Consider the following 57,671-nt stretch of genomic DNA (forward strand, 5'->3'; position numbering starts at 1 on the left):
CAGATCCAGTTCCGTCGTTCCTTCGGCGCATTCGTCGAGGCGCGCACGGTCGGCTGTCCAGCACAACCGCGGTGGGTTCCTCGCGCCGCTTCAGGCTTTCACGGACCTTCCGGCCGACGCGGCGGGTCGTGGACGGCCTAGGTGGTGCTGTCGCTCCGCGGAAGGCCGACGTAGTGGCGTACCGCAGTCATGGGCGACAAGGTACGTCCAGGTCCGGAAGCGGGAATCCGCCCCGGGCTCACGGCGCACCCGCGAACTCCGGAACCCTTTCTTCAGCTTCTCGCCACCCCGTCACCACCGCCTGCAGTGTCCGCTCATAGCAGTCGGCGACCGCGAGCCCCGGCGGCTCGTTGCCGGAAAGCACCAGGGACACCAGGCCGTGGGCCATTCCCCACACCGACAGGGCGATGACCTCGGGGGTGGAATCAGAACTGAACTGCCCGGCCCGTTGTCCGCGGCTCACGGCGTCGACGAGGGGCTGGTAGGTCTCGATGACCTCACGCGGCCTGTCCGCATCGGACGGGCACTGGAGGCTGCGGTCGGAGAACAGGATCGCGTAGAGGTGCGGGTTGGCGACGGCGTATTCGCGATAGGCGAGCCCGATGCGGATCACGTCGCCGGCCGGGTCGTCCGTAGGACGAACGGTGGCCAGTCGCGCGATGAAGAGCCGCACAGCCTCCTGGTACAGGCTGCTGAGCAGACCGGCCTTGTTGCCGAACAACGAGTAGACCGCCGTGGTCGAGGTCTTCACGTCCGCCGCGAGCTGGCGCAGGCTCAGCGCGGCCGTGCCGCGGTCGAAGACCGTGGCGGCCGCGCGATGCAGGAGCCTGAGCCGGAGCGCTTCGTCATGTGTCTTGGGCTTGGCCATGGCGCCATCATATTCCAACACTGTTACGAATGCCTCTTGGCGTGCAGGTCATGCTTCGGGAAATTGGCGCGCGCAGGCCTCGGACCCTGCCGCCGTGAACGGGTTCCTATCGCATAGTGGCAGGTCAGCGTGAGTGACTCGACCTCCCTCCGGCTGGGTGCTGTGCAGGGCAGGGTTGTCGCGAGCAATCAAAACACTGTTACGGTTGCTTCGGTGCCGACCTTCGGGCAGTCCTGCCCGGCGCTTGCTGACGATCTAGGAGTTACTCATGTTTGAAGGATTTGGGCGTCTGCTTCACCGGAGACGAAAGCCTCTGCTGGTACTGACTTTGCTGTTCGCCGTCCTGTCCGGGGCCTACGGTGCCGGTGTCTTCGGCTCCTTGACGCCGCTCGGTTTCCAGGATCCCGGCTCCGACAGCTCTCGCGCGGCCAAGATCGCCGAGAAGGCGTTCCCGCAGCGGACACCCGATGCCGTGATCGTCTACCGCGACGAGGACCGCACCGTCGACGACCCGTCGTTCCAGCAGGCGGTCGTCAAGCAGGTGGAGTCCCTGCCGAAGGCGGACGTGACCAGCTACATGCACTACTGGCAGACCAAGATGCCGGCGCAGGTCAGCTACGACCGGCATGCCACCTACGTCGCACTGAACCTCCATGGCGGCAGCGAGAAGGCCAAGGAGGACGCGTACGAGGCGATCAAGGACAAGATCCCGGCACCCGGCCTGGAGACCCTGCAGGGCGGGACGGTGCCCACTGGTCATCAGGCCAGTGAGAAGATCGAACATGACCTGAGAACCGCGGAGATCATCTCAGCCCCCGTGCTCTTCCTGCTCCTGCTGGTCGTGTTCGGCGGTCTGGCCGCGTCCTTCCTCCCACTGCTCGTCGGCGTGCTCTCCATCCTCGGGTCGATGGCCGTCCTACGGACCATCGCGAACATCACCGACGTGTCCGTGTTCTCCATGAGCCTGGTCACGATCCTGGGTCTCGCGGTCGCCATCGACTACGGCCTGCTGATCGTGAGCCGCTACCGAGAGGAACTGGAGGCCGGCTACACCGGCGAAGAGGCGATCGGGCGCACCATCGCCACGGCCGGGCGCACCGTGGTGATCTCCGGCACCACGGTCGCGGCGGCGCTGGCCGGCCTGACCCTCTTCCCGTCGACGTTCCTGAAGTCGATGTCGTACGGCGGTGTGGCCGCGGTCGTGCTGTCGGTGCTCTTCTCGCTGGTCGCACTGCCCGCGCTGCTCGCCGTGCTGGGCCCGAAGGTCAATGCCTTCCCGCTGCGCCGCAAGAAGGCCGAGCGCCCGGCGGCGGCGGGCGGGGGTTCCTGGTACCGGTTCGGACACGGCCTGATGCGGCGGCGGTGGGTCGTGGTGGTGGGTGCGGTGGGCCTGCTGCTGGCACTCGCCCTGCCGTTCTCGAAGATCGAGTTCGGCTCCATCAACGCGCAGCAGCTGCCCAGCAGTTCCGAGGGCCGCCAGGTCTTCAACGCCATGGAGCACGACTTCGACGGCGACGCGGTGAAGTCCATCGACTCGCTGCTCGTGCTGAAGTCCGACGGGACCTCGAAGGAGCAGGGCGCGGCGCTCCAGACGTACGCCGAGCGGCTCGGCGCCACCGAGGGTGCCACGAGCGCCCGGATCAGCGGCGTGGAGGGCACGACGGCCCGGGTGTCGGTCACCTATGACGGCAACCCCATCTCGACCCATGCGCGGGACCTGGTGAACCGGGTCAAGGAGGTACCGGCACCACCGGGCGCCCAGGCCTACATCGGCGGCGAGTCAGCGGTGTTCGACGACACTCTGGACGCTCTCGGCGAGACCCTGCCGTGGATGCTGCTCTACATCGCGGTGATGACGTACATCCTGCTGTTCCTCGCGTTCGGCTCGGTGCTGCTGCCACTGAAGGCGATCGCGATGAACCTGCTGTCCCTGACCGCGACCTTCGGGGTCCTGGTCTGGATCTTCCAGGACGGCCATCTGAACGGCCTGCTCGGGTTCGATCCGACGGGCAACATCGAGCCCAACATGCCGATCATGCTGTTCGCGCTGATCTTCGGACTCTCCATGGACTACGAGGTGTTCCTGGTGTCCCGGATGCGGGAGCAGTACGACAAGCAGGGCGACAGCACGGAGGCCGTGGCGACCGGCTTGCAGTCCATCGGCCGCCTGGTCGTGAGCGCCGCGGTGCTGATGTGCGTGCCGCTGGCGGCGATCGGGATGAGCGATGTGCTGACCATCAAACTCTTCGGCGTCGGCATGGTGTTCGCGGTCCTGGCGGACGTGCTGGTGGTGAGGGTCCTGCTGGGAACAGCGGTCATGAGGCTGCTGGGCAGGGCGGCCTGGTGGGCTCCGGGCCCGCTGGCCCGCGTCTACGACCGGTACGGCATCAAGGAGACCGACGTGCCGACGGAGGCCGAAAAGCCGGTTCCCGTCGGGGTCTGAACCCAACGAGGAGGAGCCGAAGCGCCTTCCCCGGGGCACTTCGGCCTCCGTTGACGGGTCGGATGTTGAGGCCTTAAGCGGCCGGTGCGGCGGATGAGCGTCAGCAGGTGTGAGCGTTCGCCGGCGACACCACCCACCATGGGCGGCGTCATGGACAGGCATGCGAAGGCGCTGACCGTGGTGCCGTGCGGGCGTCGGCCGTCCATGGCGGTGACCACGGCGACCGGGGAGGCGGAACGCGATGCGACGAGGCGGCCGACTTGAGTACCGGGTGCAGGACGCACCACTTCGACCATGGCGCCTACAGGAAGCGGGCTCTCGTCGCGCCGAGCCGGCAGGCCGCGGCAGGGAGGGACTGAGCGATGTGCGTGTTTCCCGGCCTGCTTGTGCTTGCTGCTGCCGCCGAGGCCACAGCACGGTTGTTGCCGGTGTAAATGGGCGGCGGCGGGTGAGTCAGCGGTGGAGGGAGCGCTTGTGCTCGACCATCGCCTCCAGTGTGGGCATGGACGTGAGAGCGGCGAGGCGCTCGATCATGCGGTCACGGTTGCGCTGGGCCTTGGTCCGGTCGGCCGACTCCAGGGCCGACCCCAGGTCCTCCAGGCCCAACTGGGTGCGGTAGGCAGGGTGGCGAGACTGAGCCGGATCCATCGTGTCTGCGATGCGGCCGGCTCAGGCTCTGCCTGACGAGAGTTGGTGTTGTCCGACGACGACCATGGGATGACGGTGGCGTACCCGCTTACGGCGATGTGGGCCGACGGGTGGCGTCACCTCTCCACTCCTCGGCGGCCGTGAGCGGAACGGGGGCGGTCGGGGCTGTCGACGTCGTCAGCTCGATACGTCGCCCCGTGCCCGCCGAGTCGAGGAGGGCGCTCATCGCCTCCAGCACGTGCAGCGCGAGATCACCGCTCGCGCGAGGCGCCCGTTGTCCGTCGGCGGAGACGAAGTCGAGCAGACCGACGCCCCGTGCGCCGCCGATGTAGCCCGCCGACGGCGGGAGCGTGCGCCACTGCGTGTCGCCGAGTTCGAAGAGCCGCACTTCGCCGTCGAAGCGGTTGGGATCCGGAACCGCGAGGCTCCCCGCCTCGCCATGGACCTCGATCGGCGCGGCTGTGGTGGCCACGCCGTCGAAGCTCGTCGTGATCGTCGTCAGGGTCCCGCCCACATGCTCGAGCACACCGGAGACGTGGCTGTCCACCTCGACCGGTATCCGCTCGCCCGCGCGCGGTCCGGAACCGATGACGCGCTCGGCACGCAGTCGGCTGGACGCCCCGATCACGGCCCGCACCGGACCCAGCAGGTGGACCAGGGACGCGAGGTAGTACGGCCCCATGTCCAGCAGAGGGCCGCCCCCGGCGGTGTAGTAGAAGTCGGGGTGAGGGTGCCAGCGTTCGTGTCCCGGGGTGACCATCACGGCCGAGGCGGACAGCGGGCGTCCGATGCTGCCCGCCTCCACGGCCGACCGCGCCGTCTGGATTCCGGTGCCCAGGACGGTGTCCGGAGCGCACCCCACACCAACCGCCGCCTGAGCGGCGGCCTCCATTACGGCGTGGGCGTCGGAGAGGGTGGCGGCCAGCGGCTTCTCTCCGTAGACGTTCTTCCCGTGGCCGATGGCGCCCAAGGCGATCTCGGCGTGGGCCGCGGGGACGGTGAGGTTCAGCACCGTGTCCACGTCCGGGCTGCTCAGCAACTCCTCGACGGTCAGTGCCTCGACGCCGGGCAGCTCGGCGGCGACCGCGGCCGCCCGAGAGGTGTCGAGGTCGGCGACCGCGGTGACGCGCACGGCGGGATGGCCGTGAAGCGTGTCCAGGTACGCGCGGGAGATCACTCCGAGACCTACGACGCCGATGCGGTGCGTGTCGCCCACAGCATGCCCCTCTCGATGATGGTGCGGACGTTCGGGTTCTCCAGTACGTCGAGGCTGTGCCCCGGTGTCGTCACCACGACGCGGCCGGCGCCCCACCGACGGGTCCAGACCGCCGGCGAGCTGACCGGCCGATGCCAGGGCTGCCACGGCCGGACGGGATGGGTGGTGGTGGCCAGCACGTCGCACAGGTCGTCGTGGAGCACCCAGTACTGCTCTGTGTGCAGCTCGAAGTCCTCGATGCCCGCGGTGATGGGGTGCTCGCGGCCGAGCTCGGTGATGTTGACGGCGTGCGGCAGGAAGTTGTCCTCCGCGCCCCCCTGACGTTCACACGGCTCCTTGCCCGGGTGGGTGGCGAACTGGCCTCCCACCAGGTGGAGATAGTCGGAGGAAGCGCGGAACGAATCGGCGATGCCGCCGTGCCAGCCGGTGAAGCCGGTGCCGGCCACGACCGCCGCGCTCAGCCCCGACAACTGCTCGGCGGTGATCTCCGACATCGTGACGCACTGCATCACAAGGTCGGTGGCGGCCATCTCGGCGGCGTCGGCGTAGACATCGGTCGACTCCTCGATCCGGACGGTGTATCCGCTGCTTCGGAGGAACGGCAGGAACAGCTCCGTGGCCTGGATCGGCTGGTGTCCCTCCCATCCGCCTCGGACCACCAGGGCCTTCTTCCGTGTCATCTTGTCCCTTCGTGGGGTCGTCGCCCCGGTCTGGTCGGAGGTCTTCGTTCGAGGTCCTCGTTTCGACGGCGGCGAGCAGCGCCATCATGGTGTTCACGGGCCTGATGGTGGGCGGCACCGCGGACCACAGGATCCGTCAGTCGCCCGCGCACGGGAAAGGGTTGTCGGATTTCGGAAAGTTTTCGCGGCCGGGCATGGGCGGGCTGGGCTCGGTATCCGACGCGGTGGACGACGGTTTCAGGTCCATGGCGGACTCGCACAGCAGCCGACAGGCGACCGCGGCCATCTCGACCGCGCGGTGCCAGGACCGCTCCGGTGAGTGGCCATCCACGCTGGGAGGCGATAACCCGCCGCTCAGGTACGGACCGTGCCCTTCGGCCCCGCCGACGCGGTCGATGCTCGGGCGCCGACCATCCAGCAGGCTGCGGTGAAGCGGACTTCCGTGCCCTGCACGTAGGTGTCGAACGCGGCGCGGACCGTTCGAAGGTGTGATCCTGTGCGTCGGCGCGGACGAAGGACGCAGAGCTACCCTCCCGCTCGGCGCGGGCCCGGGCGGCGGTGATCATTGGTTCGGCGATGTCGATGCCGACGCGGCGGCCCGCTGGGCCGAGCCGCCGTGCGACGGCCAACGGTTTCTCCGCTCATGGGGCCAGGGGAGACCCACAGGAATCAATGAACAACGTCAGAACAATTGACGCGCACTCGCCTCACCTTTACCTTCTGATCGATTCACCGAACCTCGTTCGGTATTTCGATCAGAGTGGTCGTGTGTCGAGGGTCCCTTGCAACACGCCCTCCCCGCTCGACGGCCGTTCGCCCGCAGCTGCACCCGCCCCCGCACGCACCTTGGAGAGCAGATGAGCGCAAGACCCAGCCCCGGCTCCCACCCGTCACGCCGACTGTTCCTCGGTATGGCCGCGACCGTACCGCTGGCCGTGACCGGAACGCTGACCGTCGGCGCCCTGCCCGCCTACGCCGCGGACTCGGCCTATGTCATGGGCTACTTCACGGAGTCCACGACCATGCTGGAGGCCGACTACGGCCTGCACCTGGCTGTCAGCACCGACGGCCTGCGATGGATGCCACTGAACCAGAACAACCCCGTGGTCACCCCCACCGCGGGCGCGGGCGGTCTGCGCGACCCGTTCATCATGCGCAAGCAGGACGGCACCTTCGTCGTACTCGCCACCGACCTCAAGGGCACCGACTGGAACTACAACAGCCAGTACATCCACGTCTGGGACTCCGCGGACCTGCGTACCCTCACCGGCTACCGCCGACTGAAGCTGCACGACATGGTCACCCACAGCTGGGCACCCGAGGCGTTCTGGGACGCCGGCCGCGGTCAGTACGGAATCATCTACTCGTCCGTCAACTCCAGCGGCCACAACGTGCTCATGGTGAACTACACCACCGACTTCCAGACGGTGACGTCCCCGCAGGTCTTTTTCGACCCCGGCTACGACATCATCGACGGCGACCTCGCCGTGGGCGTGAACGGCGTCAACTACCTGTACTACAAGAGGAACCAGACCCTGGTCGGCGCGCGGTCCACCACCCTGGCCCCGGGCAGCTTCACGCCGTTCAGCACGCCGGTCTCCCACGGCGGTACCGAGGCCCCGACCCTGGTGAAGTCCCTGACTTCCGGCACCTGGTACATGTGGGGCGACACCTATTCGCCCAACGGTGTCTTCTACGTCTGGCAGAGCAGTGACCTCGCCGCCGGCACCTGGACCGCGCTGGACCAGCGCCTCTACACCCAGCCGCTCAACTCCAAGCACTGCACCATCGAGACGATCAGCACGACCGAGTACAACAACCTCGTGGCGAAATGGGGCTCTCCCGCCTGGAACCGGCTGAAGTCCTACAACTACCCGGCCCGGTACGTCCGCCACGCCAACTCCGTCGGCCGTATCGATGCCTACCCGTTCGACCCGTACCCCGACTCGCAGTGGAAGCTCGTGCCCGGCCTGGCAGACAGCGCGGGCGTGTCCTTCCAGTCGGTCAACTACCCGACCCGCTACCTGCGGCACTACAGCTACAACCTGCGGCTGGAAGAGAACGACGGCACCTCGACGTTCGCCGCGGACGCCACGTTCCACAAGACCGCCGGGCTGGCCGACTCCTCCTGGTCGTCCTTCCGCTCGCACAACTTCCCGACGCGCTACATCCGGCACACCGACTACGTTCTGCGTATCGACCCGATCTCCACCGCCACCGAGAAGGCCGACGCGACCTTCTCCGTCGGCTACTGATGGGCATCGGCTTCTGAAGGGCGACTGACGGCTCAGGCCGAACGACGAACCACCCCTCGACGGACACCGCCTCACCGGAACACGCGGGATGCGTGCCGACCCTCCGGCACGCATCCCGATCTGTTCGACAACGCCGGTCTACGGCAGTCCCCAGGGCTCGCCCGGCTCGCTCGTGGCCACCGGGGCGACGACGAGGTCGGGCCTCTCACCCGCGTACAGCAGCACCTCGCGCCCCTTGGCCAACTCGATCGTGAGAGTGCCGTCGTCGAGCGCGTGGGTGCGGGCCGGGGTGCCGTCGTCGAGGACCGCGGTCACCGGGCCGCCGGTCAGACCGTGCCGGAGCCGCAGCGGCTCGCCCGCCAGGCTCCGTACCCGCACGAAGCGCGTGACGCCGCCGGTACGGACCGCGGTCACGAGGAAGGCACCCTGGGTGCGGAAGTCGTGCAGGGTGACATCGGCCCAGGAGTCCGGAACGGCGGGAAAGACCCGCACCACGCCGTCCCAGCTCTGGCAGAGCATGTCGTGCAGGGACTGCGACGCCGACAGCGGCGTCTCGATGACCGGCCCGGCCTCGGTGTAGTGGGTGTTGGCCCGGCACGGGTAACGCGTGGTGGGGTCGAAGAACTTCTTCAGGTACGTGAGGGCCACCTCGCCGCGGCCCATCATCGCGTACAGCGACGCGGCGCCCGTATAGCTGTAGCCGCGGTGGGAGCCGGTCAGCGCGTGCCAGTGGACGACCGACTTCTCGATCAGCTCGCGCTGCTCCGGCTGGTCCCAGTTCACGAGGTACAGCGGATAGACCATCAGCAGGTGGGAGTAGTGGCGGTGGGACTGGGCGTACGGGGTGTCCGCACCGATCATGAAGCCGTTGGCGTCGACCGGATACGGGGTCAGCTTGGCCAGCACTTCCTGCCAACGCCCCTTCAGCGGATCGTCGACGTTCAGCCGGTCCGACGCCTCCAGGAGAGCGGTGCAGCCCCAACGGATCAGCGCCAGGTCGTAGTTGGTGTCCTTCGGGGGAACCACCGGATACTCCGGGGAGAGTGTCGACGGAAGGTGCAGCTTGCCGTCGTCCCCCGGCTGAAGGAAGTGCAGGTAGTAGTTGACCGCGCGGCGCAGCAGCGGATAGATCGTGTCGCGCAGCAGGGCCTCGTCCATGGTGTGGCGGTAGCTCAGCCAGACGTTGTGCAGGGCCCAGGTCAGGTTGCCCGCCTCGCCCCCGCTGCCCGGGACGGGGGCACTCCGGTTCGCGAACATGTCGGAGCTGCGGCCGACGCCCGCGCTGTCCGTCCGGTAGGCGGCGGGCACGTTCGCGATCAGCTGCTCCTGGTTCTGCCGGAGGGTGGTGGCGAGCGAGTCGAGTTCCAGGTGGTTGGAGCCGTGGATGAGCCAGTACTCGAGCTGCACGTTGAGGTTCCACCACACGGCGGGCCAGGGAGTGGGCTCCAGCCAGGGCCCGCAGGTGGCCATCACGGGGCCGCCCTCGCGGCTGGCCGACGCGATCTTGTAGAGCTGGATCCAGTGGAAGCTCTGCAACCGCTCGTCGGGGATCGAGACGAAGCTCTTGCGGTAGAACGCGTGCCACCAGCGGGTGTGCTGCCCGCGGAGCATCCCGTACGGGGCGGCGCGCTGGATCTTCCTGAGTGAGGCTTCCCCGGCCCGGGTGTCCGAGGGATGGCTGTGGGCGACGCTGAGCAGCAGGGTGTCGCCGGAGCGGCGGTAGGCCGTCGCCGTCTGGCCGCCGTCGATGAGCGGCTGGAGGACCTGTTCGACGTCGCCGGTGGTCCGGGTGGTCCAGGGCGGGTTGGGGACGTATCCGCTCGGAGGTGCCTCGCTGACCTTCCGGGGGCTGATGGCCTCCTCGGGGTGGAATGTCCAGCGGACCTCCTCCTCGCCGTCGGCCGTCACGCGCGCGGCGAGGATTCCGTCGTGGATGAGGGCGGAGAGTGTGAGGGTGCCCTTGTCCGTGGTGATCGTGCCGGTGAGCTCGGCGTTCCACAGGCTCAACCGCCAGTCGACCGTGCCGATGGTGCCGACCGGGTCGAGGGTCAGATGCCCCACGGGCAGCCGACAGGTGCCCCAGCCACTGCCGAACTCGGGGCGGTGGTCCTGCACTTCGCCGTGCTGGACGGTGAAGCGGATGCTGTTCGCACCCGGCTCCTTGTACACCATGCTGCCCAGCCGCCCGTCTCCCAGGAACGGGCCTTCGTGCCACAGCGTGGGCGGTTTGCGCCACACGAGGTCCTGTCGGCGCAGAAAACCGGACCAGGCGCCGTCCGAGTCCATGCGGTTGCGGAGCTTCCAGCGGGCGCCGTCAGGACCGGCCGCGAGGCCTCGGTCCCCGGCAGCGTTGTCAGGGGTACGGATGGGAGCGGCCTCGGCGACCGCGGGCAGGGCGGCGGCCGTCGTGCCGCCCAGCACCGATCCGAGCACAGCTCTTCTAGAGGTCATTGCGGGTGCCTCCAAGGTGCGACAGTTCCTGGGGTTCCTCGATCGACACGCCGGTCACGCCCAGTTCGCCGGCTCGGCAAGGGCGTAGGTCGAGGCGATCCGGTGGTTGTCGTGCAGGATCGTCAGCTTCCGCGGGCCGCTGGGCGTACCGTCGCGCCAGGCGGTGCAGTAGATCCCGTTGGACCAGCGGATCGTCCGCGAGGTGGACGGCAGCACGGTGATGCCGGTGCGGCTCACCGTCTTCGTTCCGTTCAGCCACACTTCGAAGGCGCCCTGGCCGTCGCCTGCGAGCTTCAGCCGGGTGACGATCCTGATCCAGGTGCCCCGCAGCCCGCTGATCGAGCCGGCCGTGCCCTTGATGCCACCGGAACCGCCGAACTGGATAGTGGACCCGATGACGAACATCAACAGCCAGGGCCCTTCGGGGTCTTCGGGCGACCACTGCTGGAAGGTGACGTTCTGGTTGTGGAACGTCCAGTCGGGGGCGAGACGGATCGCCTGGCCGTAGTAACGGTCCTCGCCGACGCTCTGGGCGCCGCGCTTGATGACCTCGGAGTGGTAGCCCCCGGTCTCGCCGATGTAGGTCTGGGTGGCGGCGAGGGCGTGAGCGCCCTTGTAGGTGGGCGAGTCGACGGTCTCGATCACGCCGTCCTTCTGCGCGTAGGCGTGGTCCCAGCCCTCGACGCTGCCGCGGTTCTGGAAGGAGACCTCGTCGGCGGCGGCTGCCCGTCCCGGCAGGATGGCGGAGGCGGCCCCGGCGAGACCGAGTCCGCCGAGCGCGGTGAGTGCCCTTCGTCTCCGCACGGCTCACCGCGTCCAGTACGTGATGTTGCGGAAGCGTGCCTCGGCGCGGCCGCTGCCGTGGTGGTAGACGCCGTTCTTGAAGTGCCGGGTGGCAGGTCCCCGGTCTTCCGTCGTCAGGACCAGCTCGTCGTCGAAGTAGACCTTGACGCTGCCGCTCGAGGCGTTGTGCGCGAGCTTGACGTTGAACCATGTGTCATAGGCGTTCGTCTTCAGGACCGTGCGGTCGTACGCCCTCACCGTGCCGCCGCTCGCGCTGTAGGCGTTGAGCATGAAGTCCGTGGCGGGTGTGCCCTCGGGGTGGATCACGCGGAGGATCTGCACGAAGGTCGCGCCGTTCGTGCCGGACGGGAGGTACACGTCGGCGTCCCACATGTGCTGCCCGGACGTGTACTGCTGCTTCCAGCGCATCTCGGTGCGCGGGTCGGTGGAACTGCCTTGCGACATGGGCTCGTCGGTGCTGTACACCCACATGCGGTGGACGCCGCCGCTGTTGCTGTGACGGTCGCTCAGGTCCAGGTTCCACGGCTTCTGCATGCTGTAGGTGAACGCGGTCTTGTTCCAGCCGTCCGTGGGTGACGCGGCTGCGGCGGAGGACGTCGAGGGGGTCATCGCCCAGGCGGCGCCTCCGGCGAGTAAGCCGCCGGCTGCGAGAACGGTGCGTCTTGATAGAGGCATGACAATCCCTTCCTGTTGGCGTCATGTTGGCGTCATGTTGATCGGTCCGAGCGTGTGGATCACGGGCGGCAATTCATCGGATCTATCGCCTGACGCAGAGTAGGACTGGCCGCATTGCGCGTCAATATATGCAATGCGCCGAAGATAGATCCGATGTACGCGCGTTGGCTGGATCTCTTGGCGTGGATGGAATCGGAGTACGGGATCTGGCGGGGCTCGGCGTCAACCGGACGGTGACGTGGGTGACCTGATGGCCCGTCAGGCCAGCTCGAGGGTGGGGCGCGGCAGGGAACCGCCGACCCCGTGGCCCGAGGCCGAACCTGGCCGATCCTGGCCGATGCCGGACAGGTGGTGGGCGGTCATGCTGTCGTGGTCGGTGGTCGGTGGTCGGTGGTCGGTGGTCGGTGACCGGGCGGCCGACGGCGTGGCAGGGCCACGGACCGCCGGCCACCCCGCGGCTGCGCTCGCCCCATTCGCGGCCGGGACACTGGCGTGACGTGCGGAGCCTGCGCCAGGACGGTCCGCTTGGTGAGCGACTGTGGCCCGCGTGGTGGAGGAAGGTGCCGGGCGCCCGCTGGGCGTCGAGGACCGAACGGGCCTGGCGGCGGTTCAGGCGCTGCCCGCCGGCCACGGGGAGGCGGGAATCCCGTACGGCCGGCGGATGGTGGCCGGACGCCCGCCGGGCGGTGTCGCCCACGCCGGGCGACGAGCACCTCGGAGGCACCTCCGCCGGGGCCCGCGCCACGTACAGCACCGCCCGAACCTCCTGGAGCAAGCGGCAGACGTACGGTCGCGCCGGACACCGCCTCCGCGTCGGCGCATCCGGCCCAGTTGACACCCGCCCACAAGGGCCAACGGCTACGAAAGTCTCCGAAGAGCCGGAGGCCGGACCCGCAACGGGGAACCTCAGAACCCGGTGACCGCCCATCCGGGCAATGACCGTTGACAGAACAACACGCCGTCAGTCCGCAGTCACTGGTGTGTCATCGAGCCTTCGTAGTCTTCCGCTGGTTTCACGTGGGGTGTGTGCTGCGTAACCGGTAGTGCTGCTCGCGAGTCGTCGTCCGGGTGCCGGGTTGTGGTCGGCCATTCGGCGTGCCCCGCGGGTGCGCGATCGATCCGGCTGGATCTCCAGGGGGGCCTGGAGTCCGGCTGAGGCGACAGCGCCAGAACACCGGAGGGGTGCATGGAATATCGGATTCTGGGACAAGTCGAGGTGCGGCACGAGGGGAAGCAGTTGCCGCTCCACGGCGCCAAACAGCGCACCGTGCTGAGCGCCTTGCTCTTGGCCGGCGATCTGGTGGTGTACGACTCGCAGTTGGGTGAGTACCTGTGGGGTGAGAAGGCGCCCGCCACCATGAACGCTCAGATATGCACCTACATCTCTCGGCTGCGGAAGATGCTCGGTCCGCACGCGCGGATCATGCGTCATTCGCCGGGCTACCTGATGCAGATCGGGTCCTCGTCGTTCGACCTGGACGAGTTCACCGACCAGTCGCAGCGCGGGCACGAGGCGCTGGACGCGGGCGACTACGAGCAGGCGGTTTCACTGCTGTCCTCGGCGCTGTCGCTGTGGCGCGGGCCCGCGCTCGCGAACGTGTCCTCGCATCTCGCCGAAGCGGTGCGACCGCAGCTGGAGGAGGCCCGGATCACGGCGCTCACCGGCCGGTTCGAGGCTGAACTCGCGCTCGGCAGGCACGCCTCGCTGGTCCCGAGGCTGACTCAGCTGGTCCGCGAGTACCCGCTCCAGGAGCGGTTCCGCGCGCAGTTGATGACGGCCCTGTACCGCTGCGACCGCCAGGCCGACGCCCTTGCCCTCTACGAGCAGGGCAGGAGGATGCTGACGGGCTCGCTGGGCGTAGACCCCGGCGCGCTGCTGCGCGAGGTCATGCTCGCGATCCTCAACTCCGATCCGAAGTTGCTCGGCCCGGTCCGCGAGCGCTCGCCGGCCGGCGTCGGCCGCTTGTCATTGCCGGGATTCGCCGTTCTCTGAGCGGCGGCCGGACCGACGACCACCCGTGGCGTGGGATCTCGCCCGCGCCCCGACCGACACCACTGGAGGAAACGTCATGACTGCACCTGTGCCCGAGACCGCCCTGGCCGACGAGGAACGGGCCCGCATCAAGGACGTGGTGTGCGAGGTCCTCGACATCGAACCCGAGGAGATCACCCCGACCGGGTCGTTCATCGAGGCCTACGGCGCCGACTCGATGGCGCTGGTGGCACTCGGCGCCACGCTGGAGCGAACCTTCGACATCGAGATCGAGAACTGGAAGGTGGATCTGATGGACGATCTCGAGAACGTGTTCGTGGTGGTGGGCGAGGCCCTCACCGCGAGTCGCTGATCCGGTTTCACGGCGCGAGGAGGGCAAAGTGAACGCGGACGGAGACATGGAGAGAGTGGTGATCACGGGTCTGGGCGTGGTCAGCAGCATCGGCACCGGGGTTGACGACTTCTGCGCCGGTCTGCGTGAAGGGCGCAGCGGGGCGAAGCCGATCACGACCTTCGACACCACTGGCTTCTCACACTCGATCGGGTGCGAGGTGACCGGGTTCGACCCACAGGAGTGGCTGGACCGACTGGAACCGGAGGACATCGGTCGGGCCACCCAGTTCGCGGTCGCGGGCACCCGGATGGCGCTCGCGGACGCCGGCCTGGACGTCGAGGAACTGCGGCGCCGTCGGGTTCTCGTGTCCGTGGGCACCAGCGATGGCGAGACAGGTGACCTGGACACGCTGACCGAGCAACACCTGGCGGACGGTGCCGGGGCACTCGACCCCGCGCTGGCCAAGCGTGCCGACGCGAACCGGCTCACCTCGGGCGTGGTCCGGGAACTCGGGCTCCGTGACGTGGAGACGATGACGATCGGGACGGCCTGCGCGGCGGGCAACTACGCGATCGGCAGCGCGTTCGACGCATTGCGCGCCGGCGACGTCGAGTTCGCGCTGTGCGGTGGCGCGGACGCCGTGTGCCGCAAGACGTTCACCGGCTTCTACCGATTCGGCACGATCGCCCCCGAGAAGTGCCAGCCCTTCGACAGGGACCGCAAGGGCCTGCTCGCCAGCGAGGGCAGCGGAGTACTGGTCCTGGAGAGCCTGCGCTCGGCGCGGGCCCGCGGCGCGCGGATCTACGCCGAGGTGCTCGGCTACGGGCTCAACTGCGACGCGAAGCACGCGGTCGCGCCGGACCGGGACAGCCTGGCCCGGTGTATCCGGCTGGCGCACCGCAACGCCGGCATCAAGCCCGAGGACGTGGACCTGATTTCGGCGCACGGCACCGGCACCCCGACCAACGACGTGGTCGAGACCAGCGCGATCCGTCAGGTGTTCGCCGCCCCACCGCCGACGGTGTCGGTGAAGAGCATGATCGGGCACGCGATGGGCGCGGCGAGCGCGCTGGCCGCGGTCGCATGCGCGCTCGCCATCCGCGAGGGCTTCATCCCGCCCACCATCAACCATATGAACACCGACCCGGACTGCGGGCTGGACTGCGTGCCGAACCAGGCGCGCCCCGCCGTGCTGAATGTGGTGCAGAACAACGCTCTCGCATTCGCGGGCAACAACGTGGTTCTGCTGCTCGGTCGGCACCGGGAGGCGATGTGACGACGATCGAGGCAACCGGGCCGCTGGCCCCGCGCGGGGTGGATCCGGACAACCAGACCCTGGTGCTGTCGGGATGGTCCGCCGTGACCGGCTACGGCGTGGGCCGCGACGCCCTGCGCGACGGCGTGCTGTCCGGTCGCTCGGCGGTGATGGATCCGGAAGCGGCCGAGTTCCGCGGGGACGCCCGGTCCGCGGTCGTGCCGGGGTTCAAGGCGGCGGACCACCTGGGCCGCAAGGGGACTCGCACGATGAGCCGCTCCACGGCGTTCGCGGTGACGGCCATCGATGTGCTGTTGCGCGAGCTCGGCCCCGAAGTCACCGAGGAGCCGGAAGGGATCGGGCTGGTGCTCGGCGTCGGCCAGGGCAACGTGCAGGCCGCCATGGACTTCACGCGGGGGGCGCTCACCGCATCCAGGCCCTACCACGTGGACGCGATGCGGTTCCCGGACACATTCCTCAACCGGGCCGCCGGGCAGAGTGCGATCTGGCATCACCTCAAAGGCCCGAACACGACCATCGCTGGTGGCAGGCTGTCCGCGCTGCTGGCGATTGGCTACGCGGCCCGCCTGTGCCGTGGCGGGCACTGCCGACGGCTGCTGGTCGGCGCCACCGAGGAGTATTCGCAGGCGCGGGCTCTCCTGGTGGATGCGGCAAGCGGGCCGCGCGACACGCCTGCGCCGCTGGGTGAGGGCTGTGTGGTCGCGCTGATGGAGTCGGCAGCCGATGCGGCGGCGGCTGGACGCGTCCCGGTGGCCACGGTGCCGGCGACGCACTTCCGGGCGACCCCGGAGCCCGCGACGGGTGGCGTCGAGCTTGCCGCGTGCGTGCGTGCCGCGCTCGCCAAGGCCGGCGCCACCGCCGACCAAATCCGGCTGGTGGCGCCGCTGGGCGAGCACTCCGGGCAGGAGGAGGCCGGAATCCGCGCGGTGACCGGCGACTCCGCAATGCACTGGCTGCATTGCCGCCCACTGCTGGGCGACGCGTTCGCCGCGTCCGCTGGGCTGCAGCTGTCGGCGGCGCTGGCTGCCGGGCAGTACTGGTCCGAGCGCGAGGACCTGGCCCTGGTCACCGGCATCGATCGGGACGGTACGGTCGGCTGCGCCCTGCTCGGGCGTCCCGCCTGATCGGCGGCGGGCACGGCTTCCGCGGTGATGACGGGGCGTCGGGAATCGCCTGCATCGCTGAAGCTGTGCCGTCTGGTGTCGGAGATCCTGTGGACGAGTGCCCGACGGACCCTTCGAGTGCTTGACGGACCCTTCGGGGGCCTTCCGTACGCAGGTGGTCGAAGCCCGGTCACAGGCACGGTGCGGTGCCACCTTTTCGAGCCAGGCATTCACCTGCTCGGCGAGGGCGTCACACGTGCCGTGGTCCGCCGGGCCGGGAGTCCCGGCCCGGCTGAATCGGGCACACTTCCGCGCTCCCGGCCCGCTCCGGCCAGCGCGCGTACACGGGCTCCGACCCCGGAGCACGCGAACTCGGCGACGACCGGACCGTCCGGGCGGCCCTGGAGATGGCGCGGCGACTGCGCACCGTCGGGCCCGAAACACCGCTGTTCGTCCTGCTGGACACCACCGTGCCGCCCGCCCCGGCCGCCACGCCGGAAACCCGAACCGACACCCGGTGGCCGAGCACTGCTCGACGCCCCGGCGGGCCTCCGCGCCGGTCCGGCGGCTCGCCCGCCGCCTGTCAGGCATACGAGCCGGCCGCATACGAAGGACCCGTGGTGCTGTTCGTCGCCGACCTGGAGGAAGACGGCAGCCCTCGTACCGAGTCCACGACCACTCGGGCCGTGGGCTCCTGTGCTGACCGGAGAGACCACGGAGGTACACGTGGCCGCCGGTCATGCCTCATCGATGCCGGGGGATCGATGTCGCGGGACGCCGCACACGGCACCGCCCGAGCCCTGCGCGCCCGGCTCCGGCACCTGTGAAACCGGGCAGCCGCACGTGATTTCGCGCAAGCGAGAAGTCCACACGAAAGCAGGGAGAAGAGGAAGCCATGCGCAACAGCCCGGACAGGGACGCTGGTACTTTCACCGTGCTGCGCCACGAGAAGAGTGAACCTTCCCTCTGGTTGGAGAACGGGGAGGTGCCGCTCGGCTGGGAGCGCCTCGACTTCGCCGGCACCGTCGAGGAACGCTCCGCCCACGTCGACGAGGTCTGGACCGTCGGCCCGAACGGGCGGGACTGACGTGCGGAGCACGGACCTGGAGGCGCAGCCGAGAGAGGGGACCGTCGACGACGCGAGCGATGTCTACCGTCTCGACGAGGCCGAAAGCGAGCTGCTGGACAAGGCGGCCGCCGAGGTCGCGGGAACCTATGACAGCGTGGAGGACCCGCGCTTCATCGCCAACGCGCGCCTGCACGCGCAGCGGCTGCCGTACGGCCTTCGCGAATGGCTGGAACGGGTCCGGCTCAATGACGACATCGGTGCGTTCCGTATCCGCGGGCACCGGCTGCGCGACGGCGAACTCGGCACCACTCCACCGGAGTTCGAACCCGAGCCGCGGGAGCCGGCGATGGCGCCGGAGATCTGCCTGGTGCTGTTCGGCGTGCTGCTCGGCGACGTGTTCGGCTGGGAGACCCAGCAGGCCGGGCGCCTGGTGCACGACGTGGTGCCCAGTGCGTACGCGCAGAGCTCGCAGACCAGCGCGAGCAGCACCGTCGAACTCGGCTGGCACACGGAGGACGCCTTCCACCCGTACCGGGCCCACTACCTGGGGCTGGCCTGCCTGCGCAATCCGGACCGGGTGCCGACCACGTTCACCGAGCTGCGCTCGCTGCGGCTGACCGAGCGGACCCGGTCCCTGCTGAGCATGCCGCGCTTCCACCACCTGCCCGACACCTCGCACAGCCCCACCGGCGGCGACGACGTCGGCGCATGGGCGGATCCGGCGCCGGCGCGGATCCTGTCAGGGCCGGAGGGTAACCAGTCGCTGTGCGTCGACGCCGACTTCACTGTCGTCTCCGGGGACGATCCCGAGGCGCAGGCGGCGCTGGACGAGCTGAAGGAGGAGATCGGCCGGCGGCTCGACGACCTGGCTCTGGAGGCAGGGGACTACCTGTTCCTGGACAACCAGCGTTGCGTACATGGACGCAGGTCCTTCCGGCCGCGATTCGACGGTACGGATCGTTGGCTGAAGCGGGTGAGTGTGACACGCGACCTGCGGCGGATGGCCGACGCGGGCGTCACAGCCACCCGGCGCACGGCTCGGGCAGTCCTGTCGGGCTGACTCGAGGGATTGCTGGACGGCACGATGGCGAGCTGTTCAATCCTGCGGGAACGCGTGCGCTGCTACGGGCCGCGAGTCGCTGTCGACGGCGGCGGCCCCCACAACCCTGCTGCGCTCGGTGATCACGGCCAACGGGCTGGACGCGGCCGCCAGCGGCGTGATGCCTATCGGAGCGATGGCGCTGATCCGCCTCCGAGCCTGGAGCAGGCCCTCGGTGCGGTGCCTACGGTGAAGCGAACGTGGCGGAGGAGCGCGGGTCCGAGCGCATCGGCGCCCCGGAGCGGGTTCCATGCCGTGCGGGTGCGTTGACCTGGCTGTTTTCCGTACGACTGAAAGGTCTTCTACGGCCTCTCGCCGTGCGGAAACATGGGGTCCGTCCAACGGCCGGTGAGGCGACGGGGGAGATCCTGTGCGGGAGCCGCTCGAACTGTTCGCGGAATGGGTGGCACGGACGCCGGATGCCCTTGCGGTCATCGCGGAGGACGAGCAGCTGTCCTTCGCCGCGCTCGACCGGCGGTCCAGCGCCCTCGCCCACGCCCTGACCGAGCGCGGAGCCGGTCCCGAGCGGCTGGTGGGCCTCAGCGTACGGCGCGGCGCCGCGATGGCCGTCGGCGTGCTGGGCGTACTCAAGTCCGGCGCGGCCTATGTGCCGCTCGACCCCGCACACCCGAGGACCCGGCTGCGGTGGATGGCCGAGGACGCGGGCGTGGAGGTCGTGGTGACCGAGCCGGGGCCGGCGGAGCTGTTCGACGGGCTGGCCGGGCTGACGGTGATCGATCACAGGTCTGGTGCCCAGGACGACGGAGATGCCGAGGAGTCGTCGCCGGCACGTCCCGCCCCCGAGAATCTCGCCTACGTCATCTATACGTCCGGCAGCACGGGACCGCCCAAGGGCGTCGCCGTCGAACACCGTCAACTGGCCCATATCCGGGCGGCCTGGGACGAGTCGTACGGGCTGCACGCGGAGCCGCTGCGCTTCGTGTCGGTCACCAGCCTGTCCGTCGACCTGTTCTTCGCGGACATGCTGCGGTCCGTCTTCGCCGGTGGCTGTCTGGTGATCGCTCCCGATGAGGCGGTCACCGAGCCGGCGCGGCTGCTGGAGCTGGTCGAGCGGCACGGGGGCACGGCCGTGGAGACGATGCCGGGGCTCGCCACGGAGTTGGTGCGGGAGGCGGGAAGGGCGGGGCGCGGTATGCCGCCTCTGCGGCTGCTGTCGGTCGGCTCGGAGGGCTGGGCTGCCCGGGACTTCCGGGAGCTCGCCGGGCGGCTGCATCCGGACACGGTCGTGGTCAACGCGTATGGGACCACCGAGACGACCATTGACTCCTGCATGCTGCGCACTCGCCCCACATCTGAGGCCGTGGCCGTACAGGGTCCGTTCGTGCCGATTGGGCGGCCCGTCCCGCGTACGGCCGCCTATGTACTGGACTCCGGGCTGCGACCGGTGCGGGACGGAGAGGGAGGCGAGCTGTATCTGGGCGGGAGCGGGGTCGCACGTGGTTATCACGGACGCGGAGCGCTGACCGCCGGGCGCTTTGTCGCCGATCCGTTCGAGGCGGACGGGTCCCGGATGTACCGGACCGGGGACCGGGTGCGGTGGGGGGACGACGGAAATCTGGAGTATCTGGGCCGTACGGACGAGCAGTTGAGTATCCGCGGTTTCCGGATCGAGCCCGGTGAGATCGAAGCCGCGCTGCTGCGGCATCCCGGAGTGCGGCGCGCCGCCGTGACCGCGGGGGAGGAGGGCAGGCAGGGGCTCGTCGGATACGTCGAGCCGGAGACGGGCGAAGGCGCGCCCGTACGGCCGGGCGGCGACGAGTTGCGGGCCTTTCTCGCCGACAGCCTGCCCGCGCACATGGTCCCCGCGGCGTTCGTCGTGCTCGACCGGCTTCCGGCGCTGCCCAACGGCAAGCTGGACCGGCGTGCGCTGCCCGCGCCGGAGCGGGGGGCGGCGTATGTTCCGCCGCGCACCGCTGCCGAGCGGGAGCTCGCCGAGATCTGGGCCGAGGTGCTCGGCGTCGAACGGGTGAGCGCCGAGGACAACTTCTTCAACCTGGGTGGCGATTCCGTCATCGGCATCCAGGCCGCGGCCCTCGCCCGGTCCCGGCTCGGCGTGGTGTGGCCGTACCGCGCACTGTTCGACAGGCCGACACTGGCGGAGCTGGCTGCCGTGCTGGCGCCCGCCGAGCCTGCCGGGCCGCTCGTACGGAGCGCGCCGCCGCCCGAGGGGGGCGCCGACGAGCGGCTGCCGCTGTCGTTCGCGCAGCAGCCACTGTGGTTTCTGCACGACTACGCACCGGGCGCCGAGTACAACATCGGCAAGGCCCTTCGGCTGACCGGCCCGCTGGATGTCGCGGCGCTGCGGCACGCGCTGACCGAGGTGGTCGCGCGGCAGGACGCCCTCCGTACGACCTTCCAGAAGGTCGACGGGCAGGGTGTGCAGGTGGTGGTGGAGCCGGGTGCGGTGGCGCTGGACTCCGTCGACCTGCGGGGCGCCGATGCCGGTTCACCCGTGGAAGACGCGCTGGAGCAGGTGCTGCGCGAAGAGCGCCGCAAGGTCTTCGACCTACGGGCGGCGCCGCCGCTGCGCGCCCTGCTCGTACGGCTCGGCGCGAAGGAGCACGTCCTCGCGCTGACGATGCATCACCTCATCACCGACGGCTGGGCCAACGAGGTCCTGCTCTCGGAGCTCGCCCGCTGCTACTCCGCCGCCGTGCACGGCGAGTCCTCCGCGCTGCCCCCGCTCGCCGCCCGCTACGCGGACTTCACGCGCTGGCAGCGCGAACACCTGGTCGGCGCCGATGCCGATCGCCGGCTCGACTACTGGCGTGCGCGGCTGGACGGGCTGACGCCCACCGAGCTGCCTACGGACCGCCCGCGCCCAGCCACCCGCAGCACCGCGGGTGCCGCGGAGTGGGCCACGGTTCCGGCCGATGTGACCGGCCGGCTGAAGGAGCTCAGCAGGGCGCGGCGGGTGAGCTTGTTCACGACGCTGATGGCGGCGGGTCAGCTCCTCCTCTCCCGGCACTGCCGCCAGGCCGATGTGGCTGTCGGCACCGCCGAGTCGGGGCGGGGTCGCGCCGAGTGGGCCGATCTCGTCGGGGACTTCGTCAATACGATCGTGATCCGCTCGACGGTGGACGAGCGGCAGGCCTTCGGCGACTTCCTCGGCCAGGTCCGGGACACGCTGCTGGATGCCGTCGCGCACGCGGACGTACCGTTCGAGCAGGTGGTGCGTGCGCTGGCGCCGGAGCGCGACCCGGCCCGATCGCCGCTGATCAGCGCCCTGGTGGTGATGCAGAACGCGCCCGCCGGAGAGCCGGACTTCGCCGGGCTGACTGTGGAGGACCTCGAACTGCCCACGGTCGCGGCCAACTTCGACCTGTTCCTGGAGTTCCGCGAACGGGGTGATGAGCTGCGGCTGTATGCCAACTACAACACCGACCTCTACGACGGTGCGACGGTGCGACGGCTCACCGGTCAGTTGACCGCACTGCTGGCGGAGATCGCCGCCGATCCCGAACGGCCGTTGCGACTGCTGCCGATGGGCGGGGACGACCGGGAGCCGTCCGCGCTCTCCGCGCCGCCCCTGCCCCCGTCCCGGGAACGGCCGTTCGAGGGTGCCCATGAGCAGTTCGAGGAGTGGGCGCGGCGGGCACCCGAGCAGCTCGCCGTCCTGCACGGCGGGACGGAGCTGACCTACCGCGAGCTGGACGAACGCGCCAACGGGCTGGCCCACCGGCTGGTGGCTTGCGGGGTCGGCCCCGAGACACCCGTCGGAATCTGTCTGGAGCGCTCCCCGGACCTGATCGTGGCGCTGCTCGCCGTGCTCAAGGCCGGGGGCGTGATGGTGCCACTGGACCCCGGGTACCCGCGCGAGCGCCTCGCGCTGCTGCTCGCGGACACCGGCACGCGGGTGGTGCTGACCCGCGAGCCGCTCCACGATGTGCTGCCCGGCGATACGACCGTGACCTGCCTGGATCCGGGCGGGGCCGGGCCGGAGGCACGGGCGGCCGTGCCTCCGCGCACCGGTGTGGGGCCGGCGAATCTGGCGTACGTCCTCTACACCTCGGGCTCGACAGGCCGCCCCAAGGGCGTGATGATCACCCACGGCTCCCTGGCGCTCGCCGCCGAGGACGCCCGCCGCATGTTCGGCTTCGGCCCGGCCACCAGGACACTGCTGCATCTGTCGATCTGCTTCGACTGCGGGCTGTGGCAGGCCCTGACGCCGCTGTTCTCCGGCGCGACCCTGTGCCTGAGCGAGGCGGGCGAACGGGACGGCACCCTCGGCCTCACCGAGCAGCTGCGCCGCGACGGCGTGACGCTGCTGCTGCTGACGCCCGCGCTGCTCGCCACGGTCGCCCCGGACGAGGTCCCGGCCCTTGAAACGGTCCTCGCCTGCGGCGACGTCTGCCCGCCCGAGCTGGCGGCGGGCTGGCTGCCAGGGCGCACGTTCGTCAATGCGTACGGGCCCACGGAGACGACCGTCATGTCCACCGCGCACCTGCTGCCCGCGGGCAGCGACCCGGGCACGGTCGGCAGGGCCGTGCCGATCGGCGGGCCCGTCAACGGCGCCCGCATCGAGGTGCTCGACGCCTATCTGCGGCCCGTGCCGGTCGGGATGGACGGGGAACTGTACATCGGCGGGCACGGGGTCGGGCGGGGGTATGTGGGCAGTCCCGGCCGTACCGCCGAACGTTTTGTGGCCGATCCGTACGTCCCCGGTGAGCGGCTCTACCGCACGGGGGACCTGGTTCGCCGGCGGGCCGACGGGGTGCTGGAGTTCCGGGGCCGGGTCGACCAGCAGGTGAAGATACGGGGCTTCCGGATCGAACCGGGCGAGATCGAGGCGGTGCTGGCCACCCACCCCGGGGTGGCTGGCGTCGCGGTGGTGGCCAGGGGCGAGCGGCTCGTGGCGTATGTCGCCGCCGATGGACAGCGGGGCGACGGGCAGCGGGCCGACGGCCATGCCGTCGAGGCGCCGACGCCCGAGGCCCTGCGGCGCCTTGTCGCGGAGGTGCTGCCCGCGCCCATGGTGCCGTCCGCCTTCGTGGTGCTGGACGAGCTCCCCGTCAACCGGAACGGCAAGGTCGACCGCCACGCCCTCCCGGATCCGGCGCTGCCCGCCGCCCGAACCCGCTTCGCTGCGCCGCGTACCCGCACGGAAAGGACGCTGGCCCAGGCGTGGACGGCGGTCCTCGGCGTCGAACGGGCCGGGATCGACGACAACTTCTTCGACCTCGGCGGCGACTCGATCCTCAGCGTCCAGGTCGTCGCCGCACTGGACCGGGAAGGGCTGCAAATCGCGTCGCGGGACATCTTTCAGCGGCAGACGATCCGCGAGCTGGCCGAGGTGGTGTCCGTCGGGTCCGTGGCGCCCGATACCTCCGGTGATACGTCCGTGGCCGCGGATGCGTCCGACGACTCCGTGTCCGGGCCGTTCCCGCTCACCCCCATCCAGCACTGGTTCTTCGAGAACATCACCGCGTGCCCCGACCGCTTCACCATGCCCCGCTGCGTCGAGCTGGCCGCCGGGGTGGACGTGGCGGCCGTACGGGCAGCAGTGCACGCGGTCGTCGCGCACCATGACGCGCTGCGGACGCGGGCCGAACGCGACGATGAAGAGGGTGCCTGGCGGCTGCGGATCGCGCCGGTGGAGGACCAGGGGGACGAGGAGGCCGGCGAAGTCTTCGAGATCTACGACGAGTTGGCCGACGACGCGTCCCCGTCTCCTGATATGTCCGCCGTCATCGCACACGCGGAGGCCGCGCTCGATCTGCGCGCGGGGCCGCTCCTCAGGGCCGTGCATATCGACCTCGGCCCTGAGCGCAGCCCCCGACTGCTGCTGATGGTCCATCACTTCGTCGTCGATGGCGTGTCCTGGCGGATCCTGCTGGACGATCTGCGCACCGCCTACATCCAGGCCGTCGAGGGCACCGAGATCGACCTCGGCCCGAAGTCCACGTCGTTCCCCGACTGGGCGCGTCGGCTGAACGACTACGTGGCCTCCGGCGGGCTCGACGGCGAACTGCCGTACTGGAGCGGCGTCCGGATCCCGCCACAGGCCCCATCCGTCCCCGCCGAGGTCAGCACCGGCGCGGTCGTGACCGCCCGGCTGAGCCGGGACGAGACCACGGCGCTGCTGCGCCAGGTGCCCGTCGCCTACCGCACCCGGCCGAACGATGTGCTGCTGGCCGCGCTGGCGCGGGCGCTCGGCCCGGGGCCCGTCGCGATCAACCTGGAGGGTCATGGCCGGGAGCAGCTCTTCGACGGGGTGGACATCTCCCGTACGGTGGGCTGGTTCACCACTCAGTTTCCGGTAACCGTCGAGCTGCCGGAGATGGCGGACATCGCCGACTGGGGCCCCGCCCTCAAGGCCGTCAAGGAGCAGCTACGGGCCGTGCCCCGGAACGGTCTGGGCCACGACGCGCTGCGGTATCTGGGCCGGAACGGCGCACCGAACGCGACCCGGCCCCACGTCAACTTCAACTATCTCGGCCAGTTCGCGCCCCTGGACACCCGCGGCGGCTTCTACAGCGGACGGGAGTTCCCGCTCACCGACGCCCTTCACCCGGACGAGATCCGGCCCTTCGCACTGGAGGTGACGGCCGAGACCACCGGCGGCGAACTCATCTTCACCTGGGACTACTCCCGCGACGCCTACGACGAACCGGAGATCCGGCGGCTCGCCGACGGCACGCTCGCCGCGCTGCGTGCGCTCACCGCATACTGCCTGACGCCCGGCAGCGGGGGGCGTACTCCCTCGGACTATCCGCTCGCCACGCTCAGCCAGGCACAGGTCGACGAGTTGGTCGGCGACGGCCGCGCGGTCGAGGACGTGTATCCGCTGACGCCTCTCCAGTCCGGGATGCTGTACCACTCGCTGAGCGGCGGCGACCGGCTCGATGTCTACGCCCGCCGGTTCACGCTCGTCATCGACGGGGTCACGGACCCGCTGGCGCTGGCCGCCGCCTGGCGGCGGGTGGTGGCGGCGCATCCCGTACTGCGCAGCACGGTGCACTGGTCCGGGCTCGCCGAGCCGGTGCAGGTCGTCCACCGCGCGGAGCCCAGGATCACGCAGCACGACCTGCGGTCGCTGCCGCCGGGCGAGCAGCGTGCGCGGCTTCGGCGACTGGAGGACGGGGACCGCGCCGAGGGGTTGGATCTGCGCAGTCCGATCCCCTTCCGGGTGACGATCTCGCGGCTGTCGGACAGCAGGGCGCACGTGCTGCTGACGACTCATCATCTCTTCTTCGACGGCTGGAGCCTGACCCGGATGGTGGACGCGGCTCTCGCCGACTGCGCCGCGCTCACCAGGGGGGAAGTGCCCGTACCCCTCGTCTGCAGGCCGTTCCGGGACTACGTGGAGTGGCTGCACGGGCAGGACGGCACAGCCGGCGAGGCCGCCGAGGCGTACTGGCGGAAGGCGCTCGCCGGGTTCGACACGCCCACGCCGCTGCCGTACGACCGTCCCGTGCGGTCGGTCGGCCGTCACATCCGGACGTTCGACCTCCGGCTGCCGGGCACCCCGGACATCGGTGACTTCGCGCGGCGCCACCGACTGACCGTCAGCACGGTCGTCCAGGCGGCCTGGGCGGTGCTGCTGGCCCGGCACGCCGGAGTGGACGAGGTGCTGTTCGGTGCCGCGGTGTCCATCCGCCCGGCGGCCGTCCCCGACGTGGAGACGATCAGCGGGCCGCTGATCAACACCCTGCCGGTACGGGTTGCCGTCGACTCCACGGCCGACACCCTCGACTGGCTGACCCGGCTGCAGGAGGAGCAGGCGGTGGCACGGGAGTTCGGCCACTATCCGCTGGCGCGGCAGCAGGCCCACAGCGGCGTGCCCGCCGGGACACCGCTGTTCGACAGCACAGTCGCGTTCGAGAACTACCCCGGTGAACCGGAGGACGTACGCCACGGCGAGATGCGCGTGGTCGAGCTGGACGGCGACGACAACACCAACTATCCGCTCGCCCTGATCGCGTACCCGGGCGATGAGCTGGTGCTGCAACTGGGCTATGACCCGGAGCTCTTCGACGCCGCCACCATCGAGCGGTTGGCGGGCCGGCTGCGGACCGTGCTGCGCGGGATGGCCGAAGAGCCGCACCGGAGCGTCGGCGACCTGCCGGTACTGCCCGACGAGGAGCGGCGGCAGGTGCTCGGGGACTGGACGCGCTCCCCCCTCGCACCCGTTCCCCCCGGCTGCGTCCAGGACCTGTTCGCCGAGCAGGCCCGCCGCAGCCCGGACGCGCTCGCCCTGCTGAGCGGCGACGGCGTCGAGCAGGTGACCTACGCGGAACTGGACCGACGGGCCAACCGGTTGGCCCACGCGCTCACCGCTCGCGGTATCGGGCCCGAATCGATCGTCGGCCTGTGCATACCCCGCAGCGTCGCCATGGTGACGGCCCAGCTGGCCGTGTGGAAGGCCGGTGCGGCGACGATGCCGCTCGACCCGGTGCATCCCGCCGAGCGGCGCGCGTGGATGCTGGCCGACGCGGGCGCCGCTCTGGTGCTGCTGCCCGCGGGCGCCGGGTGGGATCCGGGTGTGCCCGTGCTCACCCTCGACTCCGACGGAACGGGCGTGGGGGACGGCCATCCGGATACGGCAGCGCCGAAGGTGCAGGCCCGCCCGGGCAACGCCGCCTACGTGATCTACACCTCCGGCTCCACAGGGCGTCCCAAGGGCACCGTTGTCACCCACCGCGGCGTCGCGAATCTGGCCGCCACCGGCGAGCGGAACGGGGGCATCGGGGCCGGCAGCAGGGTGCTGCAGTGGCTCTCGGCCGGCTGGGACAGCGCGTTCTTCGAACTCGCCGCGCCGCTGCTCACCGGGGGCGCCGTCGTGCTGGCCCCGCCGGGGCCCCTGCCGGAACTGGCCGGGTTCATCAGGGAGCGCGGGGTGACGCATCTGGTTGCGCCGCCCGCCGTCCTGGCTACTATGCCGGCCGCTTCCGTACCCGGGGTGACGGTGTTCGCGGCCGGCGAGGCGCTGCCCGGTGAGACGGTGGAGAGCTGGTCGCGTAGGGGGCGGGTGCTCAACGGCTATGGGCCGACCGAGGCGACCGTATGCACCGTGATGAGCGCGCCGCTGTCCGGACGCGCCACCCCGCCGCTCGGCAGGCCCACCGCGGGCACCCGGTGCTTTGTGCTGGACGCCCGGCTGCGGCCCGTTCCGGTGGGCGCCGTCGGCGAGCTCTATCTCGCGGGGGACTGCCTCGCGCGCGGCTATCTGGGCCGGCACGGGCTGACCGCCGGGCACTTTGTGGCCTGCCCGTTCGGGGAGCCGGGCGAGCGGATGTACCGCACGGGCGACCTGGTCCGCTGGGCCCCCGACGGCACTCTCTGCTTCGTGGGCCGGCCCGACGGCCAGGTCAAGGTGCGCGGCGTGCGCGTGGAACTCGGCGAGGTGGAGGCGGCGCTCATTGGGCACCCCGAGGTCGCGCAGGCATGTGTGGTCGCCGCCGGGGAGGGCCCGGCGCGGCACCTGGTGGCGTATGTGGTGAGCAAGGCGGCCGAGACGGCCCAAGGGGCCGGCCCGGGGGCGGGTGAGTTGCGGGAGCACCTGGCGGGGCGGCTGCCGGAGCAGATGATTCCGACGGCTTTCGTCCCCATGGAACGGCTGCCTCTGACCCTGTACGGCAAGGTCGACCGCCAGGCCCTGCCCTCGCCCGAGGCTCCGGTGGGCCCCGCGTATCTACCGCCCCGCACCGACAGCGAGCGGGCCGTGGCCGAGGCGTGGACCGGGCTGCTGGGCAGGGCGCGGGTCGGGATCCGGGAGAAGTTCTTCGAGGCGGGCGGCTCCTCGCTCACCCTCATTCAACTCCGCGACCGGCTGCCCGCGTTGAGCGTGGCCGAGTTGCTGGAGCACTCGACCGTCGAAGAGATGGCGGCCCGCCTGGACATGCGCCGCGCCACGCACGCGGACGACGGCGACCAGCACGACGGCGCCCCGTACGGGAACGACCACGACTCCGACCGCGACTACGAACTGTGAGACGGGGGCATCGGATGGGCCGAGAGGGCCGGGACAACCGCGGGAGCCGAGAAGCTGTCGCGATCATCGGGACCGCGTTCGCGCTGCCGGAAGCGGACACGCTGGACCGGCTGCACGGCAACCTCGCCACGGGCCGGGACAGCGTTCGGGCGCCGGACGCCGACCGGATCCAGTACGCGGGCGGCCGCCCGGGGACCGACTACGAGGACCTGGGGTATCTGGACCGGGTGGACCTGTTCGACCACGCCTTCTTCGGTATCTCGCTGGGCGAGGCCGAACTGATGGACCCCCACCAGCGGCTGACCCTGCAGCTGGTGCACCAGGCGCTGGAGAACGCCTGCTACGCCCCCGCCACGTTGCGCGGCTCCCGCACCGCCGTGATCGTCAGCGCGCCGGAGCCGTCATACGCGCGGCTGTACGCGGAGGACGACCCCCAGCAGATCCTCGGCTCGATACCGGCCGCGCTGGCCGCCCGTATCTCGTATCTCTTCGACTTCGCGGGGCCCGCGCTGGTCGTCGACACCGCGTGCAGCGGCAGTCTGAGCGCGCTGACGCTGGCTGTTGAGAAGCTGCGCGAGGGTCAGTGCGACCTCGCGGTCTCCGGCGGGCTCAGGGTCGAGTCGGTGCTGCGGCCCAAGCAGGCCCATGACCCGCTGCTCGGCATGTTCTCGCAGGAGGGCGTGTGCCGCCCGTTCGACGCGAAGGCCGACGGCACCACGCTCGGGGAGGGCGGCGGCTACGTAGTCCTCAAGCGGCTGTCCGAGGCGCTCGCCGACGGGGACCACATCCACGCCGTGCTGCGCGGCGTCGCCGTCAACCACAACGGCGCCGGGGCCACCAGCATGAGCGCCCCCAGCGCGAGCGCCCAGGCCGCCGTCATCGCCGAGGCGTGGCGGGACGCCGGGGCCGACCCCGGCACGGCGGGCTGTGTCGAGTGCCACGGCTCCGGCACCCCCCTCGGCGACGTCATCGAGGCGGACGGGCTGCGCCAGGCCCTCGCGGCGAGCGGCGGGCGGCCCGGTGCGCCGCTCGAGATCGGTTCCGTGAAAAGCAACTTCGGGCATCTGGACCACGCGGCGGGGATGGCCGGGCTGTTCAAGATCCTGGCCGCGCTGCGCCACGCGGCGCTCTATCCGACCGTCCACTTCAGCACGCCGAACCCGCTGATCGAGTTCGCGGACCAACTGAACGTACGGACGGAGACGGCGCCATGGCCGGCGCCGGAGGAGGGGCCCCGACGGGCCGGGCTGAGCTCGTTCGGGCTGACGGGAACCAATGTGCACGCCGTCATCGAGGAGGCGCCGCAGCCCGTGCCGAGTACGGAAACATCCAGCGGCGCACCGCACCTGGTCACCCTCTCCGCGAAGACCCCCGCCGCGCTCGGCCGCTACGCCGCACGTCTCACGGAGTTCCTGGAGCACACCGAACACCGCCTGCCGGAGGTCGCGTTCGCGCTGAACACCGGCCGGGACGACCACCCGTTCCGCTGGGCGCGCACCGCGCACGACACCCGCGAACTGGCCGAGGCCCTGCGCACGGCCGTACTGCCGGATCGGCCCGTCGCCCCCGAGGTCCCGGTGGTACTTCTGTTTTCCGGCGACACGGAGTTCGACGACGCGACCTGGAGCCGGCTCTGCTCCGAGTTCCCCTCGCTCGACCCCGGGCTCGCGGGGCAACTCCTCCGGCACCGGGCGCTGCACGGGCTGGTCAGCGGGCTCGGCCTGAGGAGCCCCCGGATGGTCGGCTCCGGTCCGGGGAACCTGGTGGTGCGGCTGCTCCGGGACCGGATCAGCGAGGACGAGGCGGTCCGGCTGGCCGCCGACGCGCCCCCGACCGCCGAGGTCGACCAGGAGGGCCTGCGACGCGCGGTGCGCGGCTTCCTCGCCGAGGGCGCGGTGCTGCTGGAGATGGGCGCGGACGGAGCCCTGTCGCGGGCGACAGCGGCCGAGGAGCCGTCGCTGCCGCTCGTACGGCTGCTGACGGACGACGGCACGGGCAGCGGGGTCCTCGGCGCGATGGCGAGGCTGTACGAACTGGGCGCGACCTTCGACTGGCGCGCGCACCACGCGGCCGCCGACGTCCGCCGCATCGAGGCCCCGACCTACCCGTTCGAGCCCGTCCCCTGCTGGTACGGCCCGAAGGAAGCGCCCCGCGAGGGCGCGGGACAGTGTTCAACAGCGGCTTCGCCGCGGGGCGCGACCAGCCACCACGCACCCGACAACCCGGACATCGAGCAGGCCATCGCGGAAATGTGGCAGCGCATGCTCAAGGCCCCGGACGTCCAGGCCGACGCGGACTACTTCGCGCTGGGCGGCACCTCCATAGCCGGCATCAGCCTCCTCCGCGAGGTCGAGCGCAGATTCGCCGTCAAGCTGACCTTCACCGACCTCTACGAGCACCGTACGGTGCGCGAGTTGGCGGCCCTGATCGGAGGGCGGCGCGGCGCCGTCGACTCGAACGCGGACTGGGTGATTGCGCCGCTGCCGCGCGAGCCCGAAAGCCCGCTGCCCCCGTCCGTGGGCCAGGAGCAGCTGTGGTACCTCGACCAGCTCGCCCCGGGCACCCCCCTCTACAACATCCCCCTCGATCTGCGCCTGCACGGCCCTCTGGACCGTACGGCCCTGGGCGGCGCGATCGCCGACCTGGCGCGGCGGCACGAGGTGATGCGCAGTCGAATCGCCGCCGACGCCGACGGCGTGCCCCGGGTGTACGCCGACGTGCCGGAACCGGAGCTGAAGGTGGTGGACCTGAGCGGGGTGGCGGACCCGGAGGAGCGGCTGCGGGAGCTGGCGGAGGCGGAGGCGACCACGCCGTTCGACCTGGCGCGCGGCCCGCTGGTGCGGGCCGTCCTCTTCGCTGTGTCGGACGAGGACCATCTGCTGCTGTGCACCTGGCACCACAGCATCTTCGACGGCTGGGTGCCCCGGATCTTCTTCCGCGACATGGCCGAGTTCTACGCCGCACGCTTGGCCGGACGGGCCCCCGGCCTGCCTGAACTGCCCGTGCAGTACGCCGACTTCGCGGCCTGGCAGCGGACCCGGCTGGACTCCGGGATGCGGGAGCGCGGCCTGGAGTTCTGGCGCGCGCAGCTCGCGGGACTCCGCCCGCGCGAACTGCCGCTGGACCGGCCGCGCCCCGAGGTGGAGTCCCACGCCGGGGCGCTGATCAAATTCACGCTGAGCACCGAACACACCCAGGGCATACGGGAGTTCAGCCGTCGTGAGGGGGTGACGACCTTCGTCACCATGCTGGCCGTCATGGACGCGCTGCTGCATCTGTGGGCGGGCCACGAGGACGTCGTGGTCGGCTCTGCCACCTCCGGGCGGCTCAACCCGGCGACCCACGAGCTGATCGGCTACTTCAACAACGCGGTGCCGTTGCGTACGAGGGTCCACGGCGGGATGACGTTCCGCGAGCTGGTCCGGCGCTGCAAAGCCACCGTCGCCGGGGTGCTGGACCACGAGGAGGTGCCGTTCGCGGACATCGTGGCCGCGCTGAAGCCGCCGCGCGACGCGTCCCGGCACCCGCTGTTCACCGTGGCCTATTCGCACCAGAACACCGCGACCCACCCGGCGGAACTGGAGGGCGTCACGGTCGCGCCCCTCGACGAGGACAGCACCGACGGCATCGCCCCCGGCACCGCCAAGGTCGACCTGACGCTCGGTATCAGCGACCAGGACGACGAGCCGATGCGCGGCTATCTGGAGTACGCGGTCGACCTGTTCGAGGAGTCCACCATGCGCGAACTCTGCCGACTCCACCAGGACATCATCGGGGCAGCGCTGGCAGACCCGGACAGCCCGATCAGCAAGGCCGCGCCTCGACGGGGCGCAGCTCCCACGACGCACTCGGTCCCAGTGTGGGAGGTCATCAGACGGCATGCCGAGCGCACCCCCGAGCGGACCGCCCTGGTGGACGCGGGGACACACATCTCCTACGGCGAGCTCATCGGTCGCGCCGAGGAACTCGCGAGGCGGCTGCGGCAAGCCGGCGCGGGACGGCTGATCCCGGTGTGCACACCCCGCGGCCCGGACCTGGCCGTGGGCTGGCTCGCCGCACACGCCCTCGGCGCGGCCTTCGTCTGCCTCGACCCCTCGGCCCCCGAGACACGGAGGGCCACGATCCTGTCCGAACTGCGGGCCCCGGTACTGGTCGAGGGCGACACCGTGACCGTACTGCCGGACTGGGGCGGAAACGCCCCGAACGCCTCGCCGGAGATCGCCGAGGGATTGGCATACATCGCGTACACCTCTGGCTCGACGGGCCGGCCCCACGGCTGCGAGATCGAGCACCGCGGCCTCATCAACCTGCTGCGCTGGTACGGAGACCAGCTGCGGGTGTCCGCCTCGGACCGGGTGGCGCAGTCCTCGGCCGCCGGATACGACGCGGCCGTCATGGAAATCCTCGGCGCCCTCTACCACGGCGCCACCCTCCACTTCGTCCCGGAGAACCAGACCCCCGCGCGGCTGCTGAGCTGGCTGGCGGAGCACCGGATCAACGTGCTCATGCTGCCCACGCCGAGGGTGGAACTGCTGCTCGCCGAGTACACCCCCGTCCCCGGACTCGCGCTGCGCACCCTGGGGACCGGCGGGGACCAGCTGCGCGTACGGCCGCCCGCGCAGCTGCCGTTCGAGCTGCTGAACCTCTACGGGCCGACCGAGTGCACCGTCCTGTGCACCTGGTCCCGAGTCTCGGCATCGGGCAGTACGGCCCCGGACATCGGCCGACCGATCGCGGGCTCCGACGCCTATGTACTCGACGAGCGCGGCCGCCCGGCGGACACCGGCGAGCTCTATATCGCGGGCGCGTCCGTGGGGCGCGGCTACCACCGGCGGCCAGGAGTCACCGCGGCCCGCTTCGTGGCCGACCCGTTCGGCGCGCCGGGCTCGCGGATGTACCGCACCGGCGATCTGGCCAGCCGGAGGCCGGACGGCACCCTCGCCGTGCACGGCCGCGCCGACGACCAGATCTCCCTGCGCGGATTCCGTATCGAACCCGCCGAGATCGAACGGGCCCTGGTGGCGCAGACGGGTGTGCGCGAGGCCCTCGTCGTGTCCGAGCGACAGGAGTCCGGCTCGCTGCGGCTGGTCGCCCATATCGCGGGGGAAGCGCCGCCGGGCGAGGCCGAGCTGCTCGCCGCCGTGGCCGAGCGGCTGCCGCCGCACATGGTCCCCGCGCGAGTCGTTCCGCACACCGCCCTGCCCAAGACCGCCGGCGGCAACAAGCTAGACCGCCGCAGCCTGAGCCAGGAATCCCAGGAGCCGACCATGCCGCCTGCCGAACTCCCTGCCCGTGCCCTGTCCTTGACCGAGACCGAGCGGGTGCTGGCCCGGGTTTGGTCCGAGCTGCTCAGCCGCGACGGCATCGGGCCGGATGAGAACTTCTTCCAGATCGGCGGCGATTCCGTCCTCAGCGTGGGGGTCGCCGCGAGGGCTGCCCGCGCCGGCGTCTCGGTCACGCCCCAAGACGTGCTCCGCCACCCGACGCTGCGCGGCCTCGCCCAGGCGGCAAATGCGAGTGCGGGGGCGGGGAACGCGGGCGCGGAGGGCCTGGGGGCGGGCAGCGCACAGCTCGGGGCCCCGACGAACACTGCCCCGCACGACCCCGCCCCCTCCGGCCCTGTTCCCCTCACCCCCCTGATCCACCGCATGCTGGACGCCAGGGACGAGGCGCCCACGGACTTCGTCACGGTCGAGGTCCTGGAGGTCGCGCCCGGCGTGGCGGCCGAGGCCGTCCGTACGGCGCTGGCCCATCTCGTAGCGCTGCAGGAGCCGTTGCGGTACCGCTTCCTGCACAACGGCCTCGGCTGGCGCGCGGAGTGCGCTCCGGCGGAGCACGCCGAGCTGCTGGAGACCACCGTGCTGCCGCCGATGGGCCCGGAGGACGAACTGGCCCTGCTGCAGGCCGACATGGACAAGTTGATCGACAAGCTGGACCTCGCGCGCGGCCCGCTGCTCCAGGCCAAGTTCTACAGCCGGGGCCCGCACCACCCCGGCGTACTGCTGCTCGTGGTGCACCACTTCGCCTACGACGAGATCTCGACCGTCCCCCTGCTGGAGGACCTCAACGGGGCCCTGGCGGACATCGCGGCCACCGGCGCGCCGCGCCGCGAGACCCGCCCGCCCGCCTGGCGCGCATGGGCCCAGCGGCTGCAGACCATGGCCCAGTCCGACCAGCTCGCGGGCGAGCTCACCTACTGGGAGAGCGTGCTCCGCGCGGGCCAGGAGGGGAACGCCCTACCGGAGACGGAGTCGTCCGCCGAGCCCGGCGTCATTTACCGGCGGGTGCCCGCCGACGAGTTCGCGGCCCCGCTCACCGTCTCGGGCCCGGAGAGCCGGGAGGCGGCGCTGGCCGCCGTCGCCTGCGCATGGGCCCGGTGGCGCGGCCAGCCATACGCCTATCTGTCCACCGTCGGCCACGGCTCGCCGAACCAGTACCGGCCGTCGGACCGGTCCAGGTCCCTGGGCTGGTTCACGAACTCCTTCCCGGCGCTGCTCCCCGTGGAGCCGGGCGCCCGCGTCCCCGACGCGCTGCCCGGCGTCGTCGACGCGCTGCGCGCCGTCCCGCACGACGGCGTCGGCTTCGGCATCCTGCGCACGCTGAGCCCGCGGACCGCCGCGGTCGCACGGCTGCGGGAGCTGACGGAGCCAATGGTGCTCGTGGAGCACAAGGTCGGCGGCGTCCACGCCATCAAGGTCGGTGACGGGGCCGTTCGGATCAGGCAGGCGCCGCTTCCCGCCCGGCAGCGGACGCTACTGGAGGTCCAGCCGATCGTGGTCGTCACGGCGGTCGTGGACAGCGTCCTGGAGATCACGGTGGTCCACAACGGGCGCTTCGACGCCGCCAGTGTCGCAGCGTTCGCCGACCACCTCGCCGAGGCGTTCGGCGAGCTGAGCGGCGTGCAGACCGTACAGCCCGGCGTACAGCGGGACGGGTGAAGTGACCGCGAGCGTAGCCCTGCGGGCCGTGGCCCACTACCTGCCGGAACGGACGCTGAAGGTCCCGGACCTGCCGGAGCTGGACGAGCTGCCCGCCGCCGAGGCGGAGACCTGTCTCCGGCTCGGCATCGACGAGATCCGCGCCGACGACCTGTCGGCCACCGAGCTCGCGGCCGGTGCCGCCTCGCGCGCCCTGGCCGACGCGGGTCTCAGCCCTCACGAGCTCGACGCGCTGATCGTCATCGACGCGCGCTCGCCCGAGACTCTGATGAGCTCGGAGGCCACCCGGCTGCAGACCCTTCTCGGAGCCCGCCGCGCGGTGACCTTCTCCGTGGGCGGCCTGGGCTGCGCATCGATCGGCCCGGCGCTGCTGGCCGCACGAGGCCTGCTGGCCGCCGACGACACGCTCGACAACGTCCTCATCGCCCACGGCAGCAAGCCCGCCACGCCGCGCCGCTACCGCCACCCGGTCACCGTGAGCGGCGACGGCGGCCAGGCCGTACTGGTGTCCCGGCGCGGACCGCTCCGGCTGCTCGACGTGGCCCAGCGCACCAACGGGGACTACTGGAACCTCTTCACAGTCGACTACCGTGACCGCCCCTCCGTCGACTGGCGCGAGGACTGCGCCGACATCCACAGCTACTCCTTCAAACTGGCCATCGAGACCCGCAACCAGCTGCGCGACCTGCACCGCGCGCTGCTCGACCGAAACGGCATGCGCCCCGCCGACGTCGGCTGCCACCTCAGCCAGAACCTGTCGCTGGGCTCCTTCCGCTTCACCGAGGAGACGCTCGGCGTCGAGCTGGCCGGCGTGTGCGCCGCCAATCTGCGCCGCTACGGCCATCTCGGCCCCAACGATGTGCTGCTGAACCTGATGTCGGCCATCGAGTCGGGCGCGCTGGACGAGGGGCGGCGCGCGGTGCTGCTCAACGTCAGCCCGGTGGCGGCCTGGAGCCTGCTGCTGGTCGAGCACGGAGACGGCGGCGGCACGCCGCACTACCTGTAGGGACACGCAGGGACACGGAACCGTAGGGAGGAGAACGGATGGGCACGGAGACTGGTCAGCCGGCGGTGGGCGAGGTGAGCGGCGAGCTGACGGCGTTCCTCACGGCCGGGGCCGGGCAGCACGTCGGACCCGACGACGACTACTTCGCCCTGGGCCTGGTCAACTCGCTCTTCGCGCTGGAGCTGGTCACTTTCGTAGAGCGGCGGTTCGGCCTGGAGGTCGGTGTCGAGGATCTGGATCTGGACCACTTCCGTACGGTCAGCCGGCTCACCGACTTCGTGCTGCGCAAGACGGCGGCCTGATGCGGACGCTGCTGGACCTCGCGGCACTGCGGGACGAGGCCGCGGCCTGGGACCTGCGCGGCGCGCTGCCGGAGCGGACCGTGCGGGACATGGCCGCGGCCGGGCTGCTCGGCCTCGATGTGCCCGAGCGCTACGGCGGCCGCGGAGCCACCCCGCTGGAGCTCGGCGAACTGTGCGCGCGGCTCGGCTCCGTATGCAGCGCGCTGCGCGGTCTGGTGACGGTGCAGGGCATGGTCGCTGCCGCGCTGGCCCGCTGGGGTAACGCGGCGCAGCGCGCGCAGTGGCTGCCGCGGCTCGCCGCCGGGGACCAGCTCGCCGGGTTCGCCGCTACGGAACTGGAGGCGGGCAGCGATCTGACGGCCGTCGGGACGCGGATCAGCGCGGAGCGCGATTCGCTCACGGTCACCGGAATCAAGCGGTGGATCACCTTCGGCGAGCTCGCGACCGTCTATCTGGTCCTCGGCCGGCTGGACGGTCGTCCAGCCACGGTCCTCGTCGAGGCCGACAGGCCCGGGGTGACGCGGGAGCCGGTGAGCGGCCAACTGGGCATGCGGGCGGCCCGTATCGCGCACGTACGGTTCGACGCGGTGCGGGTGCCGAGGGGCCATCTGTTGGCACCCGCGGGCTTCGGCCTTTCGCATGTGGCGGGGACGGCGCTGGACCACGGACGGTTCACCGTCGGCTGGGGGTGCCTCGGCATGGCCGAGGCGTGCCTCGCCGACGCCACCGCGCACGCCGTGGCCAGGACCCAGGCCGGGGTGGCCCTGGCCGAGCACCAGTTGGTTCGCTCAGGGCTGGCCCGCGCCGCCGTGGACACCGAGGCGGCGCGCGAGCTGTGCCGGGTCGCCGCGCGGCTGCGGCGGGAGGGGGATCCCGAAGCGATCTCCCGGACCGTGATGGCCAAGTACGCGGCGGCCGGTGCCGCCGCCTCGGTGAGTCGGCAGGCCGTGCAGCTGATGGGCTCGGCGGGGTGTGCGCCGGACAGCAGGGCCGGACGGTTCTTCCGGGACGCACAGGTGATGCGGATCATCGAGGGTTCCGACGAGGTGTCCGAACTGCACATCGCCGAGCATCTGCTGCGCCGCGCGGCCGGAGAAGCGGGAGAAGGGGGCCCTCGCGAGTGAGTACCGTCAAGTGCCTGGTGTGGGACCTGGACGACACCCTGTGGGACGGCGTGGTCCTGGAGGGCGACGACCCCATGCCCGTACCCGTCGCCGTCGAGACTTTGACCGTGCTCGACAAGCGCGGCATCCTGCACGCCGTCGCCAGCCGCGGCGAGTACGAGGTCGCGGCCGCGCATCTCCAACGGCACGGCCTGGACGACCTGTTCACCGTGCTGGAGGTGGGCTGGGGTACCAAGAGCGCGGCCGTCCGCCGTATCGCCGAGACCCTGGGCATCGGCCTCGACACCCTCGCCTTCGTGGACAACGACCCCGTTGAGCGCGCCGAAGTCGCCGCGGCGCTGCCCATGGTCCGCTGCTATCCGGCCGAGCAGGCGGGGCAGCTTCCGGAGTACGGGGAGTTCCAGCCGGAGTTCGTCACCGCCGAGTCCCGGCAGCGGCGGACGATGTACCGCGTCGAGGCCGAGCGGCGTGCCGCGGAGGACGACCACTCGGGCCCCGCGACGGATTTCCTCGCCTCCCTCGACATGGTCCTGACCCTCCGCCCGGCCACCCCCGACGACCTGGCCAGGGCCCACGAACTGACGGTACGCACGCACCAGCTCAACACCACCGGCTGGACCGCCGACATGGTGGAGCTGCGCAGGCTCTGCGCCTCCGGCGACCACGAGGTGCTGGTCGCGAGCCTCACCGACCGGTTCGGCCCGTACGGCACCATCGGGCTGGCGATCAGCGAGATCGGTGCGACGGAGAGCGTCCTGAAACTGTTGCTGATGTCCTGCCGGGTGACGTCGCGGGGAGCCGGCGCGGTGTTGCTCGACCACCTGGTGCGGCGCGCCCTGGCGGCGGGCCGTCGCCCGAGGGCCGAGTTCGTGCCGACCAGCGTGAACCGGATCATGCTGGTCACCCTGCGCTTCGCCGGTTTCGAGGTGGTGGACCGGGCCGGAGACCGGCTGCTGCTGGAGCTGCGGAACGAGCCGTCCGTACGGACGGGGCATGTGCGGGTCGTCACGCTCTGAGTCGGAGCCTCAGCGGAGGAGGAGCCATGCAGTACGAGCAGCAGGGGTTGCAGGGGCAGCAGGAGAGGCTGACCGGGGTGGTCGGCGGCGGCACCATGGGATGCGGTATCGCACAGTGTCTCGCGGACGCGGGCAGCCGGGTCGTGGTGCTCGAACCGGATGAGGGCGCGCGGGAGTCGGGGCCCGGACGGCTGCGCGACGGTGCCCGGCTCGCGGGTCTGCTGCGGCGGGCCCGCCGCAAGCCGGACGAGATAGTGGAGGACGTCCGTTGGACGGACCGGTGGGCGGACCTCGGTACGGCCTCGTTTGTGATCGAAGCCGGCCCGGAGCGGGTGCCGGTCAAGGAGGAGACGTTCCGGCTGCTGGAAGAGCACTGTGCGCCGGACGCGGTGTTCGCGTCCTGCACCTCGGCGATTCCGATCGGTCATCTCGCGGCCCGTACCCGGCGCCCGGACCGTGTGCTGGGGATGCACTTCATGAATCCCGCGCCGCTCAAGGAGGCGGTGGAGGTGATCCGTACGGACCAGACGTCCGAGGCGACGCTGCACGAGGCCACCCAACTCCTCTCCAGGATGGGCAAGAAGGGCCTGGTGGTCTCGGACGGGCCGGGCTTTGTCTCCAACCGGGTGCTGATGCTGACCGTCAATGAGGCGGCCACGGTGCTGCAGCAGGGCACGGCCGATGCCGCGACCATCGACGCTGTCTTCCAGGACTGCCTCGGTCATCCGATGGGCCCGTTGCGGACCGCGGACCTGATCGGCCTGGACACGATCGTCGACACCCTTGATGTGCTGCGCGAGTTCACGGGCGACGACCGTTTCGAGCCGTGCGCGCTGCTCACGCGGCTTGTCCGGGAGGGACATCTGGGCCGCAAGAGCGGGGGGCGCGGACTTCACCAACGTTGATCGGCGGATCCTGCGTACCCAGCATCGGGACTTTGCCCCAAGGGGGCGCGGAGCTGGGTTCATCAGTGGCTTCGCCGCGGGCCGCGACGGCCCGCACGGGCTTCCTCGCTCCGGACCAGGTCGCCGGAATCCTTGAACTGCGGTTCCTGGAGTTGGTGATGCCCCGGCGGCGATACGGGCGGAAGGTGAAAAGTAGCGCGGCGACGGGACTCGAGTACCGCGTCCCGTCGCTCGTCCGCCGTGCGATCACAGAACTCGTCCCGCGGGTCTACGCACTGACGCGGCGCCACTCCTGAGACAGGTCTCAGCCGCGTGCGTCGACCGGTTCGACACGAGCGGGCGTGGGCTTCATCTCCCAGGCATCCTCATTCCGCGGCAGCAGCGGTCCGGCCATGGCGGTGGTGACCAGCGCCATGATCACCATCATGGTGAACAGCGATGTGTCCAGGATGCCGAGACTGACACCGACGTTGAGAATGATCAACTCGGTGAGGCCCCGGGTGTTCATCAGGAGCGCGAGGGTACTGGCCGGCCGCCATCCCATGCCACACGCACGGGCCGCGAGCCCGGCGCCGAGCAGCTTGCCCACGCAGGCCACCGCGATGATCGCGGCGAGTTCCAGGTAGTTCGCGGCGGAGAGTCCGCCGATGTCCACAGCGAGCCCGGTGACGATGAAGAACGCCGGCATCAGCAGCGAGCTGATCATGTCCAGTGGCCTGCGTACATGCACCCGCAGCAGATCGGCCGGCTCCCGCGGCATGACGAGTCCGAAAAGGAATGCGCCGAAGATCGCATGGATGCCGATCCACGTCGTGACGTAGGCGGACAGCAGCGCGCCGCCGGCCAGCAACACCAGCAGGTGCGCCAGAGCACGTCGCTTCGTGAGCCGGCGCACCAGTATCGCCAGTGCGGGCCGGACCACCGTGAACATCAGCGCCACGTAGGCAACGGAAAGCCCGGCGATCTGGAGCAGATCGGTGGTGCCGCTCGCGGTCACCGTCGCCGACACGACCGCGAGGATGCACCAGGCGAGCACGTCATCGATCGCCGCGCCGGCGAGGGCCAGCGCTCCGACCGGCGTTCGCATCAGCTTGCTGTCCGTCAGGATGCGCGCGAGCACGGGGAAGGCGGTGACCGACATCGCGGCGCCCATGAACAGGGCGAGCGCGGTGCTGGAAGACGTCCGGCCGTCCGGCGCGTGGCGCGAGTGGATCGCGAGGGCAAGACAGACGCCGAGCCCGAAGGACAGCGCCACGGACGAGAGTGAGACCGCCGCCGCGGCCGTCCGCCGATTGCGCAGCAGGCTCTTCTCGAACTCCCAGCCGATCATGAACATGAACAACAGTAGTCCGACCTGCGCGATCGCGTGGAGCATCGGCCGCACCTCGGCCGGGAACAGCTTGTCGGTGAGGTCACCGGGGAGTTGCCCGAGCAGGCTCGGGCCCAGGGCGATGCCCGCGATGATCTCTCCGATCACCGCGGGCTGCCGCAGCCGTCGCGCCGCGGCGCCTAGAAGGGTGCCGAGGACGAGGATGAACGCGACAGCCGCCATCGCGGTCGCCAGCGTCAGTTCGGACTGGGAAGCCGGACTGTGCATCAGCCGTCCTCGCGCTCGAGGACAGCCAGGATCATCATGGGAATCACGCCGGTGATCATGGACTCCCCGGTGCGGTAACGCGGAAAGCGCTCGCGTTCCGGCACCAGCACCTGGCGACCTCGCTCGGCCGACAGTGAGGTGGTCCCCGAACCTCCCGGCCCGCCGTGGACCACAACAGCGTCGTAGTGCCGAATCTCGGACATGGGACATCCCTTCAGGCAGTCTTTCGAGGGGTCGAGCCGGTCGCTGGGTGGAGCGGGGCCAACCGGTGCCCAGGCGCGGATGCCTACCGTGCCCGGTGCCTACCGTGCCCGGATGCGATGTGCCGGACATCGATGTCGTCGCGCAGCGGATTCAGCTCGCGTTCGGCGACCTCTTCGGGCCTTGGAGCGGCTACGCGGACCCTCGATGCCCTCGGCCTGGTGGCGGCGGTCCCCCGATGTAGTACGGGACTGAGGTCAAACTCCTGGCATGCGACAGAGCGTTGGCGAAAGCGACACCGAAGATGGTGCGCATGCCGCATGCCGCATGCCGCATGTGCCGGCCGTGCTGGTGCGCGGGCGGTGCAGCCGCCGGTTGATGATTCTCCACGACCGGCCGTGGGCGGACGAGATCGTCGAAGCCGTCTGAATATCTGCCGCCTGCTGCACCTGCCGCACCCGACCAGGGCGGACCGCTCGGCCAAGCATCCAGGGGAGGCCTGCGCGTTCCCGGGCCCGTGGAACCCTGCATCGTCAGGCACGACATCCGACGCGCGACCCCGCCCGGCACCGCTTCCGGCGGGAACGGATTCGACACCCGCGGCCAACGGCCCGCCATCGCCGCATGGCCGTCGCCCGCCAACCGGCCGGATGGTGCCGGGGCCTCACTGTCATGGACGAGCCGTCCTGACCCCGGCCGACCCACAACCAGTCGGCGGGAGACCGGCGCTGGACCGGCAGCGCGAGGAGGATCCGCGGCACAGCCGTGAACAGTCACCTGCACCGCGGACGTGGCCACGCCTGACCCTGAACCCGCGGAACACTCCCCACGTGCAACCGGTCATGCGGTACCGGACCCGCGCATGTCGGTCTGGCCGCGCCTCGACCGACACGCCTCACCACACCCGCTCTCCCGCCGGCTCACACACCACCACGACTGGGGCTGATGCCCGCGCATCGAGTCGGCATCCGCATGCCCACTTGACACCCAGGCCCTCCATGTCAGCTGGTCTTGCCGTGGAGTTTGCGCAGGTAGTCGTAGGTGGACGGGAGGCTCGCGGCCAGTTCCTTCTGCTTGGCCTTGATCCCCTCGAACACCGGCTGGGAGCGGTCCATCATGTCCGGCCGCGCCGCGAGCATCGGCAGCGAATGCTCCGGCAGCTGGTTCAGGCCGGCGAAGATGCAGTAGTAGTTGCTGTTGTTCCAGAAGTTGCGGAACTCGGCGTCGAAGTTGCCGTAGTAGGTGGCCTCGTCGGTGATCGGCATGTTCACCGGGAGACCCGCCTGGTACATGGCGAACTTCTCCTTGATGTCGTCGGCCAGCTCGAGCTCCTTGCAGGCCCGCCAGAACGCCGTGTCGTTGCGCGGCGCGAAGCTGAAGTGGGCCTGCAGGAAGTCCCGGGTGTCGTCGAACATCGTCTCGATCTCGGCGTTGAACCTGCGCTGCAGGATCGGGTCGAACCGCTTGTCCGGGAAGTGCTTCGCCAGCTGGTAGAGCGCCGCGTAGGTGAAGTAGATGCCGGTGGACTCGAGCGGCTCCAGGAAGCACGACGCCAGCCCGATGCTGACGCAGTTGCGCACCCACGCGCGGCGGTTGCGGCCGACCCGGAACTTTATCTGGTTCAGCGGCTGGGTCTCCGGGTCGAGGCCCCACATCTTGCAGAACTCGAGGGTGGCGTCGTCACGAGACTGGAAGCGGCTGGAGAACACGTACCCGGTGCCGAACCGGCCCAGCATGGGGATCTTCCACGTCCAGCCCGACGACATGGCGATCGCGCCGGTGTACGGCTCGACGCCCTCGGCCTCGTCGTCGTGCTGGACGGCGGTGGCGACCGCGCTGTCGTTGAGCAGGTGGTCGCTCATGTCCAGGAACGGTTCACGCATCACGCCGTTGATCAGCAGCGCGCGGAAGCCCGAGCAGTCGATGAACAGATCGCCTTCGATGACCCGCCCGGTCTCGGTCTTCACGGAGGTGATGAAGCCCCGCTCGTCCACTTCGGCACCGGTCATCTTGTCCTGGATGTGGATCGCACCCTGCTTCTGCACGGCGAACCGGCACAGGAAGTCGGCGACCAGGTTCGCGTCGAAGTGCCATGCGTAGTTGGTCCACTTGGTGCCGTCCATGAACCGCGGCGACAGATTCTGGTCCATGAGCGGAGGTTCGCGGTAGCACGCGTAGTCGAACGGTTCGTCGGTCTGGCCGGTCAGCTTCTTGTGCGTCCAGTGGTGCGAGATCGGCAGGTTGTCCGAGTTCGCCAGCAGGCCGAACAGGTGGTAGAAGTGGTCCGTCCCGTCACCCATTGCGCGCGGGGCGGCCTCACCGGCGCCCGGGGTGCGCCAGTTGGTGAACTTGATGCCCATCTTGAAGCTGGCATTGCACTCGCGCATCCACTCTTCCTCGGTGAAGCCGAGGAAGTCGAAGAACGTCTTGTGCAGGTTCGGCACCGTCGCCTCGCCGACGCCGATGCGGCCCACCTGCGGCGCCTCCAGCACCGTGATGGACACGTCCGGATTGAGCGCCTTGCCGAGGTACGAGGCGGCCATCCACCCGGCCGTACCGCCACCGAGGACGACGACCCGCTTGATGCGATGATCCTCCACGACTGCTCACCCTTTCTGCACCGTCATGCGGCGCCGGTTCGTTATAGCTGTTCAGCTGCGGTCAGCTGAGGTGACGGTGCATCACGCGCCCACCACTTGGACCTATGTCCATTTGGCCGCACGAGCCGAGTGCGCCATCAAGGCCACCCGGCCAAATTCCCCCGTCACGCCCGACTTCGTTTGATCGCCAGATGGCGAGAACCGCCTTTTTCTGAGGCGTTTGCAGAATTTCTCATGGGAGTCCTCGAGTGTCAACGAATCGAAGAGGATGCTCTTTGTGAGAAGTTTGAATCTTTCTATATTTCCTCCTCAGACCGTGTGTTCCCGGGTGTCGAGCCGGCCCGTCAGTGTTGCGTCATCGCCCTGTCAGCGAGGGAAGCAATCATCGTCGCGTATTGCGAGTCAGGGATGGGATTAGGGGTTCGGAGAAGATGTCGATGACGGAGTCACGGCCAGCTTTCTCGATAATTTTTGGGGTTCGGACCCAACGATTTCTTTCCGGACGCGAGAAAACAATTGAGGAGTCGCGCTGCCGGCGTCGCGGAGCGGACTTTCGGGAGACGCGATGACGGTCATCACCCAGCCCCAGGAGTTCAACGTCGGGGACCTCTATGTGGCCATGGAGCCCATGTTCGGGAAGTCGCTCTACCTCAAGTGCGAGGGCTTCAACTTCGCGGGCTCGGTGAAGCTGAAGGCGGCCCTGGAGATGATCGGCGCCGCCGAGCGGGCCGGCGTGCTGCGACCCGGCACGACCATCGTGGAGAGCTCGTCGGGCAACCTGGGCGTCGCGCTGAGCATCGTCGCGGCGAGCTACGGCTACGGCTTCGTGTGTGTCACCGATTCGCGCTGCACGCTGAGCGCGCGGCGGCTGATGCGGGCGCACGGCGCGGAGGTGCATGTGGTGACCGAGCCGCATGCGGAGGGCGGACTGCTCGGCGCCCGGCTGGCGTGCGTGGAACAGCTGTGCCGGGAGAACGACCGGTACGTCTGGCTCGACCAGTACAGCAACCCGGCGAACTGGATCGCGCACGCGCGCACGACCGGCCCGGAGATCCTCAAGCAGTTCCCGGAACTGGACGTGCTGTTCGTCGGTGCGGGCACCACCGGAACGCTGATGGGCTGCGCACGCTACCTGCGCGAGGAGAAGCCGTCCGTGCGGATCGTGGCGGTCGACGCGGAAGGGTCGATCACCTTCGGGTTCCCGCCCGCGCCGCGGTTGATCCCGGGCCTGGGCACCGCCGTGCGGCCCACCCTGCTGGACCGGTCATACGTCGATGAAGTGGTCCGCGTGGCCGAACCGGACACATTGCGCACCTGCCGGACGATGCAGCGCAACGGGTTTCTGTTCGGCGGCTCGACCGGGACCGTCGTCGCCGGCGCGCTTCGCTGGCTGGCCGAGCACGCGCCGGCCGGCGACCTCACCGCTGTGGCCATCGCACCGGATCTCGGTGAGCGCTACCTGGACACCATCTACGACGACGAGTGGGTGACCGAGCACTTCGGGGTCGGCGCGCTGGCGCCGACCGTGGAGGAGTCCGCCACCACGAGGAGGCAGTCGTGACCCCAGCGCAGCAGCACCTGATGGCGGACACGCGGACCGTGTTCCCGCTGATGCCGGGGCAGGCGGAGATCTGGTACGACGAGCAGTTCTCCGGCGGGACGCCGGCCTACAACTCCGGCGTGTGCGTGGACATCCGCGGCCCGTTGGAGCCCGCGGTGCTGGAGGCCTCCGTACGGCAGCTGGTGCACGAGGCGGAGTGCACCCGGATTCAATTCGTCGAGCAGGACGGGCTGCCCCAGCAGACCGTACGGCCGCTGTCCGCCCTGCCCATGAGCTGGCACGACCTGTCCGGTGAGCCGGACCCTGAGGCCGCCGCCCGGCGGTGGATGAACACCGACCTGGTGCGCCCGTTCGCGATGACCGACTTCCCGCTGATGCGGCTCGCCGCGCTGCGACTGGCCCCCGAGCGGACGCAGCTGTACCTGTGCATCCACCATGCGGTCAGCGACGGCTACAGCCACGTCGTGTACTGGCGCCGGTTCGCGGAGATCTACGCCAACCGTGCCGTCGGCGGCGACCCGCGCCAGGGTGCGTTGCCGCGGTTGCAGCTGCTGATCGAGGAGGAGGAGTCCTACCTCGGGTCACGTTTCGAGGAGCGGGACCGCAAGTTCTGGCTGGCCCGGTTTCCGCGGCCCAGCGCGGCGACCACGCTGTCCACCCGGTCGCCGGTGGACTCGCTGCCCCGCGAGTTCCTGCGCCGTACCCGCATGTTGGACGAGCGGGTGTCCGGAGCGGTACGCAGCGCCGCGACCGAGGCCGGGGTGAGCACCGGGGCGCTCCTGATGGCCGCGACCGCCCTCTACACCAACCGGATCACGGGCGCCCCGGACGTGACGCTGACTGTCGCGGCGAGCGCCCGGACGAGTGCCACCGCCCTCAAGGTGCCCGGGATGACCGCGAACTTCCTCCCGATGGCAGTGCATGTCGACCGCGCGGAGAGCCGCCTGGAACTGCTCCGCCGAACCTCGGCGGACCTCGGCGGACTGCTGCGCCACCAGCGCTACCGGGTCGGCGCGATTCGCCGCGACCTCGGCCTGCAGGCCGCCGACCGATGGCCTGCCGGCCCGTTCGTGAACATGCTGCCGCTGCTGACCGCGCTGGATTTGGGCCCGTGCACGGCGACGGTGGAGAACCTCACTACCGGCCTGGTCAGCGACCTGATGGTGACCACGGTCGACAACCCGGGCGTGAGCCTGCAGTTGAGCATCAACGGCAACCCGGACCTGTACGACTCGGCCGAGGTGGCCGATCATCTGGACCGGTTCGCGGCGTTCCTCGGCCGGTTCGCCGGTTCCGCGACGCAGGCTCCCGTGGGCGAGGTGCCGCTGCTCGACGCGATCGAGGTCGGCCACTACGACCGGATGTCCGCCGGGCCGGTCCGCGACGAGCCGTACCTGAGCGTCCCCGCGACGATCCGTGCGATCGCCGCGGAGCAGCCGGACGCGGTGGCGCTGATCGATGGTCCCGGTGACGCGCCACGGGAGGTGACCTACAGGCAACTGGTCGCGCGCGCGAACGCGTTGGCCCCGCGGCTGCCGGACACCGGGCTGGTCGGGGTACTCGCCGGGCCGGGCGCCGCGTTCGTCGTCGGGGTGCTCGGCACCTGGGGCGCCGGCGCGGCCTACGTGCCGTTGGACGTGCGAGCCCCGGCCGCGCGCACCGCCGGTTTGGTGGCGGGCAACGAGATCGGCTGCCTGCTGGTGGACGCCGAGCACCTTGAGCTGGCCACCGAGATCGCCGCCGGGACCCAAACCGACATCGTGCTGCTGGACGATGCCGAGGACACCGACCTCGTCGGACTGCCCGACAACCCGGACGCGCTGGCGTATGTCATCTTCACCTCCGGCTCCACGGGTACACCGAAGGGCGCGATGGTGCACCACGGCGGCATGGTGAACCACCTGCGCGCCAAGATCGAGGACCTGGGCCTGACGCCGGCCGACACGGTGCTGGAGAACGCGCCACTCACCTTCGACATCTCCGTCTGGCAGATGCTGGCAGGCCTGCTGGTCGGCGGCCGGGTGCGCATCGTGTCGCGTGACGTCGCCGCCGACCCGAACCTGTTGTTCCCGCTGGTCGTGAGCGAAGGCGTCACAGTGGTCGAGGTGGTGCCGTCGCTGCTGCGCGCCGCGCTGGACTCGTGGGACGCCCTGGAGGGCGGCCCGCGGCTGCGCACCCTGCGCTGGCTCCTGGTGACGGGCGAGGCGATGCCCGTCGACCTGTGCCGCCGCTGGTTTTGCCGCGAACCGGAGATCCCGGTACTGAACGCCTACGGTCCCACCGAGTGCTCGGACGATGTCACGCACGCGGTGCTCACCGCCGAGGACGGCACCACCGGCACGGCGCAGCGCCGGGTACCGATCGGGCGCGCGGTTCGCAACACCTCGCTGTACGTGCTGGGCGACGACCTGTGTGCGGTGCCCCGTGGCGCCATCGGCGAGTTGTACGTCGGAGGCTCCGGCGTCGGCCGCGGCTATCTCGGCGATCCGGCGAAGACCGCGACGACGTTCCTGCCCGATCCGTTCGCGGGCGGTGGTTCGCGGATGTACCGCACCGGCGACCGGGTGGTCTGGCGGTCGGACGGGCAGCTGGAGTTCGTGGAGCGTCGCGACCACCAGGTGAAGTTGCGCGGAAACCGGATCGAACTGGCCGAGGTCGAGGCCGCGATGCACGCACTGCCGCAGGTGCGTGACGCCGCAGCAGCCGTGTTCGGTGAGCCCGGCAGGCAGCGGCTGGTCGGCTATGTGGTGCCCACGGGTGCCGCGGAGGCCGATCCGGCATCGCTGCGCGGGCGGCTCGGCGCGGTGCTACCCGAGTACATGGTGCCGTCTGTGCTGGTGGCCCTGTCCGCGCTGCCGCTGACCGGGCACGGCAAGGTGGACCGCGGGGCGCTGCCCGAGCCGGAGCCGGACGACGTGGCTCGGGCGGGTGAGGGCCGGGACCCGGAGACACCCGAGGAGGAGCTGCTCTGCCGGCTGTTCGCCGACGCGCTCGGCCTGCCCGTGATCGGCCCGGACGACAACTTCTTCGACCTGGGTGGGGACAGCATCATCTCTATCCAGGTCTCCAGCCGGATCGGCCGGGAGGGCCTGCTGGTCACCCCGCGGCAGATCTTCCAGCTGAAGACCCCGGCCGCGATCGCGGCCGCGGCCGTGCCGGTGCGGCAGTCGTCGCTGCCGAGCTCGGAGGACGGCGTCGGCGAGGTCGAGCTGCCTCCGGTGACCGCGCAACTGCGCGAGGACCTGGCGCTGTTGGCCGCGGACGGCCTGCCCGAGGCGGCCCGCCGCTACGGCCAGTACGTGGTGGTCGAGGTCCCGTCCGGGGTGGACGTCGACCGGCTCGGCTTCGCGCTGCAGGCCGTGCTGGACCACCACGACGCGCTCCGGATGCAGGTGAGCGTCCCGGTTGCCGGGCAGTGGGTGATGGAGACACTGCCGCCCGGGGCGGTGAAGGCAAGCGACGTGCTCACCGAGGAAGTCTCCGCCCCGATGCCGGAACTCGCGGCGGCCGCACAGGCCCGAATGGACGCGGAGCGCGGGATCGTCACCCAGGCGGTGCTGGTCCGCGGCGCGGACGGCGACCCGGACCGGTTGCTGTGGCTGGTGAACCACCTGTGCGTGGACGGCGTGTCGTGGCGGGTGCTGGTGCCGGACCTGCGCGAGGCGTGGGAGTCCACGGTGGCGGACAGGGACATCGCGCTCTCCGCCGTCGGCACCTCGTACCGCCAGTGGTGCCGCGCGCTCGGCCGGAACGCCCGGTCCAGTGCCCGGCTCGCGGAGTTCCCGGCCTGGCTCGAGCACGTGCGCGACCCGGGGCCGCCGCTGGCCGACCGACCGCTCGACCCGTTGCGCGACACCTACCGCACCGGGCACTCGCTGCGCCTGGTCCTGCCGCCGGAGACCACCAGGGCTTTGCTCAGCGTCACCCCGGCTGCGCTGGGCGTCGAGGTCAACGACGTGCTGCTGACCGCGCTGGGAATCGCCGTCGCCGACTGGCGGCGCCGCAGGGGCGAGCCTGCCGAGCAGGTCCAGGTGGAGCTGGAGGGACACGGTCGCGAGCCGATCGCCGACGAGGACCTGGCCCGCACGGTGGGCTGGTTCACGAGCATCTTCCCGGTGCGGCTGGATATGTCGGTGGACGGCGCGGCGCCGGACTGGGACGACCTCTGGGCGGGCGGTGCCTCGCTGGGACGGCTCGCGGCGCGCTCACATTCCGTCCCCGACCGCGGCCTGGGCTATGGCCTGCTGCGCTATCTCAATGCTCAGACGGAGTCCGCGCTGGCGCGGTTCGCGCCGCCCGAGCTCGGCCTGAACTACTTGGGCCGGTTCACCGCGGGTGCCGGGACGGGCGCCTGGCGGCTGGACGGCGGCGACGCGGTGATCAGCACCGCCACGAGCGAGGACATGCCGCTGCGGCATGTCCTGGCCGTCACACCCGCCACCGAGGACCGGCCGACCGGGCCGCACTTGGTGGCCGACTGGCTCTGGGCAGGCGAGCTGTTCGGCGACGCGGAAGCCGAGGACATCGCGCACACCTGGTTCCGGGCGTTGCGCGCCCTGGTCGTCCACAGCGGACTCAACGGTAATAGGGAGACATCGTGACACAGCCGGAGACAGCCGCGGAGGGCGGACAGCACGACGTGCACGATGTCGAGCTCACCCCGTCGGTGCAGCGGCTTCGGGACCGCGCCGGTGCGCTGCCGGATCCGGCAGCGCAGCTGGGCGAATACCTGGTCGTGGACGCCCCGGAGGGCACCGACCTGGCCGCGTTGACCGCGGCCGTGCAGGCGCTGCTGGACCGGCACGAGGCGCTGCGGTTGTGCCTGACGGCACCGTTCGAGGGCCTCTTGACGGCGGGCGTGCTGCCGGCGGACGCGGTGCGCGCGGAGCGGCTCGTGACCCAGGCCGCCGCGGACGTCGACCCGGCCGAGCTGGCCGTGGCCGCGCGGACCCGGCTGGCGGTGGGCGAAGGCGTCACGCTGCAGGTGGTGCTCACCGGGAAGCGCATCCTGATGCTGGCGCACGAGCTGGTGGCGGACGCCGCGTCGTGGCGGGTGCTCACCGACGACCTGCTCGCCGGGTGCCGCGACGCCGTCGCCGGTCGCGCGCCGGTGGCCGGCGACGTGCCGGTGCCTTACCGGGCATGGGCGGCCGAATTGGCCGGGCAGGCGCGCGCCGCGCGCCGAGTGCGTGAGCTGCCGTCGTGGACTGAACAGCTCGACTCCGATGCCCAGTTGGTGCCGGACGCTGTGCTGGACCCGGCGACGCACACCGTGGCCGCGCTGCGTCACCTCCGGCAGGAGGTGCCCGCCGGGACAAGCGCGGCGCTGCTGGCCACGCTGCCGTCGGCGTTCCATGCGACCACCGAGGACGCGCTGCTGTCCGCGTTGGCGCTGGCCGGCTCCGCGCACCGCGGAGAGGCTGAGACGGGCCGCACCGCCGTGCTGGTCGAGTTGGACGGATACGGCCGGGAGCGGCTCGTCGAGGGACTGGACCTCGGCCGTACGGTCGGCCGCTGTACCAGCGGCTTCCCGGTTCGCGCGGATGCGGCCGTGACGTATGTGGAGGACCTCGCCCCTGGCGATGCGGACCTGGACGATGCGATCAAGCGGGTCAAGGAGCAGCTGCGGGCGCTGCCGGACGGCGGTTCCGGCTACGGCGTGCTGCGCCACCTCAACCCGCAGACCGGTGGCGTGCTCGCCCGGCGCGGGACCCCGCAGGTGAGGCTGCGGTTCGACGGCGAGCTGCCTGGCCCGGTGGCCGCAGAGGCGGACCCCGCCATGCCGGTCGGCCATGTGGTGACCGTGACCGTGACGGTTCGCGACGGCAGGCTGGTCGCCGACTGGGCGTACCTGCCCGACCTGCTTCCCGGCGGCGAGGAGCTGGCCGAGGAGTGGCTGCGGCTGCTGAACCTGCTGGCCGAGCACACCGCCACGCCGGGCGCGGGCGGTCGTACGCCATCAGACTTGACGGTCTCGACGCTGACTCAGCGGGAGATCGACGGGCTCGAGGCGGACCTCGGCCCGCTGCAGGACGTGCTGTCCCTGTCGCCTCTGCAGAAGGGCATGCTGTTCCACGCGGGCCTGCACAAGAACGAGTTGGACGTCTACCACGTCCAGGTGCTCGCGGACCTGACCGGCCCGCTGGTTCCCGATCGGCTGCGCGCCGCCACGGCGAGCCTGTTGGACCGGCACGTCAACCTGCGCTGCTGCTTCCGCTACAGCGCGACCGGCGAGCAGCTGCAGGTTGTCCCCGAGTCGGTCGAGCTGCCGTGGTCGGAAGTCGACATGACCGGCGCATCCGAGGCGGAGCTCGCCGATTTCGCGGCCGCCGACCGGGACCGCGGTGTCGACCTGGCCGCGCCGCCGCTCATGCGGTTCACGCTGATCCGCGTCGGTCCGGACAGACACCGTCTGCTGTGGACGTTCCACCACATCGTGGCGGACGGCTGGTCCACCCCGATCGTGATGCGCGAGCTGCTGGCCGCCTACCGAGGGGGTGCGGCGCAGTTCTCCGAACTTCGGCCGTACCAGGACTACTTGACGTGGCTGGACAGCCGGGACGTCGAGACCGCCGAGCAGGCGTGGCGGACCGCGATGGCGAACGTCTCCGAGGGGACGTTGGTCGCACCGCACGGCGACGAGGTCCCGCCGGTGCGGCCCGAGCATCTGTTCTTCGACCTGTCGGCGGACCTGACCTCGGCGGTCACCGAGTTCGCCCGTCGCCGTGACCTCACGCTGGGCACCGTCATGCACTGCTGCTGGGCGATCCTGGTCGGCCAGCTCACCGGCAGCCAGGACGTGGTGTTCGGCAGCGTGCAGTCCGGCCGGCCGGCCGACCTGTCCGGGGTGGACGAGATGGTCGGCATGTTCGTGAACACCCTGCCGGTGCCGGTGCGACTCGACCCGTACCGGTCGTTCGCCGAGATGGCGGCCGACCTGCAGGACCAGCAGCTGGGTCTCGCCGAGCACCAGCATCTCGGTCTCGGCGACATCCAGCGGCTGACCGGGATCCGCAGGCTGCTGGACACGTCGGTGACCATCCAGAACTACCCGATGGACATCGCGGAGCTGAGCGCGATCGTGCCGGGCCTGGCGGTGGACGACATCCGCGCCGAACTCTCCGGCGAGTATTCGATGGCACTGCTGGTGCATCCGGGCAGGCAGATCAAGCTGCAGCTGGCCTACCGGCCGGACCTGCTCGGACCGGCCGACACCGAACGGGTCGCGCAGCGGCTGATAGGGCTGCTGGGCACCGTGGTGGGCAACGCGGACCGGCCCTTGGGCACCCTCGACGCGCTCACCACCGGCGAGCGTGGCGACATCGTCGGCCCGTGGGCGGGTTCGATCGCCGAGCGCCGCGTGTGCGACGTGCCGACGCTGTTCGCCGAGCGGGTCGCCGCTGCGCCGGACGCGCCGGCTCTGAGCTGGCCCGGCGGCACGATGAGCTACGCCGAACTGGACGCGCGGGCCAGCCGGATGGCGCGCGAGCTGGTCGCGTGCGGCGCGGGCCCGGACACGGTCGTCGCGCTGGTGCTGCCCCGCACCCCCGAACTGCTGGTGTCGGTGCTGGCGACGCAGAAGGCCGGCGCCGCCTATGTCCCGGTCGACCCGCAGTATCCGAGCGACCGGATCGCGTTCATGCTCAGCGACTCCCGGCCCGCGGTGATCGTGTCCACCGTGGGCATCGGCCAGGCGCTGCCGGAGTGCGATGCCGAGATGATCCTGGTCGACGCCCCGGACCGCGTGGCGCGGGTGGCCGCCCGGTCCGCGGGCGACCTGACCGACGCCGAGCGCACCCGGCCGCTCCTGCCCACCGATGCCGCGTATGTGATCTACACGTCCGGCTCGACCGGGCGGCCCAAGGGAGTCGTGGTGGACCACCTCGGGTTCACCAAGATGGTTTTCGACCTGATCACGCGGTTCGACGTCTCGCCGGGCACCCGGATGCTGCAGTTCGCGCCGTCCAGTTTCGACGCGTCGATCTGGGAGTGGTCGATGGCGCTGCTCGGCGGCGGCACGCTGGTGCTGACCGACGAGCTGAGCAGGCTGCCCGGCCCGGCCCTGGTCGACCTGATCGCCGAGCAGCGGGTCAACCTGCTGGCGTTCCCTCCCGCTGTCGCCGCGGCGCTGCCCGACGGCAGCACCCTGCCCTCCGACCTGACCATGGTGGTCGCCGGCGAGGCGTGCCAGAAGGAGGTCGTGACGCGCTGGTCGGACAGCGTCCGCATGTTCAACGGCTACGGCCCGACCGAGACCGTGCTCGCCGCCACCGCCGCGGGCCCGCTGCACGGGCCCGAACGCCCGGCGATCGGCAGGCCGTTGGCGGCGCATCGGGTGTACCTCCTGGACTCCGCACTGCGCCCGGTACCGGCCGGGGTGACCGGGGAGATCTACGTCAGTGGCGGCCTGGCCCGCGGCTACCTGAACCGGCCGGGCTTGACCGCGACGCGATTCGTGGCATCTCCGTTCGATCCCAGCGGCGAGCGGATGTACCGCACCGGCGACCTGGCCCGCTGGGACGACCGCGGTGTGCTGCACTACACGGGCCGCGTGGACGACCAGGTGAAGCTGCGCGGGTACCGGATCGAACTGGGCGAGGTCGAGGCCGCGTTGCGCGACGCGCCCGCGGTCGGTGACGCGTCCGTGGTGCTCGGTGAGGATGGCGGCGGCAAACGGCTGGTCGGCTACGTCGTCCCGGTCCCCGGCAACGAGCTGCCGGACGTGGACCTGGTGCGCGAGCACGTGTCCGGGGCGCTTCCCGACTACATGGTGCCCGCCGCGCTGGTTGCGCTGGAGACCCTGCCGCTGACCCCGAACGGCAAGGTGGACCGCGCAGCGCTGCCCGAGCCGGGCGCCGTGGCACGGCCCACCGGCCGCGCTCCGAGAACCCCGCTGGAGGAGACCATCGCGTTCGCCTTCACCCGCGTGCTGGGGCTGGACTCGATCGGCATCGACGACGACTTCTTCGTCCTGGGCGGGCACTCGCTGCTGGCCACGAAGGTGATCGCCCGGCTGCGGTCGATGCTGAACCTGGAGGTGCCGATCCGGGCGCTGTTCGAGGCTCCGACGGTCGCGGGCCTCGCGCTGCGGATCGGCGGCGCGGCGGCAGCACGCCCGCCGCTGCTGCCTGCGCCCCGCGACGGCAGGCAGACCGGCCTGTCCTTCGCGCAGCAGCGCCTGTGGTTCCTGGAACGGCTGCAGGAAGACGAGGCCGCCGGCATGTACAACGTGCCGATCGCGGTGCGGTTGTCCGCGGCTGCCGACGAGCCCGCGCTGCGCGCCGCGCTCGCCGACGTGACCGCGCGGCACGAGGTGCTGCGCACCGTGTACGCCGACGACGGCGGCGCCGCCGCGCAGCGGGTCCTCGATCCGCGGCCCGAGGTGCCGGTCACCGTCGTGCGGATCGGGGCCGACGACCTGGACGACGCGCTCGCGACCCAGGCGGACACAAGGATCGACTTGACCGGGACGCCGCTTCGCTGCGTGCTGTACGAAGTGGACAACGGCGAGCACGTGCTGCTCCTGGTGATCCATCACATCGCATTCGACGGCGCGTCGATCACGCCCCTGGTGCGCGATCTCTGCACCGCGTACTCGGCGCGGATCGCCGGGCACGCCCCCGACTGGACGCCGCTCTCCGTGCAGTACGGGGACTATGGCGTGTGGCAGCGCGACTTCCTCGGCGACGCCGACGATCCGGACAGCGTGTCCGCGCGGCAGCTCGACTACTGGCGCAGGGCGCTCGAGGGTATCCCCGAGGCTCTGGACGTCGCGACCGACTACCTGCGCCCCGCGGCGTCCCGGTACGAGGGCGAGGAGCTGCCGTTCGAGGTCCCGGCGCAGCTCCACCGCGACCTGACCCGCCTCGCGGCCGATCTGGACGCCAGCCTGTTCATGGTGGTCCAGGCCGCGTTCGCGACGCTGCTCACCCGGCTCGGCGCGGGCACCGACATCCCGGTCGGCACACCGGTCGCCGGACGGGACGACGAGGCGTTGGAGGACCTGATCGGGTTCTTCGTCAACACCCTGGTGCTGCGGACCGACACCAGTGGCGATCCGACGTTCGCCGAGCTGGTCGACCGGGTGCGGGAGACGGACCTGGCCGCGTACGCCAACCAGGATCTGCCGTTCGAGCACCTGGTTGAGGCGCTGAACCCGAACCGGTCACTGACCCGGCAGCCGCTGTTCCAGTACATGCTGACGATGACAAGCCGAGTGGATACGACCGCGGAGGCGGCCGCGTTGTTCGGATCGGTCGAGCCGGTTCCGTTGCGCCGTGCCAAGTTCGACCTCTCGCTGCTGCTCGACGAGCGCTTCGTCGACGGCGAGCCGAGCGCGATGGTCGGCGTCCTTGAGTATCGCAACGAGCTCTACGCCCGAAGTACCGCGCAGCGCACCATCGACCGGTTCCTGGCACTGCTGACCGCGGTAGTCACGGATCCGCACGCCCGCCTGAGCGAACTGGGCGCGCTGCCGGCAGCGGAGCAGGCGCACCTTCGCGCGCTGGGCACCGGTCCGGTCACCGCGGAGCGCTACGAGGGTGTCGTGGCCCGCGTACGGGCGCGCGCCGCAGCCCACCCCGACGACATCGCGGTGGTCGGCCCGGACGGTGCCACCACTTACGCCGACCTGGTCGGCCGGGCCAGCGCGCTGTCCCGGCGGCTGACCGGCAGCGAGCGGGTGGCCGTGCTGTCCGACCGCGGTGCCGGCCACATCGCCGCCGTGCTGGGCGTGCTGGGCGCGGGTCGGGCATACGTACCGTTGGATGTCACGGCACCCCCGAGCAGGCTCGTCGACACCCTGCTGGACAGCGGGGCGAGCCAGCTGGTGGTCGACGAGACCCACAGCGGTCTCGGCACCGAACTGCTCACCGTGCTGGCCGATCAGCACGATGTGCGGGTCGAGCTGGTGCCGCTGGGGGACCGGGTGGACGACGCCGCCGATCTCGCGCCGGACGTGGACGCCCCGGAAGCGCTCGCCTACGTGATCTTCACGTCCGGGTCGACCGGCCGGCCGAAGGCGGTCGCGGTCCACCGCGCGGGCATGGTCAACCACCTGCTCGCCAAGGTCGAGGGACTGCGGTTCACCCCGAAGGACCGGCTCATGCACAACGCGCCGGTCACCGTCGACATCTCGGTGTGGCAGATGCTGACGCCGCTGCTGGTCGGCGGCGTGGTGCGGGTGGTGGACCGCGACGTGGCCCGCGAGCCGCGCGTGCTGTTCGAGACCGTACGGAGCGAGGACGTCACCGTGCTGGAGGTGGTCCCGTCCCTGCTGTCCGCCGCGCTCGACCGGTGGGAGACCGACGGCACAGAGGTCGACCTCGGCCGACTGCGCTGGCTGGCGATCACCGGCGAGGCGCTGCCGCCGGACCTGTGCAACCGTTGGCTGGCCAGGTTCCCACGGGTACCGCTGATGAACTGCTACGGCCCGACCGAGTGCGCCGATGACGTCACCCACGCCGTGATCCGCGCGCCGCTGGCGGCGGCCCAGCGGGTACCGATCGGCAGGCCGCTGCGCAACACGACATTGCACGTGCTCGGCCCCGATC

General features: G+C 70.8%; 32 protein-coding genes (1 of these 32 only partly in view). 20 read left to right on the forward strand and 12 right to left on the reverse strand.

Going from position 1 to position 57,671, the window contains the following annotated elements; genetic code table 11:
* Positions 1-238: 238 nt before the first annotated feature.
* Positions 239-868, reverse strand: coding sequence for a TetR/AcrR family transcriptional regulator (locus tag ACTWQR_RS14425; RefSeq protein WP_443227422.1), 630 nt, complete (start codon positions 866-868; stop codon positions 239-241).
* 268 nt (positions 869-1,136) lie between these two features.
* On the opposite strand from ACTWQR_RS14425, the gene ACTWQR_RS14430 reads away from it, so the two are divergent.
* The gene (locus ACTWQR_RS14430; protein WP_443227423.1) at positions 1,137-3,311 is read left to right on the forward strand and encodes an MMPL family transporter; all 2,175 of its coding nucleotides are present in this window, start codon (positions 1,137-1,139) and stop codon (positions 3,309-3,311) included.
* Here ACTWQR_RS14430 and ACTWQR_RS14435 read toward each other — a convergent pair.
* The 5 genes from ACTWQR_RS14435 to ACTWQR_RS14455 all read right to left on the reverse strand — a co-directional run bounded on the left by ACTWQR_RS14435 (position 3,239) and on the right by ACTWQR_RS14455 (position 6,484).
* On the reverse strand, positions 3,239-3,607 hold the full coding sequence (locus tag ACTWQR_RS14435; RefSeq protein ID WP_443227424.1) for a flavin reductase: 369 nt from the start codon (positions 3,605-3,607) through the stop codon (positions 3,239-3,241). The genes ACTWQR_RS14430 and ACTWQR_RS14435 overlap by 73 nt on opposite strands.
* A gap of 157 nt (positions 3,608-3,764) precedes the next feature.
* The gene (locus ACTWQR_RS14440) at positions 3,765-3,959 is read right to left on the reverse strand and encodes a hypothetical protein (RefSeq protein WP_443227425.1); all 195 of its coding nucleotides are present in this window, start codon (positions 3,957-3,959) and stop codon (positions 3,765-3,767) included.
* An 88-nt stretch (positions 3,960-4,047) separates the two neighbouring features.
* Complete coding sequence (locus ACTWQR_RS14445; RefSeq protein WP_443227426.1) at positions 4,048-5,175, reverse strand: Gfo/Idh/MocA family protein; 1,128 nt, start codon at positions 5,173-5,175, stop codon at positions 4,048-4,050.
* Positions 5,145-5,855 (reverse strand): ThuA domain-containing protein, encoded by a 711-nt coding sequence (locus tag ACTWQR_RS14450; protein ID WP_443227427.1) that lies wholly within the window; start codon positions 5,853-5,855, stop codon positions 5,145-5,147. The genes ACTWQR_RS14445 and ACTWQR_RS14450 overlap by 31 nt, the downstream gene beginning before the upstream one ends.
* A complete protein-coding gene (locus ACTWQR_RS14455) occupies positions 5,852-6,484 on the reverse strand; it encodes a methyltransferase domain-containing protein (RefSeq protein WP_443227428.1) in 633 nt (210 codons plus the stop codon). The genes ACTWQR_RS14450 and ACTWQR_RS14455 overlap by 4 nt, the downstream gene beginning before the upstream one ends.
* Positions 6,485-6,712: 228 nt before the next feature.
* Between ACTWQR_RS14455 and ACTWQR_RS14460 the strand changes: the two genes are divergently transcribed.
* Entirely contained in the window at positions 6,713-8,110 is a 1,398-nt protein-coding gene (locus ACTWQR_RS14460; RefSeq protein ID WP_443227429.1) for a glycoside hydrolase family 43 protein, read from the forward strand.
* Between the two features lie 138 nt (positions 8,111-8,248).
* On the opposite strand, the gene ACTWQR_RS14465 is transcribed toward ACTWQR_RS14460, so the two are convergent.
* The 3 genes from ACTWQR_RS14465 to ACTWQR_RS14475 all read right to left on the reverse strand — a co-directional run bounded on the left by ACTWQR_RS14465 (position 8,249) and on the right by ACTWQR_RS14475 (position 12,040).
* Positions 8,249-10,396, reverse strand: a complete 2,148-nt coding sequence (locus ACTWQR_RS14465) for a glycosyl hydrolase family 95 catalytic domain-containing protein (RefSeq protein WP_443227460.1) — start codon at positions 10,394-10,396, stop codon at positions 8,249-8,251.
* A 219-nt stretch (positions 10,397-10,615) separates the two neighbouring features.
* Positions 10,616-11,365: a polysaccharide lyase gene (locus ACTWQR_RS14470; protein WP_443227430.1), complete on the reverse strand. Its 750-nt coding sequence runs from the start codon at positions 11,363-11,365 to the stop codon at positions 10,616-10,618.
* 3 nt (positions 11,366-11,368) lie between these two features.
* Positions 11,369-12,040, reverse strand: a complete 672-nt coding sequence (locus ACTWQR_RS14475) for a polysaccharide lyase family 7 protein (protein ID WP_443227431.1) — start codon at positions 12,038-12,040, stop codon at positions 11,369-11,371.
* A gap of 1,186 nt (positions 12,041-13,226) precedes the next feature.
* On the opposite strand from ACTWQR_RS14475, the gene ACTWQR_RS14480 reads away from it, so the two are divergent.
* The 14 genes from ACTWQR_RS14480 (at position 13,227) to ACTWQR_RS14545 (ending at position 40,456) form a co-directional block, all read left to right on the forward strand.
* Positions 13,227-14,033 carry an AfsR/SARP family transcriptional regulator gene (locus ACTWQR_RS14480; protein WP_443227432.1) on the forward strand — a complete coding sequence of 269 codons (807 nt, stop codon included), beginning with the start codon at positions 13,227-13,229 and terminating at the stop codon, positions 14,031-14,033.
* Positions 14,034-14,109: 76 nt separating this feature from the next.
* Positions 14,110-14,385 carry an acyl carrier protein gene (locus ACTWQR_RS14485; RefSeq protein ID WP_443227433.1) on the forward strand — a complete coding sequence of 92 codons (276 nt, stop codon included), beginning with the start codon at positions 14,110-14,112 and terminating at the stop codon, positions 14,383-14,385.
* Positions 14,386-14,431: 46 nt separating this feature from the next.
* Positions 14,432-15,643, forward strand: a complete 1,212-nt coding sequence (locus ACTWQR_RS14490) for a beta-ketoacyl-[acyl-carrier-protein] synthase family protein (protein ID WP_443227461.1) — start codon at positions 14,432-14,434, stop codon at positions 15,641-15,643.
* Positions 15,640-16,767 (forward strand): beta-ketoacyl synthase N-terminal-like domain-containing protein, encoded by a 1,128-nt coding sequence (locus ACTWQR_RS14495; protein ID WP_443227434.1) that lies wholly within the window; start codon positions 15,640-15,642, stop codon positions 16,765-16,767. The genes ACTWQR_RS14490 and ACTWQR_RS14495 overlap by 4 nt, the downstream gene beginning before the upstream one ends.
* Before the next feature lie 874 nt (positions 16,768-17,641).
* Positions 17,642-17,833, forward strand: coding sequence for an MbtH family NRPS accessory protein (locus tag ACTWQR_RS14500; RefSeq protein WP_443227435.1), 192 nt, complete (start codon positions 17,642-17,644; stop codon positions 17,831-17,833).
* 1 nt (position 17,834) lies between these two features.
* Positions 17,835-18,875, forward strand: coding sequence for a guanitoxin biosynthesis L-enduracididine beta-hydroxylase GntD (gene gntD / locus ACTWQR_RS14505; RefSeq protein WP_443227436.1), 1,041 nt, complete (start codon positions 17,835-17,837; stop codon positions 18,873-18,875).
* A gap of 409 nt (positions 18,876-19,284) precedes the next feature.
* Positions 19,285-28,869, forward strand: coding sequence for an amino acid adenylation domain-containing protein (locus ACTWQR_RS14510; RefSeq protein ID WP_443227437.1), 9,585 nt, complete (start codon positions 19,285-19,287; stop codon positions 28,867-28,869).
* Positions 28,870-28,883: 14 nt separating this feature from the next.
* Entirely contained in the window at positions 28,884-35,807 is a 6,924-nt protein-coding gene (locus ACTWQR_RS14515) for an amino acid adenylation domain-containing protein (protein WP_443227438.1), read from the forward strand.
* Position 35,808: 1 nt separating this feature from the next.
* Positions 35,809-36,813: a 3-oxoacyl-ACP synthase gene (locus tag ACTWQR_RS14520; protein WP_443227439.1), complete on the forward strand. Its 1,005-nt coding sequence runs from the start codon at positions 35,809-35,811 to the stop codon at positions 36,811-36,813.
* Between the two features lie 38 nt (positions 36,814-36,851).
* Positions 36,852-37,115, forward strand: a complete 264-nt coding sequence (locus ACTWQR_RS14525; RefSeq protein WP_443227440.1) for an acyl carrier protein — start codon at positions 36,852-36,854, stop codon at positions 37,113-37,115.
* Positions 37,115-38,239, forward strand: a complete 1,125-nt coding sequence (locus ACTWQR_RS14530; protein ID WP_443227441.1) for an acyl-CoA dehydrogenase family protein — start codon at positions 37,115-37,117, stop codon at positions 38,237-38,239. Before ACTWQR_RS14525 ends, ACTWQR_RS14530 begins: the two co-directional genes overlap by 1 nt.
* Positions 38,236-39,255, forward strand: a complete 1,020-nt coding sequence (locus tag ACTWQR_RS14535; RefSeq protein ID WP_443227442.1) for an HAD-IIIC family phosphatase — start codon at positions 38,236-38,238, stop codon at positions 39,253-39,255. The genes ACTWQR_RS14530 and ACTWQR_RS14535 overlap by 4 nt, the downstream gene beginning before the upstream one ends.
* 26 nt (positions 39,256-39,281) lie before the next feature.
* Positions 39,282-40,160, forward strand: a complete 879-nt coding sequence (locus tag ACTWQR_RS14540) for a 3-hydroxyacyl-CoA dehydrogenase family protein (protein ID WP_443227443.1) — start codon at positions 39,282-39,284, stop codon at positions 40,158-40,160.
* Positions 40,161-40,225: 65 nt separating this feature from the next.
* The gene (locus ACTWQR_RS14545; protein ID WP_443227444.1) at positions 40,226-40,456 is read left to right on the forward strand and encodes a hypothetical protein; all 231 of its coding nucleotides are present in this window, start codon (positions 40,226-40,228) and stop codon (positions 40,454-40,456) included.
* A gap of 8 nt (positions 40,457-40,464) precedes the next feature.
* Here ACTWQR_RS14545 and ACTWQR_RS14550 read toward each other — a convergent pair whose 3' ends face one another.
* Both ACTWQR_RS14550 and ACTWQR_RS14555 read right to left on the reverse strand, forming a co-directional pair.
* Complete coding sequence (locus tag ACTWQR_RS14550; protein ID WP_443227445.1) at positions 40,465-41,757, reverse strand: cation:proton antiporter; 1,293 nt, start codon at positions 41,755-41,757, stop codon at positions 40,465-40,467.
* Positions 41,757-41,960 (reverse strand): hypothetical protein, encoded by a 204-nt coding sequence (locus tag ACTWQR_RS14555; RefSeq protein ID WP_443227446.1) that lies wholly within the window; start codon positions 41,958-41,960, stop codon positions 41,757-41,759. The genes ACTWQR_RS14550 and ACTWQR_RS14555 overlap by 1 nt, the downstream gene beginning before the upstream one ends.
* Positions 41,961-42,228: 268 nt before the next feature.
* Between ACTWQR_RS14555 and ACTWQR_RS14560 the strand changes: the two genes are divergently transcribed.
* Entirely contained in the window at positions 42,229-42,387 is a 159-nt protein-coding gene (locus ACTWQR_RS14560) for a hypothetical protein (protein ID WP_443227447.1), read from the forward strand.
* Between the two features lie 572 nt (positions 42,388-42,959).
* Here the strand turns inward: ACTWQR_RS14560 and ACTWQR_RS14565 are convergent.
* Positions 42,960-44,501, reverse strand: coding sequence for a tryptophan halogenase family protein (locus ACTWQR_RS14565; protein WP_443227462.1), 1,542 nt, complete (start codon positions 44,499-44,501; stop codon positions 42,960-42,962).
* A gap of 622 nt (positions 44,502-45,123) precedes the next feature.
* Between ACTWQR_RS14565 and sbnA the strand changes: the two genes are divergently transcribed.
* The 3 genes in view from sbnA to ACTWQR_RS14580 are tightly spaced (each overlapping or abutting the next) and all read left to right on the forward strand, a layout consistent with a single transcriptional unit that may run on beyond the window.
* On the forward strand, positions 45,124-46,119 hold the full coding sequence (sbnA, locus tag ACTWQR_RS14570; RefSeq protein WP_443227448.1) for a 2,3-diaminopropionate biosynthesis protein SbnA: 996 nt from the start codon (positions 45,124-45,126) through the stop codon (positions 46,117-46,119).
* The gene (locus ACTWQR_RS14575) at positions 46,116-50,720 is read left to right on the forward strand and encodes an amino acid adenylation domain-containing protein (protein ID WP_443227449.1); all 4,605 of its coding nucleotides are present in this window, start codon (positions 46,116-46,118) and stop codon (positions 50,718-50,720) included. Before sbnA ends, ACTWQR_RS14575 begins: the two co-directional genes overlap by 4 nt.
* A protein-coding gene (locus ACTWQR_RS14580; protein ID WP_443227450.1) for an amino acid adenylation domain-containing protein crosses the window boundary here: on the forward strand, positions 50,717-57,671 show its 5' portion. Its footprint extends 4,781 nt past the window's final position; 6,955 of the gene's 11,736 nt are visible here — the first part of the coding sequence; its start codon is at positions 50,717-50,719; the stop codon falls past the right edge of the window. The genes ACTWQR_RS14575 and ACTWQR_RS14580 overlap by 4 nt, the downstream gene beginning before the upstream one ends.

The organism is Streptomyces sp. 2A115, assembly GCF_052245575.1.
In the GTDB taxonomy this organism is placed as follows: Bacteria; Actinomycetota; Actinomycetes; order Streptomycetales; family Streptomycetaceae; genus Streptomyces.

Excerpts from the sequence above, each read along its gene's own strand:
- ACTWQR_RS14425 (WP_443227422.1), bottom strand. The coding sequence starts at position 868 with ATGGCCAAGCCCAAGACACATGACGAAGCGCTCCGGCTCAGGCTCCTG.
- ACTWQR_RS14430 (WP_443227423.1), top strand. The coding sequence starts at position 1,137 with ATGTTTGAAGGATTTGGGCGTCTGCTTCACCGGAGACGAAAGCCTCTG.
- ACTWQR_RS14435 (WP_443227424.1), bottom strand. The coding sequence starts at position 3,607 with ATGGTCGAAGTGGTGCGTCCTGCACCCGGTACTCAAGTCGGCCGCCTC.
- ACTWQR_RS14440 (WP_443227425.1), bottom strand. The coding sequence starts at position 3,959 with ATGGATCCGGCTCAGTCTCGCCACCCTGCCTACCGCACCCAGTTGGGC.
- ACTWQR_RS14450 (WP_443227427.1), bottom strand. The coding sequence starts at position 5,855 with ATGACACGGAAGAAGGCCCTGGTGGTCCGAGGCGGATGGGAGGGACAC.
- ACTWQR_RS14460 (WP_443227429.1), top strand. The coding sequence starts at position 6,713 with ATGAGCGCAAGACCCAGCCCCGGCTCCCACCCGTCACGCCGACTGTTC.
- ACTWQR_RS14465 (WP_443227460.1), bottom strand. The coding sequence starts at position 10,396 with ATGGACTCGGACGGCGCCTGGTCCGGTTTTCTGCGCCGACAGGACCTC.
- ACTWQR_RS14475 (WP_443227431.1), bottom strand. The coding sequence starts at position 12,040 with ATGCCTCTATCAAGACGCACCGTTCTCGCAGCCGGCGGCTTACTCGCC.
- ACTWQR_RS14480 (WP_443227432.1), top strand. The coding sequence starts at position 13,227 with ATGGAATATCGGATTCTGGGACAAGTCGAGGTGCGGCACGAGGGGAAG.
- ACTWQR_RS14485 (WP_443227433.1), top strand. The coding sequence starts at position 14,110 with ATGACTGCACCTGTGCCCGAGACCGCCCTGGCCGACGAGGAACGGGCC.
- ACTWQR_RS14490 (WP_443227461.1), top strand. The coding sequence starts at position 14,432 with ATGGAGAGAGTGGTGATCACGGGTCTGGGCGTGGTCAGCAGCATCGGC.
- ACTWQR_RS14500 (WP_443227435.1), top strand. The coding sequence starts at position 17,642 with ATGCGCAACAGCCCGGACAGGGACGCTGGTACTTTCACCGTGCTGCGC.
- ACTWQR_RS14515 (WP_443227438.1), top strand. The coding sequence starts at position 28,884 with ATGGGCCGAGAGGGCCGGGACAACCGCGGGAGCCGAGAAGCTGTCGCG.
- ACTWQR_RS14525 (WP_443227440.1), top strand. The coding sequence starts at position 36,852 with ATGGGCACGGAGACTGGTCAGCCGGCGGTGGGCGAGGTGAGCGGCGAG.
- ACTWQR_RS14530 (WP_443227441.1), top strand. The coding sequence starts at position 37,115 with ATGCGGACGCTGCTGGACCTCGCGGCACTGCGGGACGAGGCCGCGGCC.
- ACTWQR_RS14540 (WP_443227443.1), top strand. The coding sequence starts at position 39,282 with ATGCAGTACGAGCAGCAGGGGTTGCAGGGGCAGCAGGAGAGGCTGACC.
- ACTWQR_RS14550 (WP_443227445.1), bottom strand. The coding sequence starts at position 41,757 with ATGCACAGTCCGGCTTCCCAGTCCGAACTGACGCTGGCGACCGCGATG.
- ACTWQR_RS14555 (WP_443227446.1), bottom strand. The coding sequence starts at position 41,960 with ATGTCCGAGATTCGGCACTACGACGCTGTTGTGGTCCACGGCGGGCCG.
- ACTWQR_RS14560 (WP_443227447.1), top strand. The coding sequence starts at position 42,229 with ATGCGACAGAGCGTTGGCGAAAGCGACACCGAAGATGGTGCGCATGCC.
- ACTWQR_RS14565 (WP_443227462.1), bottom strand. The coding sequence starts at position 44,501 with ATGGCCGCCTCGTACCTCGGCAAGGCGCTCAATCCGGACGTGTCCATC.
- sbnA (WP_443227448.1), top strand. The coding sequence starts at position 45,124 with ATGACGGTCATCACCCAGCCCCAGGAGTTCAACGTCGGGGACCTCTAT.